Source organism: Streptomyces sp. MZ04 (assembly GCF_004684775.1).
Taxonomy (GTDB): domain Bacteria; phylum Actinomycetota; class Actinomycetes; order Streptomycetales; family Streptomycetaceae; genus Streptomyces.
On the sequence record NZ_SRIC01000016.1, the window covers coordinates 1 to 57,671 of the forward strand.

A 57,671-nucleotide genomic window follows, 5' to 3' on the forward strand; every position below is an offset into this window, starting at 1 on the left:
CTCGTGGGCTCGGAGATTTGTATAAGAGACAGGTTCAGCGCCCCCCGCACCCGCGGTGTCCCGCTGCTCATCGCCCCGGTCGCCGCCTGGAGTGACTCGGTCCTGCTGCTGCGGGTGTGGCTGACGGTGCTCGCCGCCGGAGCGCTCTATCTGGGGTTCCGGCCCTGGCTCCGGGTGCTCGCCCAGCGGCCGGCCGCTGTCGGCGTGGCCGCGGGGCTCTACGGCAGCCTCTGGTTCGCGCTGTTCTACGCGGGCGCGGCGATGCCGAACCACTACACCGCCATGGGCGCCGTCGCGGCGGTCGGGCTCTTCCTGCGGGCCGCGCCGACTCCCCTGACGTACGCGGGAATCGGCGCGGGTCTCGCCGTCGCCACCCTCATGCGGCCCAACGACGGTGCCGCCGTCGCCACCCCGCTGCTCCTCGTCGGACTCGGCGTTCTCGCGCCGCGCTCATGGGCCCGCGTGCTCGCCGTGCTCGGCGGGGTCGTGGCCGGTGCGCTGCCGTGGGTGATCGAGGCGTACGTACGGTTCGGCGGCGTACGCGAACGGCTCGCCGACGCCAGTGACGTGCAGGGCGGGCTGCGGCCGCTCGCCGCGATCACCGCCCAGTTCACCGCCGTGGACGGGCCGTTGCTCTGCCGGCCGTGCGGCGCCGACCAGATCAGGACCGTCGCCCTGGAGTGGTGGATCCTGCTGCCGGTGCTCGTGGCCGTCGGGCTGTGGGCCGTCGGGCTCTGGGCCGAGGGCCTTGGGGCCGCCGGAAGGGCCACCCGCGGGGCGCTCTGGCTCGCGGTGGCCGTCGGGGTGTGCGCCGCCCTGCCCTACCTCCTCCTCGTCCCCTACGGAGCCCCTCGCTTCCTGCTGCCGAGCCACGCCCTCCTCGCGCTCCCGGCGGGCATCGGCCTGCTCGCCCTCGCCGACCGGGCGAGGGCCTCGCGTGCGCTCGCGGCCGCCCTCGCCGTCGTACTCGTCGGGCATCTCGCCGTCCAACTCCCGCTCGCCCACGGCAATGGCCGCATCCAGGCCGGCGCCCGCGGCGACTGGGCCCGCGTCACCGAAGTCCTGCGCGAGCAGGGGGTCCGCGCCCCGTGCGTGCTCCAGGGCAACACCTCGGTGATCCCTCTCGCGTACGTATCCGGATGCGTGGCCGCCCCTCGGGCCAGCCGGACAGGACCCGAGCGCCCCACCGCCCTGGTCCTGCGTGAAGGGCGGCCTCCGCACTGGGCGCGCGACTGGCGGCGCCATCCCGTACCGGACACCTACGCACCCGGCTGGACGGTCCTGGTGCCGCCGCAGACCGCCTTCCGGAACACTCCGACCGATATGCGCTCTTGACGCACGGTCAACCCCACCCTCACCATCGGGCACGCCAATCCCGTTCAGATTTCACGGAATTCGGAGCCCCCCACATGAAGTTCTCCGTTCCCGGACGCGCCGCGGCAGCCGCCGCGATAGCCGTCGCAGGACTCCTCACCACCAGCGCGATATCCTCCGCGGCACCCACCCCCACGGCGGCCGCGCCCGACATCTCCGTCGCCAACGTCCAGGCCCACCTCTCCCAGCTGCAGTCCATCGCGGACGCCAACGGCGGCAACCGCGCCCACGGCAGCGCGGGCTACAAGGCCTCCATCGACTACGTGAAGGGCAAGCTCGACGAGGCCGGATTCACCACCACCGTCCAGGAGTTCACCTCCAACGGCGAGACCGGCTACAACCTCATCGCCGACTGGCCGGGCGGCGACGCCGACCAGGTCGTCATGGCGGGCTCGCACCTCGACAGCGTCGGCTCGGGCCCCGGCATCAACGACAACGGTTCCGGTTCGGCGGCCATCCTGGAGACCGCGCTCACGGTGGCCAAGGAGCAGTACAAGCCCGCCAAGCACCTGCGGTTCGCCTGGTGGGGCGCCGAGGAGCTGGGCCTCGTCGGCTCCTCGCACTACGTCGAGAAGCTGCCGGCCGACGAGCGCTCGAAGGTCAAGGACTACCTGAACTTCGACATGATCGGCTCCCCGAACCCCGGTTACTTCGTCTACGACGACGACCCCACCATCGAGAAGACCTTCAAGGACTTCTACGGCGGCCTGAACCTCGCCACCGAACCCGACGAGGAGGGCGACGGCCGATCGGATCACGCGCCCTTCAAGGACGCGGGCATCCCGGTCGGCGGCCTCTTCAGCGGCGCCGACTACGAGAAGACCGCCGAGCAGGCCCAGAACTGGGGCGGCACGGCGGGTGAGCCGTTCGACAAGTGCTACCACTCGTCGTGCGACACGGCGTCGAACATCGATGAGAAGGCGCTGGATCACAACAGTGATGCCGTGGCTCACGCCGTGTGGGGGCTCTCCGGCTGAGCGCTCCCCCTTCGGGGCGCGGGTAACCCCGTAGACGCAATTACCTGCGTGTGCATATAGTGCACACGCAGGTAATTCGCAGCGCCCTACCCAGGGGGACCCCATGACCCGCAGCTTCCTCTTCGTGCTCGGCAGCGCCCGCCCCGGCGGCAACTCCGAGACCCTGGCCCGCAAGGCCGCCGAACAGCTCGCGCCCGGCGTCGAGCAGCGCTGGCTGAACCTCGCCGAGCACCCGCTGCCCGACTTCGAGGACCTGCGCCACGACGGCACCCGCCCTCGCGGGCGCCCCCGCCCGGCCGGCGACAACGAGGCGCTGCTCCTGGACGCCACCCTCGCGGCCACGGACATCGTCATCGTGTCGCCGCTGTACTGGTACTCCCTCTCGGCCACCACCAAGCGCTACCTCGACTACTGGGACGCCTGGCTCGAGGTCCCGGAGATCGAGTTCAAGGCCAGCCTCAAGGACCGTGCCCTGTGGGGTGTGACCGCGCTCGCGCACACCGAGGAGGAAGTGGCCGAACCACTCGTCGGCACGTTGAACCACACCGCGGCGTTCTTCCCGATGCGCTTCGGCGGTGTGCTTCTCGGCAACGGCTCACGGCCGGGCAACGTGCTCGACGACACCGAGGCCCTCTCCCGCGCCAAGACCTTCTTCGCCCAGGAGCCGCCGCTCGCCCGCTACCCGTACGAGAAGTGATGACGTACGCGGCTCCGGCTCCTAGGCCGTGATGTCCTTCGCCCCGAACCTCGCCCACGCCGCCGAGCCGAAGACGACCGCGTAGAGCCCTTGCAGGCCCAGGTTCTTGACCAGCTCGTCCCAGTAGACCGGCTCGCGCAGCAGGTCCGCGAAGGACAGCCAGTAGTGCGAGAAGAAGTACGGCTGGATGGCGTGCAGTTGAGGGATCTGGTCGAGGATCTGGATCGTGATCAGCAGGCCTACGGTCGTCGCCATCGCCGCGATGCCGCTGCTGGTCAGCGTCGACACGAAGAGCCCGAGCGCCGCCACCCCGATCAGCGAGGCGGCCACGACCAGCGCGATCAGCAGGGCGCGCAGCATCCCCTCGCCGAAGCTGATCCGAGTGCCGGAGATCGTGGTGACCTCACCGACGGGGAACAGCAGGGCCCCGACGGCGAGCGCGGAGACCGCCACGACGAGGGTCGCGACCAGGCAGAACGTCAGCGTCGTCGCGTACTTGACGAGCAGCAGCCGGGTGCGTCCCGCCGGAGCGACGAGCAGGTAGCGCAACGTACCCGCGCTGGACTCGCCCGCGATGGCGTCGCCCGCGACGACACCGATCGCCATGGGCAGGAAGAACGGCAGCGTCGCGGCGAGGGCGGTGAAGACCAGGAACAGACCGTTGTTGGTGACCTGCGCGATGAACGCGGGCCCACCGGCCTCACCGCCGCCGCCGATCGTCGAGCCGTCGCTGGTCTCGATCTTGACGGCGACACCGACGAGGATCGGTACGGCGGCCAGCACCCCGAGCAGTGCGAGCGTCCGCCAGCGGCGGAAGGTGATCGCCAGCTCGCTGCGGAAGAGCCCTGGGCTCCAGATCCGCCGCACTTCACGCCCCTTGCCCGTCTCCCGTACGCCGTCCGTCTCTTGTACGTCCACGACCTCAGCCCGCGACATCGAAGCCCTCCCCCGTCAGCGCCACGAACGCGTCCTCCAGCGAGGCCCGTTCGACTCCGAAGCCCCGCACCCGTACACCCGCCCCGACCAACGCGGCGTTCAGCTCGGCGAGCTCCGTGCCCGGTGGTTCGCCCGTCACCCGGTCCTCCGTCACGACGAGATCCGTCACGCCGAGCTCCTTCAGGACGCGCGCCGCGTCGCCCGTGTCCGGGGTCGTCACCACGAGCCGCCCGCGCGCGCCGGCCGCCAGCTCGGCGACCGGCCCCTGGGTGATCAGCCGCCCCTGGGCCATCACGGCGGCGTGCGTACAGACCTGCTCGATCTCGTCCAGGAGATGCGAGGAGAGGAAGACGGTCGTGCCCTCCGACGCCAACTCCCGGATCAGCGTGCGGATTTCGCGCATGCCCTGCGGGTCGAGACCGTTGGTCGGCTCGTCGAGCACGAGGAGCCTGCGCGGCTGGAGCAGCGCGGCCGCGAGGCCGAGTCGCTGCTTCATGCCGAGCGAGTACGCCTTCGCCTTCTTGCCGGCGGCGGCCGTCAGCCCCACCCGGTCCAGGGCGGCTTCGGCTCGGGTACGGCGGGTGCGGGGGTCGGCGGTCGGGTCGGCGGAGTCGTAGCGCAGGAGGTTGTCGCGGCCGGAGAGGAAGCCGTAGAGGGCGGGGCCCTCGATGAGCGCGCCCACGTGCGGGAGCACGGTGCGGGTCGCTCGCGGCATCGCGCTGCCCAGGACCCGTGCGTGGCCGGAAGTCGGCTCGATCAGGCCCATCAGCATCCGGATGGTGGTCGTCTTGCCGGAGCCGTTGGGACCGAGGAAGCCGAAGACGCTGCCGCTGGGGACGGTGAGGCTCAGCTGGTCGACGGCCAGCTGTTTGCCGTAGCGCTTGGTCAGCGCCGAGGTCTCGATCACGCTGGGCGTCGGGCCGCCGTTTTCGCCGGGCACATGTCCTCCCTCACCATTGCGGCGGACTCAGGGGTTCGTACCCTGAGTCCGCCGCCTGTGCGTCTTCTGCGAGTGCGTTGTGGCTTGTCGCGCGGTTCCCCGCGCCCCTAAAGGGGCGCTCCAGTCCGGGGCGCTCCAGTCCGGGGCGCTCCAGTCCGGGCGGTCTAGTTCGCCGCGTTCGCCGCCTTCACCAACGCGTCCTTCGTCACCGCTCCCGCATAGACGTTGCCGTCATCCGTGATGAGGGCGTTGATCAGGCGCGTCTTGAAGACCGTGCCCTGGCCGAACTCGCCGGTCACCTTGTCGCCGAGCGAGTCGAGCAGCCGCTGCGCGTCCGGCGGTACGTCGCCGGACCCGGCCGTCGACAGGCCCTGGCCGCCCGGCATTTCCAGCTCGGCGATGGAGTTCCAGCCCTTGCCGATGACGTTCAGACCGTTCAGGTCCTCCTCGCCCTTGAACTCCTCGGCGTCGCCCTTGAAGCCGTGCCTCTGCTTCTCGGCCTTGGCGTCGTCGCCCTCCGTGACCTTCGCGCCCTTGGGCGGCGTGAAGTCGAAGGTCGACGCGTCCGGCTTCGCGAAGTCGACCTTCGTGAAGCCCGCGTCGACGACCGCGCTGCCGCCGCCCGCCGGAGTCAGCGTGAACTTCAGCGGCGTACCGGTCTTCGAGTCGACCGCGACGGTGATCTGACCGACCGTCGAGCCGGCCTGCTTGGGCTTGATGACCAGGCGGTAGGCATCGCGGCCCGCGACCTGCGCGGTGCCGTCGACCTTCACCGACGTCGTGCCGTCGACCGCCTTCAGGGCCTCTTCGGCCAGTTCCTTGGGGGTGGACGGGACGTCCTTGGGGAGGTCCTTCGGTGCCTGCTTGTCGGAATCCCCGGCCTTGCCCGCCGACTTGGAGTGGTACACCTCGTTCGTCTTGCTGTCGTAGGCCCATACGTCGTCGCCGTTGTGGATCAGGCTGTACTCGGCCGCGTCGTCCAGGACGGACAGCTTCTGCTTGTCGGGGCCGTCGGCGGCGACGCGCAGCGTGTGGGTGCCGGACGCCAGTTCCATCAGCTTGGACTGCGGGTCGGCGGACGAGCCCTCGCCGTCCTCGCCCTCGCCTCCGCCGCCGCCACCCGGGGCGAAGCCTCCGGTCATGCCGCCGCCCAGGGACGGGAGACCCAGGTCGGTGCTGATCTTCACCGTGCCGGAGAGCTGCTCCGTGTCCGACGCGGCGATCTTCTCGACGAGTTGCTGTGCGGTGACGTCGGGCAGGTCCGGGTCGCCCGACGTGGCGAGCGCCGGGACGAGCCCGATGGTCGCCGCCGCCACCCCCGCCACCGCGACCGGGACGGCGTAACGCGCCGCCTTGCGGCGGACTACGCGCGGCTCCCCGGCCTCATGGGTGTTCTGCTCCGGTTCGTACGGTGCCATTGTGTGCCCTACCTCCGTGGTCGGCGGCGGCCTTCCCTGTACGTGCCTGCGTCCACCCCGCGCCGCCATTCTCACCCGAATAGGTCAGGAGTGGTTGTTTCTTGCTGGACCCTGCTGGTCTCCATACGACCAAATCGGCCAGCCAGAAGCGTCAGACCCCGGGAGCAACTCCACGTACTGCTGTGGGATGACACAGAGAGGTGGCGCCTCCCCCATCCCGTAGGGGGGAGACGCCACTTGGACCCGTATCGATCAGCGCTGCACGAACACGTAGTCCGCCTTGTACGGCACCTTCGCGATGGCGCCCTCGTCACAGCTGCCCGCCGGGGCGACGCCGCCCACCGTGTTCAGGCGCAGGATCTCCGTCACGTGCGAGAGCCGTCCGTGCGGCTTGCCCGACTGGGTGGCCGCCAGGTCGAGTTCGGCGATGTTCGTGTCGCCGTTCGGCGTCCTGGAGATCAGCTTGCCGGTGACCGCGCTGCCGTCGGGGGCCACCCACTGCGGGGTGCCCGAGTTGGGCGCGGTGAAGCTGTGCGCGATGTTCCCCTGGAGCCGCGCGCTGACGTCGCGCTGGGCGAAGGCGAACTTGCCGGAGCCGTCGTCGGCCTTCTTGCACGCGTAGATCTGCTGACCCTCGATCACCGAGGCCTGGAAGTTGGACGAGGCGAACCGGAAGTCGAAGTCGGTGGTGACCGTATGGAGCTGCCCGCGGACCGCGCCGCCCGGGAACTCCGCGGTGTGCAGGTTGGCGTAGAAGCCACCCGGGTTCTTCTTCAACTCCTCGAGCAGGGCGGCGTCCTTGACCTGGACCGTGCCGGTCACGCGGTGGCCCTTGCTCTGGTCGAGCAGCTTCGTGAAGTCGACCTTGACCCCGCCGTTGGTGCCCCTCTCGCCCTGGTGGATATGGAGCATGGTGGGCCTGTCCGTGCCGCGCCACTTGACCGTGACGGACACCTGGTCCCCCTTGACCTGGATGAACTCGAGCGCCGAGCCGTCCTTGTCACCGACCGCGGGCCCGCCCTGCACCGGCACCTCGTTCGCGCCGTTCAGGCTCGCCACGAAGATCGGACCGCTGGTGGTGCCGGTGTCGGAGGCAGCCGCCGGGAGCATCGCCAACGCCACCCCCGCGGACGCGGCGACGGCGACGCCGGAGGCGAGCAGGGCCCTGCGGCGGTGCGCGAGAGCGCTGAATAAGCTCGAAGTGCTGAAAGTGCCCATGAGCAGAAATCTCCCCGTATACGAGCTGACGCCCCCTGCGTCAGCTTCTGGGCATGGATACGCAGTGAATCTCAGTCTGGACTCAATCCAACCCCGCCAAATAATGTGACCTGCGTCACGCAAGCATAGGATCAAGTGGGAGGGTACCCGGACCACAAAGGGGGTCGTCATGTTCACGACCCGGTACAGCAGAACCCGGCGCGTCGGCGGTTACGCCGCCGCGGCGGCCGCCGTCCTCGCACTCACCGCGTCCGGCTGCGGCGACAGCGGCGGTGGCAGCGGCGACAAGAGCAGCGGGGGCGACACCAAGAGCTCCGCGACGCTCACCGCCACCAAGGTCGACAAGGTCGGCACGGTCGTCACCAACAGCAAGGGGTACGTCCTGTACCGCTTCGACGAGGACACCGCGAAGCCGTCCAAGTCCAACTGCAACGACAACTGCGCCAAGGTCTGGCCGGCCACACCCGCCCCCGGCAAGGTGACGGTCAAGGGCATCGACAAGGCCCTCGTCGGCACGGTCACCCGCGACGACGGCACCAAGCAGCTCACGCTCGACGGCTGGCCGCTCTACACGTACGCCAAGGACGACGAGCCGCGCGAGGCGTACGGCCAGGGCGTGGACGGCACTTGGTACGCCATCACGCCGACCGGCGCGAAGGCGCAGAGCAGCACCACGGACCAGCCCCAGGACGAGCACTCCGGGGGTGGCTACGGCTACTGACGCAGAGCGCCACCCCGAGACCAGCCCCGAGACCCGCTCCGAGACCCGCTCCGAGACCCGCTCCGAGACTCGCTCCGGGTGACCTCAGCCCGCCCGGTGCACCACCAGATCGCAGAGCTCCACCAGCGACGCCTTCGCGTCGCAGTCCCGCAGCGGCGCGAGCGTGGCCCGCGCCTCCTCGGCGAACCGCACCGTGTCCCTGCGCGCCTGCTCCAGGGCCGGGTGGGCGCGCAGCCGCACCAGCACCTCGGTGAGCCGCGCGTCGTCGCTCAGGTCCGAGTCGAGCAGCTCGCACAGGGCGATGTCCTCGGGCAGACCGAGCTTCGCCACCCGCTCGCGCAGCCGGAGCACCGGAAGGGTGGGGATGCCTTCACGGAGGTCCGTGCCCGGGGTCTTGCCGGACTCGTGCGAGTCGGACGCGATGTCCAGTACGTCGTCGGCGAGCTGGAAGGCGACGCCGAGCCGCTCGCCGTACTGGGTCAGCACGTCCACGACGGTCTCGTCGGCGCCCGACATCATGGCGCCGAAACGACACGCCACGGCGATCAGCGAGCCGGTCTTGCCGCCAAGGACGTCCAGGTAGTGATCGACCGGGTCGCGGCCCTCGGTCGGCCCCGCGGTCTCCAGGATCTGGCCGGTGACCAGACGTTCGAAGGCCTCGGCCTGGATGCGGACGGCGTCCGGGCCCAGGTCGGCCAGGATGTACGAGGCGCGGGCGAACAGGAAGTCGCCGGTCAGGACGGCCACCGAGTTGCCCCAGCGCTGGTTGGCGCTCGGGACGCCGCGGCGCACATCGGCCTCGTCCATCACGTCGTCGTGGTAGAGCGTCGCGAGGTGCGTCAACTCCACGACCACGGCGGAGGGCACGACGCCCGGCGCGAAGGGATCGCCGAACTGCGCGGCGAGCACCACGAGCAGCGGCCTGAACCGCTTGCCACCCGCGCGCACCAGATGCTGTGCCGCCTCCGTGACGAAGGGGACCCCGCTTTTGGTGGCGTCGAGCAGACCTTCCTCGACGGCCGCCAATCCGGCCTGGACATCGGCTTCGAGAGCCTGGTCCCGCACGCTGAGGCCGAAGGGCCCGACGACGGTCACGAGGGGTTCTCCTGTCTGCTGACGATCACAAGTCGGTCGCTCGGTCGATCATCACTCGGTCGATCTTCGCGTGATGACCCGGTCGATGACACGGTTTGTCGATGTGTCGCTGCCATCACTCAAGTCAGCGTATCCGGTCCCCTTTCGATCACAGTGGGCACCCGCCTGTGCAATGCCGCCCAGGCAGCACGCGATCAGCACCGGTATGTTCTTGATCAGCCGATACGGCCGAGAAGACCGCATCACCCCGCTAACGACTGAACTACCGGGAGCAGAACCTTTGTCCCGCACCGAGCCCGAAGCCGAACCTCCTGCGGACCCCTCCACCGAGCCGCCGCCGGGCGACGACCACGCCTTCTTCGGGCAGCCGCGCGGTCTGCTCACCCTCTCCGGCCTCGAGGTCTGGGAGCGCTTCTCGTTCCTCGGCATGCAGGCCATCCTCGTCCTGTACTTCGCGGACTCCGTCGCCAACGACGGCATGGGCATGGATTCCGGAACCGCCGCGTCCGTGTCGGCGGCGTACGGAACGCTCGTCTATCTCGTCTCGGTGGCAGGCGGCTGGCTCGCCGACCGCATCCTCGGCTCGTACCGGGCGGTCCTGTGGGGCGGCATCCTCATCGCCTGCGGGCACTACTCGATGGCGGTGCCGACGGCGACGATGACCTGGGTCGGGCTCGGTCTGATCAGCGCGGGCACCGGACTGCTCAAGCCGAACGTCGCCTCCATGGTCGGCAAGCTCTACCGCACCGACGACGACCGGCGCGACGCCGGCTTCGCGCTCTACTACATGGCGATCAACGTGGGCGCCTTCGCCGGACCGCTGATCACCGGCTGGCTCGGCGACCACAAGGGCTGGCACTGGGGCTTCTCGGCGGCCGCGATCGGCATGACGTTCGGCCTCGTCCAGTACGTGTTGGGGCGGCGGCATCTCGCGGGGCGCAAGGCGTCCGCCGAATTCGCGCTGCCCCGCGATGCGATGCACCGGGCGGTGCTCCTGATCGTCGTCGGCCTCGTCGCGGCGGCGGCCTTGGGCGGTCTGCTCGCCGGCGTCGGCTGGCTGACGATCGACCGGTTCGTCGACCTGCTCACCCTCATCTCGGTGATCGCGCCGGTCGTCTACTTCGCGGTCATGTTCCGCAGCCCGCGCGTGACGAACGAGGAGCGCGGCCGTCTCAGGCCGTACATCGTGCTCTTCCTGGCGTCGGTCGTCTTCAACTTCATCCTGTTCCAGGCCTACTCGACGATGATCCTGCTCGCGTCGACGAACGCCGAGACCTCGATCTTCGGCTTCACCTTCCCCGCCAGCTGGTACGCCTCCGCGCTGGGCGCCTTCGAGGTCGCGCTCGCCCCGGTCGTCGCCACGGTCTGGGCCAAGATGGGCCACGGGCAGCCGCACGCCTCCAACAAGATCGCCTTCGGCGTGATCCTCGGCGGCCTCTCGTTCCTCCTGATGGTCCTGCCGACCTCGGGGCACAGCGACGACACGTACAAGATGGCCGTCTGGTGGATCGTCGGCTCGTACCTGCTGCTCGGCCTCGGCGACATCCTGGTGGAGACCTCGGGCATGTCGGCCACGACGAAGCTCGCCCCGAGGGCCTTCGCCAGCCAGACGATGTCCCTCTGGTTCCTCTCGCTGGCCCTCGCCAACGGCATCCAGGCGCAGACCGTGAAGCTCTACGGAGAGGTCTCCAACCCGGCGTACTTCGGCGTGAACGGCGCCATCGCGGTGGCCGCCGGTGTCGCCGTCATCCTGCTCGCACCGTGGCTGCGCCGCACCATGCACCCCGTCCACTGAGGTTCCCCCATGCAGATTCGCTCCTCCTTCCCGTACGAGACCACTCGCGAGGACGTCCAGGTCCCCCTCCCGGACGGGACCAAGCTGTACGCGCGCGTCTGGCGCCCGGTGACGGACGAACCCGTCCCCGCGCTCCTCGAATACCTCCCCTACCGGCTGAGCGACTGGACGGCGCCGCGCGACTGGCAGCGCCACCCCTGGTACGCGGGCCACGGCTACGCCTCCGTGCGCGTGGACGTGCGGGGCCACGGCAACTCGGAGGGCATGCCGGGCGACGAGTACTCGGCGGTCGAGCTGGCCGACGGGGTCGCGGTCGTCAACTGGCTCGCCCAACAGCCGTGGTGCTCGGGCAAGGTCGGCATGTTCGGCATCTCCTGGGGCGGCTTCAACTCCCTCCAGATCGCGGCCCTCGCGCCCGAGCCGCTCAAGGCGGTCGTCACGGTCTGCTCGACGGACGACCGCTATGACAACGACGTGCACTACATGGGTGGTTCCGTCCTCGCGGTGGACATGCACGCATGGGCGGCGACGATGCTGGCATTCGTGTCGCGCCCGCCGGACCCGCTGTTCGTCGGCTCCGACTGGCGCGAGATGTGGCTGGCCCGCCTCGAAGCCGTGGACCCCTTCATCCACACCTGGCTCGACCACCAGACCCGGGACGACTACTGGCGGCACGGCAGCGTCTGCGAGGACTACTCCGCGATCGGCGCGGCGGTGCTCGCGGTGGGCGGATTCCACGATCCCTACCGGGACACGGTCCTGCGCCTGGTCGAACATCTGCCGGGCGACGTACGGGGGCTGATCGGCCCGTGGTCGCACCAGTACCCGGACCGCGGCCTGCCGCCGGGCCCGGCGATCGGCTTCCTCCAGGAGACGCTGCGGTGGTGGGACCACCACCTGAAGGGCATCGAGAATGACGTCATGGCGGAGCCGAAGCTCCGCTCCTGGATCAGCGACTCGCACCGCCCCGCGACGGTGTACGACGAGCTGCCGGGCGGCTGGGCCGGCGACCCCTCCTGGCCGTCCCCGAACGTCACCCCCGTGTCATACGCCCTCCAGGGCAACCCGCTGATCGTGAACTCCCCGCAGCACACGGGCCTGGACGCGGGCCGCTTCTTCCCCTTCGGTAACGACGCCGACCTGCCGCCGGACCAGCGGGACGAGGACGCCAAGTCGGCGTGCTTCGAGTTCGAGGTGCCCGCTGCGGTACGCATCCTGGGCCGGCCCCGGGTGACGCTGCGGCTCCGCATGGACGTGCCCTTCGGGCAGGCGATCGCCCGGGTCTGCGACGTGGCCCCGGACGGCTCGTCGACGCTGGTCACGCGCGGCGTGCTGAACCTGTCCGCCCGCCACGGCCGCGACCGCGCGGACGCCTGGCCGGTGGGCGACACCGAGGACGTGACGTTCGACCTGAACGCCATCGGGTACGCGTTCCCGCCGGGGCACCGGATCCGGCTCGCGGTGTCGTCGGCGTACTGGCCCTGGATCTGGCCGCGGGCCGACTCGGCGGGCTTCGTCCTCGACCCGGCGGGCAGTTCCCTGGAACTGCCGGTCAGGGAGGGCGAGTTGGATCCGGGGATCACCTTCGCCGCGCCCGAGCAGTCGGAGCCGCTGGAGGTCGTGTACCCGGCGACGCTCGACGAGCAGCGCCCCGAGCGTCTCGTCGTACGCGATGTGGCGAAGGGCGAATGGCGCCTGGAGGTGGACCCGCGCTACGGCGGCACGCGGGTCTACCCGGACGGCCTGGAGTTCACCGAGGACGCGCTGGAGACGTACACGATCAACGAGTCCGACCCCCTCTCCGCCCGCACCCGCTCCGACTGGACGATCCGCCTGCACCGCCCGGAACTGGCCTGGGACGTACGGGTGGAGTCGCGCTCCGAGATCACCTGTGACGCGGCGGACTTCATCACGTCGAACGAGGTGGTGTGCAAGGACGGCGGCGAGGTGGTGTTCCACCGGACGTGGGAGAAGCGGATTCCGCGGACGGCGGGGTGAGTTGCGCGCCGTAGGGGGCGCGGGGAACTGCGGGGTGAGTTGTGCCCCGTAAGGGGCGCGGGGAACTGCGCGACCAGCCCCCACCGGCCCGCGGACTCACCACCGCACTTCCCGCGGAGCGCTCAGCAGCCGCTCAAGCACCGCGGCCACCCCGTCGTCCTCGTTCGACGAAGTCACCTCATCGGCCGCCGACTTGAGATCGGGATGAGCGTTGGCCATGGCCACGCCACGGGCAGCCCACACGAACATCGGTACGTCATTGGGCATGTCGCCGAAGGCGATGGTGTCCGCGGAGGTCATCCCGAGCCGCTCGGCGGCGAGTGCGAGCCCGGTCGCCTTGGTCACCCCGCGCGGCTGCAGCTCGACCGTGCCGGGACCGGACATGGTGACGGTGGCGAGGGACCCGACGGCATCACGCGCCACGGCGGCCAACTCGTCGTCGGTCAGCTCGGGATGGCGCAGCAGCACCTTGCTGATCGGCTCGGCCCAGAGCGCGTCCCGCCGCCGCACCCGCACGGCCGGCAGCGTGGGGTGCGGCATCAGGTAACCCGGCTCGATGAGGGTGAGCCCGTCCACGCCGTCCTGGTCGACGGCGGCGTAGACCTGCCCGACCTCGGCCTCGATCTTCCCGAGCGCGGCCTCGGCGAGATCCCGGTCCAGGGTCACCGACCACACCATCCGGTCGGACTCCGCGTCGTACAACTGCGCCCCCTGCCCGCAGACGGCGAGACCGCCGCCGCCCAGATCGTCGAGGAGCGGCTTCACGCGCGGCGCGGGCCGCCCGGTCACCACCAGGTGCCGGGCCCCGGCGGCGACCGTCGCCGCCAGTGCTGCCCGCGACCGGTCGGAGATGGTGTCGTCGCCGCGCAGCAGCGTTCCGTCCAGGTCAGTGGCGATAAGTGAATATGCGAGGGGAGCGGCCATGATCCAGAGAATACGGATCCACGGCGATGCTGAAAGCAACGTGACAGGAGCTGTGACGGGCTCGGTGCGCCGGTCGCGCAACCGGCGCTCCGGGGATTCACCGGGACGTGTCGCTCCGCACGGCTCGGGGGGCGTACGCCGGGGTGGGCGACAGGGGACGAATCCCCTGAATTCCCCTCGCCCTGCCCCTAGTTGCCTCTAGTTGCCCCTAGTTGCCTCTCGCCCTCTCCCTCAGCCGTGCGCCGCCGCGAGATGCCGGGCAAGCCGTGGCGAAGCGAACTCCGTCCCACACACGAACCGCATCACCGGTCCGTACGACGCCGCCGCCGGCAGCCCCGTGAAGTACAGGCCGGGGACCGACGAGACGTACCCGGCGCCGAGCTTCGGCGTGCCCCGGCTCACCGCGAGGCGGGCGCGGAGCGCGTGGCCCAGGAAGTCCATCGCGGCGATGTCGACCCGGTAGCCCGTCGCCGCCATGATGTGGTCGGCGGCGAGTTCGCGGGTGCGGCCGCCCAGGGTCTCGACCCGCAGGACCGGGCTGCCGTCGCGGACCTCCGCCGAGGCGATGCGGCGGACCTCGCGCTTGTCGACCTTGTCCTCGAAGCGGTCGCGCAGCCACCAGGCGCCCAGCGGCCCGAGGATGCGGCGGACCAGGAAGTGCCGGGCCTGCGGGGGCAGATAGCGGTAGGGGTGGGGGTAGTAGCTGATCGCGTAGAGCGACCAGGCGCGGCCGAACGGCGACTCGGGGCGCAGCCTCGGCTGCTCCCACGGAGGCGCCCCGAAGTCCACGGCCCCCTTGCCGCGCGCCACCACCCGGACGTTCGCGCCCGCTTCGGCGGCGAGCGCGGCCGTCTCCAGGGACGACTGGCCCGCACCGACCACGATCAGGTCACGCCCGGCGAACCGCGACAGGTCGTGGTGCTGCGAGCTGTGCGAGACGGGACCTGTGGGGGTCGGCCCGTCCGGTACGGCCGCGGCCAGCTCGGGCGGCAGCTGCGCGAGACCGGAGAGCCCGGTCGCGACGACGACCGCGCGGGCCGCGAACTGCTCGCCGGAGTCCAGCTTCAGGTCGAAGCCCGCCGTGCCCCTGCGGTCGACCGACACCACCCGCACCTGCTCGAGTTCGGGCACGAGCTTCTGCTTGAACCACTCCCCGTAGGCGACGAAGGTCTCCACGGGGATGATGTCCTCGTCGGTGACCAGGCGCGGTATCCCCGCCGCGTCGCAGTAGTCGACGAGGTTGTGGCCGCGCTGCGGCGCGTCGATGTTCGACGCCGCGGGCGTCGACTTCAGGAGCATCCCCGCCGGCATATGGGCGCGCCAGCTCACCATGGGCTCGCCGAAGATCCGTACCGGGATGCCGCGGGCCCTCAGATGGGCCGCGGTCGACAGGCCGAACGGGCCCGCCCCGATGACTGCTACTGGTTGGATCACGAAGTCCCTCCCCAGGACGTCACTTATTGCGTGTGCCTACTTCGTGTGGTGCTGGATTCAGTTGTGCGGTGCCACCTTCAGACTCAACTCGTCGCGCTCCCCCGCCGGTTCGTCCGCCAGAGTTGGTACAGATGCTTGGCCCCCGGCCGTACGAACCTCGCGAGCATCGTGAAGAACGGCTTCATGTCGTCCGCCGCGAGCCATGCCAGTTCCGTGCCGCTCGCGCGGGCGGGCGCGTGCGGCGTCGTATATCCGCTGCGGCGGTAGGCGAGGAGAGCGGGCAGGTCGATGTTCTCCACGACGTACCGATGACCGGCGCGCTGTTCCCCCTCCGGGACAGGGCGGCCTGTCAGGTGCAGATGCATCGCACGGACGACGTCGATCCCGGACTCGCTCTCGAAGAGCCGGAACTGGGCGCCCATGCGCGGGTTGAAGTCGAGCAGTTTGTACTGACCGTCGCGCCGGTCGAAGCGCAGGTCGAGGTCGATGATTCCGGTGAAGCCGATCTGCTTGATAAAACGTGCGGTGAGGTCCACGAGTTCCGGATTGTCGACGACGTACGCATTCGCCGTCATCCCCGCGTGCGGCGGCCAGGAGCGCACCTTGACGCCCGTGAACATCGCGAGCGGCGTCGAGTCCACGTCGAAGTACGCGTGCACGATCCAGTCCTCGGCCTGCTCACGGGGCAGATACTCCTGGAGGATCACACCGGGGCGCGTGCCCCAGTCGCGGGCCAGGCCGAGCAGGCCCTCCGGGGTCTCTATGCGCGTCGTCCCGTTCACCGCGGGCCTGCTGCGGCGGGTGAACGCCTCGCGGTTCTTGGCGACCACCGGGAAGACCGCCGTGGCGGCGAACTCCTCGATGTCCCCGAGGCTTTCGGGGAAGGCCGCCGCGGGCGACGCGACGCCGTGCTCCACGCACAGCTCGTGCAGGCCCTGCTTGCTGGCCAGGCGGCGGGGCAACTCCGGCTCCACGCGCGGAAACAGGAACCCCGCGTCACCGAGCGGCTCCTGGTGCTCGGCGATGAGGACGGCCGCCTCCTCGTCGGTCGGGATCAGGACCGTGGGTCTGCCGATCCGGCGGGCGACGCGCAGCAGCCCCTCGACGAGCCGCTCCGGCCGCTCCGCCCCTGTGGTCGGCCAGGGGAAGGCTCCGGTGAGGTGACGCGAGAGCGCCGCGGGCGTGTAACGGTCCTCCGTGATCGCATACATGGGCACGCCGAGACGCCCGAGGCTGCGGATCGCGCCGACGCCTCCGTGGTGCAGCGGATAGTCGCCGAACTTCACGATCAGGCCGGGCACTTCCCGGTCCACCGCCACGGGCACGCTGTCGTTCGTCCTGGCCACGGGTCCCCCCACGTGTCCCTCCGTCTGACCCGGACCCACCCCGTCCGCGTCCCCCAAAGGACGCTAAGCCGGAATTGACCACTCCAGCAAGGCTTATTCGGACATTGCGAACTCTTTAGGCACTGCCCCAACCGGGGACTTCCCACGTAACGTGTGGCACACCCAATGGAAAGCGAGGCAGGTACGCATGTCCGAGCAGACCCCGCTCGAGCCGGCCGGGAGCGACCCTTCCGTGCGCTCCGAAGGCGGCGACCCCTTCGCCCTCTCGGAGAGCGACCCCTTCGGGCCGCACAACCTCCCGTACGGCGTGTTCTCCCCGGCCGGGACCACCGGGGACACAGAGCGCCGGGTCGGTGTACGACTCGGTGATCATGTCCTCGACGCGGGCGCCGCGGCCGCCGCGCTCGGTTCGCCCTATGTCTCGCTGCTCGCACGGCCCACGCTGAACCCGCTGCTCGCCGCGGGCCGCACCGCCTGGTCCGACGTCCGGCGCGCGATCACGGCGTGGCTGACGATCCCGGCCCACCGCGAGGTCGTCCGTCCGCTGCTTCACCCGCTGTCCGAGGTGACGCTGCACCTCCCCTTCGAGGTCGCGGACTATGTGGACTTCTACGCCTCCGAGCACCACGCGACGCACCTGGGCAAGATCTTCCGCCCGGATTCGCCGACGCCACTGACCCCCAACTGGAAGCACCTGCCCATCGGTTACCACGGCCGGTCCGGCACTGTTGTGGTCTCCGGGACGGAGGTGGTACGTCCGACGGGGCAGCGCAAGACGCCGGCCGACACGGCACCCGTCTTCGGCCCCTCGGTCCGGCTCGACATCGAGGCGGAGGTCGGCTTCGTCGTCGGTACGCCGTCGGAGATGGGCACGCCGGTGCCGCTCGCGGACTTCCGTGAGCATGTCTTCGGCCTCACGCTCCTCAACGACTGGTCGGCGCGCGACATCCAGGCCTGGGAGTACGTCCCGCTCGGGCCGTTCCTCGGCAAGTCCTTCTGCACCTCCGTCTCGGCGTGGATCACCCCGCTGGAGGCGCTGGACGCGGCGCGCGTCACCCCGCCCGCGCGGACGCACGAGCTCCTCCCCTATCTGGACGACTCGGCGGAGCCCGCCGCGGACGAGCCGGGCGGCTACGACCTGCGGATCACCGTGACCCTGAACGGCCACGTCATCTCCGAGCCGCCCTTCTCCACCGTCTACTGGACGGCGGCCCAGCAGCTGGCCCACATGACGGTGAACGGCGCGTCCCTGCGCACGGGCGATCTGTACGGCTCGGGCACCGTCTCCGGCCCCTCGGAGGGGCAGTACGGCTCCCTCATCGAGATCACCTGGAACGGCCGCGACCCGCTTGTCCTGCCGGACGGGAAGCGGACATTCCTGGAGGACGGGGATGAGGTCACTCTGACGGCGTGGGCCCCTGGCCCGGACGGGACCCGGGTCGGCCTCGGAGAGGTTTCTGGCAGGGTCGCCTCGGCACGATGAGTCCGGCAGGGGCCGGGGAGCGTCTACAGCACCGTCGTGGCTGGTCGCGCAGTTCCCCGCGCCCCTGCGGGGCGCCCCTCGGCGCCCTCTCAGAAGTCCTCCGGCGGCTCCGGCCACTCCTCCTCGGGTGACTCCGCGGACTGCGCGGGGACCCCATCCCCCAACTCCGCCAGTACCCCCAGCACACCCTCCCCGTAGGTAGCCAGCTTCTTCTCGCCGAGGCCGCTGACGCCGCCCAGCTCCGCCAGGGACGACGGCCGGAGCGAGGCGATCTCCCGCAGCGTCGCGTCGTGGAAGATCACGTACGCCGGGAGGCCCAGCTCCTTGGCCTGCGCCCCGCGCCACGCCCGCAGCGCCTCGAACACCGGCACAGCTTCCTGCGGCAGCTCGGCCACCGCGGCAGCCGCCTTCGCCTTCCGCTCCCCCTTCGAGGCCCGCGCGGCAGCCGCACGCTTCGGCTCCTTGCGCAACCGCACCTCCCGCTCCCGGCCGAGCACGGACCCGCTGCCCTCGGTCAGGACCAGCGTGCCGTACTCCCCCTCGACCGCGATGAGCCCCTGGGCGAGCAACTGCCGCACCACGCCCCGCCATTCGGCCTCCGCCAGCTCCTCGCCGATACCGAAGACCGAGAGCTGGTCATGGTCGAACTGGATGACCTTGGCGGTCTTCTTGCCGAGCAGGATGTCGATGATCTGCCCCGCGCCGAACTTCTGCCCGCGCTCGCGCTTGAGCCGCACGACCGTCGACAGGACCTTCTGCGCCGCCACGGTCCCGTCCCACGTCTCCGGGGGCGTGAGGCACGTGTCGCAGTTGCCGCAGGACTGGCCGTCCGCGTCCTGGCCGAAGTAGGTCAGGAGCTGGCCCCGGCGGCACTGGGCGGTCTCGCACAGCGCCAGCATCGAGTCCAGGTGCGAGGCCGCCCGGCGGCGGAACGCCTCGTCGCCCTCGCCGCCCTGGATCAGCTTCCGCTGCTGGACGACGTCCTGCAGGCCGTACGCCATCCAGGCCGTGGAGGGCAGTCCGTCACGGCCCGCACGGCCCGTCTCCTGGTAGTAGCCCTCGACGGACTTCGGCAGGTCGAGGTGGGCGACGAACCGGACGTCCGGCTTGTCGATGCCCATGCCGAAGGCGATCGTGGCGCAGACGACCAGGCCCTCCTCACGGAGGAAGCGGGACTGGTGGGCGGCGCGCGTCCTGCCGTCCAGACCCGCGTGGTACGGCACGGCCTCGATGCCGTTCTTGCACAGGAACTCGGCGGTCTTCTCGACCGAGTTGCGCGACAGGCAGTAGACGATGCCCGCGTCTCCCGCGTGCTCCTCCTTCAGGAAGGACAGGAGCTGCTTCTTCGGCTCGGCCTTCGGCACGATGCGGTACTGGATGTTGGGCCGGTCGAAGCTCGCCACGAAGTGCTTGGCGTCCGGCATGCCGAGCCGCTCGGTGATCTCCCGGTGCGTGGCGTGCGTCGCCGTCGCCGTCAGGGCGATGCGCGGCACGTCCGGCCAGCGCTCGCCGAGGAGGGAGAGGGCCAGATAGTCGGGGCGGAAGTCGTGTCCCCACTGGGCGACGCAGTGCGCCTCGTCGATCGCGAAGACGGAGATCTTGGCGCGGGAGAGCAGGTCGAGGGTCGACTCCAGACGCAGCCGCTCCGGCGCCAGGTACAGCACGTCGAGCTCCCCCGCGAGGAACTCGGCCTCCATCACCCGCCGCTCGTCGAAGTCCTGCGTGGAGTTGATGAACCCGGCCCGCACGCCGAGCGCCCGCAGCGCGTCCACCTGGTCCTGCATGAGCGCGATGAGGGGCGAGACGACCACGCCCGTGCCGGGTCTGACCAGGGCCGGGATCTGATAGCAGAGCGACTTGCCGCCGCCGGTGGGCATCAGCACGACGGAGTCCCCGCCCGCGATCACATGCTCGATGATCGCTTCCTGCTCGCCGCGGAACGCGTCGTACCCGAAGACGCGGTGCAGCGTCCGCAGCGCGTCACTGTCCGCCACCGAGCCCGGTACGGTCACCTCGCTCATGCCATCGTTCCCATCCATCGCCCTGCCCCCGTACGTCGCGCTTCGACCACTGCCTCCACGATAGGGCTCAGGACCGACAGCTCTGGAAGTTATCCACAGGCCCGGCCCTCCGGACGCCGCCGCCCGGCACCCCAGTCGAACAGGGTGCCGGGCGGCGTATGAACGGAGACGGCTACCGGACGAAGACTCCCGCCTGGTTCGCCAGATCCAGGAAGTACTGCGGGGCCACACCGAGCACGAGCGTCACCGCGACACCCACGCCGATCGCGGTCATCGTCAGCGGCGAGGGCACGGCGACGGTCGGGCCGTCCGCCTTCGGCTCGCTGAAGAACATGAGCACGATCACACGGATGTAGAAGAACGCGGCGATCGCGGACGAGATCACACCGACCACGACCAACGCGCCCGCGCCACCCTCGGCCGCCGCCTTGAAGACCGCGAACTTCCCGGCGAACCCGGAGGTCAGCGGGATGCCGGCGAAGGCGAGCAGGAAGACCGCGAAGACGGCCGCGACCAGCGGCGACCTGCGGCCGAGCCCCGCCCACTTCGACAGGTGCGTGGCCTCGCCGCCCGCGTCCCGCACCAGCGTGACCACGGCGAACGCCCCGATCGTCACGAAGGAGTAGGCCCCCAGGTAGAAGAGGACCGACGAGATGCCGTCCGGGGTCATGGCGATGACACCGGCGAGGATGAAGCCCGCGTGCGCGATCGACGAGTACGCGAGCAGCCGCTTGATGTCGGTCTGGGTGATCGCGACGATCGCGCCGGCCAGCATCGTGAGGACCACGACGCCCCACATCACGGGACGCCAGTCCCAGCGCAGGCCCGGCAGGACCACGTAGAGCAGCCGCAGCAGCGCGCCGAAGGCGGCCACCTTCGTCGCCGACGCCATGAAGCCGGTCACCGGGGTCGGAGCGCCCTGGTAGACGTCCGGGGTCCACATGTGGAACGGCACGGCGCCGACCTTGAAGAGCAGCCCCATGACGACCATCGCGGCGCCGATGAGGAGCAGCGCGTCGTTGCCCATGGTGTCGGCGAGCGCCGGGTCGACCGTCTGGATGCTGCCGTCGACGACCTTCGCGATGGTGCCGTACGACACCGAGCCCGCGTATCCGTAGAGCAGCGCGATCCCGAAGAGCATGAAGGCGGAGGAGAAGGCGCCGAGCAGGAAGTACTTGACGGCGGCTTCCTGCGACATCAGGCGCTTGCGGCGGGCGAGCGCGCACAGCAGGTAGAGCGGCAGCGAGAAGACCTCGAGGGCGATGAAGAGCGTCAGGAGGTCGTTCGCCGACGGGAAGACGAGCATCCCGCCGATCGCGAAGAGGGCCAGCGGGAACACCTCGGTGGTGGTGAACCCGGCCTTCGTGGCGGCCTGTTCGCCCTCGCTGCCGGGCACGGCCCCGGCCTGCGCGACGAACGAGTCGACGCGGTTGCCGTGCGCCGCCGGGTCGAGCCGCCGTTCCGCGAAGGTGAAGATCGCGACGAGTCCCGCGAGGAGGATCGTGCCCTGCAGGAAGAGCGCGGGTCCGTCGACGGCGATGGCGCCCATCGCGGCGATGTGCGCCTTCGTCGTGCCGTATCCGGTGGCCGCGAGCCCGACGACCGCGGCGAAGGCCGCGGTGAGGGCGACCACCGCCACGAACACCTGCGCGTAGTACCGCGTCTTGCGCGGCACGAAGGCCTCGATGAGGATCCCGAGGACCGCCGCGCCGATGACGATCAACGTCGGTGACAGCTGGGCGTACTCGATCGTGGGAGTGTCGATCTTGTCGATCTGATCCTGGGGCGCCGCGGCCGACGCCATTGTCCACAGGCTGTGGACAGCCGATGCGCTCACTTGGCCGCCTCCACGTCGGGCTTCGGGTCCTTCTGCTGTACGTCGGACATGGTGTGCTCGACCGCCGGGTTCACCAGCTCGGTGAGCGGCTTCGGGTAGACGCCGAGGCCGATCAGGAGCGCGATCAGCGGGGCGACGACGACCAGTTCCCGCACCCGCAGGTCGGGCATGGCCGAGACCTCCGGTTTCACGGGGCCCGTCATCGTCCGCTGGTACAGGACGAGGGTGTAGAGCGCGGCGAGCACGATGCCGAACGTCGCGATGATCCCGGCCACCGGATAGCGCGCGAACGCGCCGACCAGGACCAGGAACTCACTCACGAACGGGGCGAGCCCCGGCAGCGAGAGCGTCGCGAGACCGCCGATCAGGAAGGTGCCGGCGAGCACCGGAGCGACCTTCTGCACGCCTCCGTAGTCCGCGATGAGCCGCGAACCGCGCCGCGAGATCAGGAATCCGGCGACCAGCATCAGGGCGGCGGTCGAGATGCCGTGGTTGACCATGTAGAGCGTCGCGCCGGACTGGCCCTGCGAGGTCATCGCGAAGATGCCGAGAATGATGAACCCGAAGTGCGAGATCGACGCGTACGCCACAAGCCGCTTGATGTCGCGCTGGCCGACGGCGAGCAGCGCCCCGTACACGATGCTGATCAGGGCGAGTACGAGGATGACCGGCGTCGCCCACTTGCTCGCCTCGGGGAAGAGCCCGAGGCAGAACCGCAGCATCGCGAACGTGCCGACCTTGTCGACAACTGCCGTGATCAGTACGGCGACCGGGGCCGTGGCCTCGCCCATCGCGTTCGGCAGCCAGGTGTGCAGCGGCCACAGCGGCGCCTTCACCGCGAAGGCGAAGAAGAAGCCGAGGAAGAGCAGCCGCTCCGTGTTGGTCGCCATGTCGAGCGTGCCGTTGGCCCGCGCTTCGGTGATCTCCTGGAGCGAGAAGTTCCCCGCCACCACGTAGAGCCCGATCACGGCGGCCAGCATGATCAGGCCGCCGACCAGGTTGTAGAGCAGGAACTTCACGGCCGCGTACGAGCGTTGCGCCGACGCGTTCTCGTCGCTGCCCGCGTGGGCGCGGTCTCCGAAGCCGCCGATGAGGAAGTACATCGGGATGAGCATGGCTTCGAAGAAGATGTAGAAGAGGAAGACGTCGGTGGCCTCGAAGGAGATGATCACCATCGCCTCGACGGCGAGGATCAGGGCGAAGAAGCCCTGAGTCGGCCGCCAGCGCGAGGACTTGGTCTCCAGGGGGTCGGCGTCGTGCCACCCGGCCAGGATGATGAAGGGCATCAGCAGGGCGGTGAGCGCGATGAGCGCGACACCGATGCCGTCCACCCCGAGCTCGTACCGCACCCCGAAGTCCGCGATCCAGGAACGGGACTCGGTCAGTTGATAGCGGGCCCCGTCGGGGTCGAACCGCACGAGCACGGTCACGGCGAGCGCGAGCGTCGCGAGCGAGACGAGCAGCGCGAGCCACTTGGCGGCGCCGCGCCGTGCGGCCGGGACGGCTGCCGTGGCGATCGCGCCGACCGCGGGCAGCGCCGCCGTCGCTGTCAGGAGAGGAAAGACTGTGCTTGCTTCAGACATCCGGTATCAGACCGCCCTCATCAGCAGGGTCGCGGCGATGAGTACCGCAGCGCCGCCGAACATCGAGACCGCGTAGGAGCGGGCGTAGCCGTTCTGCAGTTTGCGCAGCCGCCCGGAGAGGCCGCCGACCGAGGCCGCCGTGCCGTTGACGACTCCGTCGACCAGGGTGTGATCGACGTACACCAGGGACCGCGTGAGGTGCTCGCCGCCGCGCACCAGGACGACGTGGTTGAAGTCGTCCTGGAGGAGGTCGCGGCGGGCCGCCCGGGTGAGCAGCGAGCCGCGCGGGGCGGTGACCGGGACCGGCCGGCGTCCGTACTGGACGTAGGCGAGGGCCACACCGATGACCAGGACGACCATCGTGGCGCCCGTGACCGTGGCGGCGCTGAGCGGTGAGTCGCCGTGGGCGTGCTGGGTGACCGGCTCCAGCCAGTGCATGAAGCGGTCGCCGATGCTGAAGAACCCGCCCGCGAAGACCGACCCGAAGGCCAGCAGGATCATCGGGATCGTCATCGACTTGGGCGACTCGTGCGGGTGCGGCTCATTGCCTTCCGCATCCGGCTGCCAGCGCTTCTCTCCGAAGAAGGTCAGCAGCATCACGCGCGTCATGTAGTACGCGGTGATGGCCGCGCCCAGGAGCGCCACCGAGCCGAGGATCCAGCCCTCCGTGCCGCCCTTGGCGAACGCCGCCTCGATGATCTTGTCCTTGGAGAAGAAGCCGGACAGACCGGGGAAGCCGATGATCGCGAGATAGCCGAGGCCGAAGGTCACGAAGGTGACCGGCATGTACTTCCTGAGGCCGCCGTACTTCCTCATGTCGACCTCGTCGTTCATGCCGTGCATGACCGAACCGGCCCCGAGGAAGAGCCCGGCCTTGAAGAAGCCGTGCGTCACCAGGTGCATGATCGCGAAGACGTACCCGATGGGGCCGAGGCCCGCGGCCAGGATCATGTAGCCGATCTGGGACATCGTCGACCCGGCGAGGGCCTTCTTGATGTCGTCCTTCGCGCAACCGACGATCGCACCGAACAGGAGCGTGACCGCGCCCACGACGGTGACGGCAAGCTGGGCGTCCGGTGCGGCGTTGAAGATCTCTCCGGAGCGGACGATCAAGTACACGCCCGCGGTGACCATCGTCGCCGCGTGGATCAGGGCCGAGACCGGGGTCGGGCCCTCCATCGCGTCGCCGAGCCAGGACTGCAGCGGCACCTGGGCGGACTTGCCGCACGCGGCGAGCAGCAGCATCAGGCCGATGGCCGTGAGCTTGCCCTCGCTCGTCTCACCCGTCGCCTCAAGGACAGGACCGAAGGCGAACGTCCCGAAGGTGGTGAACATCAGCATGATCGCGATCGACAGGCCCATGTCGCCGACCCGGTTGACCAGGAAGGCCTTCTTCGCGGCGGTGGCCGCGCTGGGCTTGTGCTGCCAGAAGCCGATCAGGAGGTACGAGGCGAGGCCCACGCCCTCCCAGCCGACATACAGGAGCAGGTAGTTGTCGGCGAGGACCAGCAGGAGCATCGCCGCGAGGAACAGGTTCAGATAGCCGAAGAAGCGGCGGCGCCGCTCGTCGTGCTCCATGTACCCGATGGAGTAGATGTGGATCAGCGTGCCCACACCGGTGATCAGCAGGACGAACGTCATCGACAGCTGGTCGAGCTGGAAGGCGACGTCCGCCTGGAAGCCCTCCACGGGGATCCAGCTGAACAGGTGCTGCGACAGGGAGCGCTCCTCGGCGCCCTTGCCCAGCAGGTCGGTGAAGAGCACGACACCGACGACGAAGGAGGCGGCCGCGAGCAGCGTGCCGAGCCAGTGGCCCACGCGGTCCAACCGCCGCCCGCCGCACAGCAGTACGGCCGCTCCGAGCAGAGGCGCCGCTACGAGCAGCGCGATCAGGTTCTCCACTTTTCAGCGACCCCTTACAGCTTCATCAGGCTGGCGTCGTCGACCGAAGCCGAGTGGCGGGAGCGGAACAGCGACACGATGATCGCCAGGCCGACCACGACCTCCGCGGCGGCGACGACCATCGTGAAGAAGGCGATGATCTGGCCGTCGAGGTTGCCGTGCAGCCGGGAGAAGGCGACGAAGGCGAGGTTGCACGCGTTGAGCATCAGCTCGATACACATGAACACCACGATCGCGTTCCGCCTGATCAGCACGCCGGTGGCGCCGATCGCGAACAACAGCGCCGCGAGATACAGGTAGTTGACCGGATTCACTTCGACGCCTCCTCGGCCTGGGACGACCGCTCGAGGCGCTCCGTGGAGCGCTGCTCCAGCGCCCGCAGATCGTCGAGCGCCTCGTCCGACACATCACGGATCTGGCCGCGCTCGCGCAGCGTCTTGTTGACCGTGAGCTCCGACGGGGTGCCGTCCGGGAGCAGGCCCGCGATGTCCACGGCGTTGTGCCGTGCGTAGACACCGGGGGCGGGCAGCGGCGGCACGTGGCTGGAGCGCACGCGCGCCTCGGACATCTCGCGCTGCGTCTTGGCGCGCTCCGTGCGCTCGCGGTGGGTGAGCACCATCGCGCCGACGGTGGCGGTGATCAGCAGCGCGCCGGTGATCTCGAAGGCGAAGACGTACTTCGTGAAGATGAGCTCGGCGAGCCCCTCCACGTTGCCGCCCGCGTTCGCCTTGGAGAGGCCCGCGAACTCGTTCACCGAAGCGTTCCCGATCCCCGCGAACAGCAGGATCGCGAAGCCGAAGCCGCACAGAGCGGCCAGCCAGCGCTGGCCCTTGATGGTCTCCTTCAGGGAGTCGGCGGCGGTGACGCCGACGAGCATGACCACGAAGAGGAAGAGCATCATGATCGCGCCGGTGTAGACGACGACCTGGACGATGCCCAGGAAGTACGCGCCGTTGGCGAGGTAGAAGACCGCCAGGATGATCATGGTCCCGGCCAGGCAGAGCGCACTGTGCACGGCCTTCTTCATGAGGATCGTGCACAGGGCGCCGATCACGGCGACCGTGCCGAGCACCCAGAACTGGAAGGCCTCACCGGTGGAGGTGGTGTAGGCGGCGAGCTCGCTCATCCTGCCGCCCCTTCCGCCTCGGGGGCCTTCTCGCCCTTGCTGACGGCCACTTGGGGCACCGTGCCGGGCGCGGCCTCGGTGACCAGGCCGCGGTAGTAGTCCTGCTCGTCCGTGCCCGGGAAGATCGAGTGCGGAGTCTCGACCATGCCTTCCTCCAGGCCGGCGAGCAGCTGCTCCTTGGTGTAGATGAGGTCCGCGCGGGTGCTGTCCGCCAGCTCGAACTCGTTCGTCATCGTCAACGCGCGCGTGGGGCACGCCTCGATGCACAGGCCGCACAGGATGCAGCGGGCGTAGTTGATCTGGTAGACGCGGCCGTAGCGCTCGCCCGGGGAGTAGCGCTCCTCTTCGGTGTTGTCCGCGCCCTCCACATAGATGGCGTCCGCGGGGCAGGCCCAGGCGCAGAGCTCACAGCCGATGCACTTCTCCAGGCCGTCCGGATGGCGGTTGAGCTGGTGCCTGCCGTGGAAGCGGGGAGCGGTGGTCTTCTCCTGCTCCGGGTACTGCTCGGTCAGCCGCTTCTTGAACATGGCCTTGAAGGTCACGCCGAAGCCCGCGACGGGGTTCTGGAACCCCTGCTTCGATTGGTTCGACTCGTGGGTCGAGTCCTCGTTCGGCTCAGCCATCGGACGCCTCCTTTCCGTCACTTTGAGTATCCGGCCCACCACTGACAATCAACTCCCGCTCCTGGCGCGAGCGTCGGCGCGGCACGGGCGGCAGGCTCTGTCCGGGCAGCGGTGGGACCGGGAATCCGCCCGCCATCGGGTCGAAGGCGACCGGCTCCTCCTCGACTGCCGCTTCCTTCTCGCGTTTGTCGCGGAAGATGTCGACGACGACGGAGAGCAGAAGCAGTGCGATGACTCCGCCGCCCACATAGAGCGCGATCGAGGTGAAGTCGTAATCCTCGTTCCGCATCACCCTGACCGTGGCCACGAGCATCAGCCAGACGACCGAGACCGGGATCAGGACCTTCCAACCGAGCTTCATCAGCTGGTCGTAGCGGACGCGTGGCAGCGTGCCGCGCAGCCAGATGAAGAAGAACAGCAACAGCTGGACCTTGATCACGAACCAGAGCATCGGCCACCAGCCGTGGTTCGCGCCCTCCCAGAAGGTGCTGACCGGATACGGGGCCCGCCAGCCGCCCAGGAAGAGCGTGACCGAGACCGCCGAGACGGTGACCATGTTGACGTACTCGGCGAGCATGAAGAGCGCGAACTTGATGGAGGAGTACTCGGTGTTGAAGCCACCGACGAGGTCGCCCTCGGACTCCGGCATGTCGAACGGCGCGCGGTTGGTCTCGCCGACCATCGTCACGATGTAGATCAGGAACGAGACGGGAAGCAGCAGGATGTACCAGCGGTCCGCCTGCGCCTCCACGATCGCCGAGGTCGACATCGACCCGGAGTAGAGGAAGACGGAGGCGAAGGCCGCGCCCATCGCGATCTCGTACGAGATCATCTGCGCGCAGGAGCGCAGGCCGCCGAGGAGCGGATAGGTGGATCCAGAACTCCAACCCGCTAGCACGATGCCGTAGATGCCGACCGAGGCGACCGCGAGGATGTAGAGCATCGCGATCGGCAGGTCGGTGAGCTGCATCGTGGTGCGCTGGCCGAAGATCGAGACTTCGTTGCCCGCGGGCCCGAAGGGGATCACCGCGATCGCCATGAAGGCCGGGATCGCGGCGACGATCGGGGCAAGGATGTAGACCACCTTGTCCGCGCGCTTGACGATCAGGTCTTCCTTGAGCATCAGCTTGATGCCGTCCGCGAGGGACTGCAGCATGCCCCAGGGGCCGTGCCGGTTGGGGCCGATGCGCAGCTGCATCCAGGCGACGACCTTGCGCTCCCACACGATGGAGAAGAGCACCGTCACCATCAGGAACGCGAAGCAGAAGACCGCCTTGACGGCGACCAGCCACCAGGGGTCACGGCCGAACATGGACAGGTCTTCCGCCGCAAGCGGCACCACGGTGTGCATCACGACGTCACCTCCGGGGCCTCAGTGGGCTCCGGCAGGACCGCCGGGCCGATGCGGACGAGGTCGCCGGGGCGCGCGCCGGTGTCCGAAGTGACGCCTCCCCCGGTCGAGTTCAGCGGCAGCCACACCACGCGGTCCGGCATCTCCGTGACGTGGAGCGGCAGCTCGGTGGTGCCCGCGGGGCCGCTGACGGCGAGGATGTCGCCGTCCTTGACCCCGGCCTCCGCGGCGGTGGCCGCCGAGAGCCGGGCGAGCGCCGCGTGCCGCGTCCCCGCGAGCGCGTCGTCCCCCTCCTGGAGGCGGCCCTGGTCGAGCAGCAGCCGGTGCCCCGCGAGAACGGCCTCTCCGGAGGCGGGCCTCGGCGGCTGAGCACCCGTCTCCAGGGGCTCGGTGGCGTGCGGCCCGTCCCAGCCGCCGAGCCGGTCCAGCTCGCGCCGGGCGGTGTTCAGGTCCGGAAGGCCCAGGTGTACGTCACCGGCGTCGGCCAGCATGTGCAGCACCCGAGCGTCGCTGGGTGCGAGCATGCGCGTCATCTGGTCGGGCTTGAGCGCGGCGCCGAAAAGACGGGCCCTGCCCTCCCAGTTGAGGAAGGTGCCCGGCTTCTCCGCGACGGCGGCCACGGGCAGGACGACGTCGGCGTGCTCGGTGACCTCGCTGGGGCGCAGTTCGAGCGAGACCAGGAAGCCGATCTCCTCGAGGGCCTCACGCGCGCGCGGCGGGTCGGGAAGGTCGGCGACCTCCACGCCCGCCACCAGGAGCGCGCGCAGCTCGCCGGTCGCGGCGGCCTCGACGATCTGGCCGGTGTCGCGGCCGTAGCGGTGCGGGAGTTCGGCGACGCCCCAGGCGGCAGCGACCTCTTCCCGCGCACGCGGGTCGGTGGCCGGACGCCCGCCGGGAAGCAGCGAGGGCAGCGCGCCCGCCTCGACGGCGCCGCGCTCCCCCGCCCTGCGCGGGATCCACACCAGCTGGGCGCCGGTCGCGGACGCGGCCCGCACGGCGGCGGTGAGCCCGCCCTGCACGGCGGCGGTGCGCTCGCCGACGACGATCACCGCGCCCGAAGTGCGCAGCGCCTCGGCCGCCTTGGCCCCGTCACCTTCGAGGCCGACCCCGGCCGCGAGCGCGTCGAGCCACTCCGTCTCGGTGCCCGGAGCGGCCGGCAGCAGCGTGCCGCCCGCCTTCTCCAGGCCGCGGGACGCGAAGGTCGCCAGCGAGAAGGTCCGCTGGCCGTGCTTGCGCCAGGCCTTGCGGAGCCGCAGGAAGATCCCGGGCGCCTCCTCCTCGGACTCGAGTCCGACGAGCAGGACGGCGGGTGCCTTCTCCAGTGCCGTGTACGTGACTCCGGTGCCGTCGAGGTCCCGGCCCCGGCCCGCGACGCGCGCGGCGAGGAAGTCGGCCTCCTCGCTGCTGTGCACGCGCGCGCGGAAGTCGATGTCGTTCGTGTCGAGCGCCACGCGCGCGTACTTGCTGTACGCGTACGCGTCCTCGACGGTGAGGCGCCCGCCGGTCAGCACACCGGCACGGCCGCGCGCGGCGGCGAGTCCGGTGGCCGCGGCTTCCAGGGCCTCGGGCCAACTGGCGGGCTCCAGAACGCCGTCCGTGTTGCGCACCAAGGGAGTGCTGATCCGGTCCGGCTTCTGCGCGTAACGGAAGCCGAAGCGACCCTTGTCGCAGAGCCACTCCTCGTTGACCTCGGGGTCGTCCTGCGCGAGGCGCCGCATGACCTTGCCGCGCCGGTGGTCCGTGCGGGTCGCGCAGCCGCCGGAGCAGTGCTCGCACACCGAGGGCGACGACACCAGGTCGAAGGGCCGGGAGCGGAAGCGATACGCCGCCGAGGTCAGCGCACCGACCGGGCAGATCTGGATGGTGTTCCCGGAGAAGTACGACTCGAAGGGGTCGCCCACGCCCGTGCCGACCTGCTGCAGCGCGCCCCGCTCGAGCAGCTCGATCATCGGGTCGCCCGCGATCTGGTTGCTGAACCGGGTGCAGCGCGCGCACAGCACGCACCGCTCACGGTCGAGAAGGATCTGCGTGGAGATCGGGACGGGCTTCTCGAAGGTCCGCTTCTTGCCCTCGAAGCGGGAGTCCGGGTCACCGACCTGCATCGCCTGGTTCTGCAGCGGACACTCGCCGCCCTTGTCGCAGACCGGGCAGTCCAGCGGGTGGTTGATGAGCAGCAGCTCCATCACACCGCGCTGTGCCTTCTCGGCGACCGGCGACGACAGCTGCGACTTCACGACCATGCCGTCGGTGCAGGTGATGGTGCAGGACGCCATCGGCTTGCGCTGGCCCTCCACCTCGACGATGCACTGGCGGCAGGCGCCCACCGGGTCGAGCAGCGGGTGGTCGCAGAACCGGGGGATCTCGATGCCGAGGAGCTCGGCGGCCCGGATGACCAGCGTCCCCTTGGGGACGCTGATCTCGATGCCGTCGATCGTCAGCGACACGAGATCTTCCGGCGGAACGGCCGCCTCGCCCCCTCCGGAGGGAGCGCTGTTGGTGGTCACTGTCATGCGTTCACCTCCGTGTGCTTGTCGGCCCAGAGCGTCGACTTGGCCGGGTCGAGGGGGCAGCCCTTGCCGGTGATGTGCTGCTCGTACTCCTCGCGGAAGAACTTGAGCGAGGAGGAGATCGGTGCGGCGGCGCCGTCGCCGAGGGCGCAGAAGGACTTGCCGTTGATGTTGTCGGCGATGTCGTTGAGCTTGTCGAGGTCGCCCATGACGCCCTTGCCGGCCTCGATGTCGCGGAGCAACTGGACCAGCCAGTACGTCCCTTCGCGGCAGGGCGTGCACTTGCCGCAGGACTCATGGGCGTAGAACTCGGTCCAGCGGGTGACGGCCCGCACGACGCAGGTCGTCTCGTCGAAGCACTGCAGCGCCTTGGTGCCGAGCATCGATCCGGCGGCGCCCACGCCCTCGTAATCAAGGGGGACGTCGAGGTGCTCGTCGGTGAACATCGGCGTCGAAGAGCCGCCGGGTGTCCAGAACTTGAGCCGGTGGCCCGCCCTGATCCCGCCGCTCATGTCGAGCAGCTGGCGCAGCGTGATGCCGAGCGGCGCCTCGTACTGACCGGGATTGGTGACATGCCCGCTGAGCGAATAGAGCGTGAAGCCCGGGGACTTCTCGCTGCCCATCGATTTGAACCAGTCTTTTCCGCGATTCAGGATCGCGGGAACCGACGCGATGGACTCGACGTTATTGACAACAGTGGGGCATGCGTAGAGGCCCGCGACGGCAGGGAAAGGGGGACGCAGTCGCGGCTGGCCACGGCGGCCTTCGAGCGAGTCGAGCAGCGCGGTCTCCTCACCACAGATGTACGCGCCCGCGCCCGCGTGCACGGTGAGTTCCAGATCGAGTCCGCTGCCCAGGATGTTCTCGCCCAGGAATCCCGCCTCTTTCGCCTCACGCACGGCCTCGTGCAACCTCCGCAGCACGGGGACGACTTCACCACGCAGATAGATGAAGGCATGCGAAGAGCGGATCGCGTAGCACGCGATCACGATCCCCTCGATGAGGGAATGCGGGTTCGCGAAGAGGAGCGGGATGTCCTTGCAGGTCCCCGGCTCCGATTCGTCGGCGTTGACAACTAGATAGTGAGGCTTTCCATCGCCCTGCGGAATGAACTGCCATTTCATTCCGGTGGGGAATCCCGCCCCGCCCCGACCGCGCAGGCCGGAGTCCTTCACGTACGCGATGAGGTCGTCCGGCGCCATCGCCAAGGCCTTGCGCAGGCCCTCGTACCCGTCGTGCCGCCGGTAGGCGTCCAGCGTCCAGGACTTCTCCTCGTCCCAGAACGCCGAAAGGACCGGCGCGAGCAGCTTCTCCGGGCTCGTCTCGTGGTCGATCTCGGCTGCCAAGGTCATCACTCCCCCTCCTCGGTGCCCGTGCCCGTGCCCGACGTCGACTCGTCACGCGGGTGGACGACCCGCGGCTGTGCCAACTCGCCCTTGGCGAGCCGCAGTCCGATCAGAGAGGCGGGCCCTGCGCCGCCGCTCGCCTCGACGGCGCCGGGACGCTCGTCGGGGAAGCCCGCCAGAATCCGGGCCGTCTCCTTGTACGTGCACAAGGGGGCGCCGCGGGTCGGCTCGACCTGCACTCCCGCGCGCAGGTCGTCGACGAGCCGCTTGGCGGTCTCGGGGGTCTGGTTGTCGAAGAACTCCCAGTTGACCATCACGACGGGAGCGAAGTCGCAGGCCGCGTTGCACTCGATGTGCTCCAGCGTGACCTTGCCGTCCTCTGTGGTCCCCTCGTTGCCGACACCCAGGTGCTCCTGGAGCGACTCGAAGATCGCGTCGCCGCCCATGACGGCGCACAGCGTGTTGGTGCAGACACCGACCTGGTAATCACCGGAGGGCTTGCGCCGGTACATCGTGTAGAAGGTCGCCACCGCGGTGACCTCGGCCGTGGTCAGGCCGAGCACGTCCGCACAGAAGGCCATGCCGGTCCGCGTGACGTGGCCCTCCTCCGACTGCACCAGGTGCAGCAACGGAAGGAGCGCGGAGCGGGAGTCGGGGTAGCGGGCGATGACTTCCTTGGCGTCCGCTTCGAGCCGGGTCCGTACGTCGGCCGGGTAGTCGGGGGCGGGGAGTTGGGGCATGCCCAGGCTGACGCCCGCGCCCTGCTGGGAAGGGGTGGTGGTCACCGGTCGACGCCTCCCATCACGGGGTCGATGGACGCGACGGCGACGATGACATCGGCGACCTGGCCGCCCTCGCACATCGCCGCCATGGCCTGCAGGTTGGTGAAGGACGGGTCGCGGAAGTGGACCCGGTAGGGGCGGGTGCCGCCGTCGGAGACGACATGCACCCCGAGCTCGCCCTTGGGCGACTCGACGGCGGTGTACGCCTGCCCGGCCGGGACCCTGAAGCCCTCGGTCACCAGCTTGAAGTGGTGGATCAGGGCCTCCATGGAGGTGCCCATGATCTTCTTGATGTGGTCGAGCGAGTTGCCGAGACCGTCGGGCCCGAGCGCCAGTTGGGCAGGCCAGGCGATCTTCTTGTCGGCGACCATGACCGGGCCCGGGGCGAGCTGGTCCAGGCACTGCTCGACGATGCGCAGCGACTGGCGCATCTCCTCCAGGCGGATCAGGAAGCGCCCGTAGGAGTCGCAGGTGTCGGCGGTCGGCACGTCGAACTCGTAGTTCTCGTAACCGCAGTAGGGCTGCGACTTGCGCAGGTCGTGCGGGAGGCCCGCGGAGCGGAGCACCGGGCCCGTGGCGCCGAGGGCCATGCAGCCCGCGAGGTCCAGATAGCCGACGTCCTGCATGCGGGCCTTGAAGACGGGGTTCCCGGTGGCGAGCTTGTCGTACTCGGGAAGGTTCTTCTTCATCTGCTTCAGGAACTCGCGGAGCTGGTCCACGGCGCCCGGCGGCAGGTCCTGGGCGAGTCCGCCGGGCCGGATGAACGCGTGGTTCATCCGCAGGCCGGTGATCAACTCAAAGATGTCGAGAACGAGTTCACGATCACGGAAGCCGTAGATCATGATCGTCGTCGCGCCGAGCTCCATGCCGCCGGTGGCGATGGCTACCAGGTGCGAGGAGATGCGGTTGAGCTCCATCAGGAGCACGCGCAGGACCGAGGCGCGGTCCGGGATCTGGTCCTCGATGCCGAGGAGCTTCTCGACGCCGAGGCAGTAGGCCGCCTCGTTGAAGAACGGCGTCAGATAGTCCATGCGCGTGACGAACGTCGTGCCCTGCGTCCACGTGCGGTACTCGAGGTTCTTCTCGATGCCCGTGTGCAGATAGCCGATGCCGCAGCGGGCCTCGGAGACGGTCTCGCCCTCGATCTCGAGGATCAGCCGCAGCACGCCGTGCGTGGAGGGGTGCTGCGGCCCCATGTTGACGATGATGCGCTCGTCGTCGGACCGGGCGGCGGACTGGACGACCTCGTCCCAGTCGCCGCCGGTGACCGTATATACGGTCCCCTCGGTCGTCTCCCGAGCGGCGGATGCGTGTGAAGTGCTCATCAGCTGTACGACCTCCGCTGGTCCGGAGCCGGGATCTGGGCGCCCTTGTACTCGACGGGGATGCCGCCGAGGGGGTAGTCCTTGCGCTGCGGGAAGCCCTGCCAGTCGTCCGGCATCATGATCCGCGTGAGGGCCGGGTGACCGTCGAAGATCAGGCCGAAGAAGTCGTACGTCTCGCGCTCGTGCCAGTCGTTGGTCGGATAGACCGTGACCAGCGAGGGGACGTGCGGATCGGCGTCAGGGGCACTGACTTCGAGCCGGATCAGGCGGTTGTGGGTGATCGAGCGCAGGTGGTAGACGGCGTGCAGCTCGCGGCCCTTGTCCTCGAGGAAGTGCACCCCCGAGACGCCCGTACAGAGCTCGAAGCGCAGGGCCGGGTCGTCGCGCAGGGTCTGGGCGACCCGGAGCAGGTGCTCGCGCGCGATGTGGAAGGTGAGCTCGCCGCGGTCGACGACCGTCCTCTCGATCGCGCTCGTAGGGACGAGGCCCTGCTCCTCCAGGGCTCCCTCCAGCTCGTCGGCGACCTCGTCGAACCAGCCGCCGTAGGGACGCGCGGAGGCGCCCGGCAGGGTGATGGTCCGCACGAGCCCGCCGTAGCCGGACGTGTCGCCGCCGTTCTCGGCGCCGAACATGCCCTTGCGTACGCCGATGACCTCGCCGGCCGCGTCGCGGGGAGCCGGGACGCCGTTCGCGTCACCGTTCCCGTTCCCGTTCAGGTGCTGGTCGCTCACCGCAGCAGCCCCTTCATCTCGATGGTGGGGAGCGCCTTGAGGGCCGCCTCCTCCGCCTCGCGGGCCGCTTCCTCGGCGTTGACCCCGAGCTTGGAGCCCTGGATCTTCTGGTGGAGCTTGAGGATGGCGTCCATCAGCATCTCGGGCCGCGGCGGACAGCCGGGCAAATAGATGTCAACGGGGACAATGTGGTCCACGCCCTGCACAATCGCGTAATTGTTGAACATCCCGCCCGATGACGCACAAACCCCCATGGAAATGACCCACTTGGGGTTCGGCATCTGGTCATAGACCTGCCGCAGGACGGGCGCCATCTTCTGGCTCACCCGCCCGGCCACGATCATCAGGTCCGCCTGGCGCGGTGAACCGCGGAAGACCTCCATGCCGAAGCGCGCCAGGTCATAGCGCCCGGCCCCCGTCGTCATCATCTCGATGGCGCAGCACGCGAGGCCGAAGGTCGCGGGGAAGACGGATGACTTGCGCACCCAGCCCGCGGCCTGTTCGACGGTGGTCAGCAGAAAACCGCTCGGCAGTTTCTCTTCGAGTCCCATGCTCTTTTGCCCCTCAGACCCTTAGTCCCATTCCAGGCCGCCGCGCCGCCACACGTACGCGTACGCGACGAAGACGGTGAGCACGAAGAGCAGCATCTCCACGAGCCCGAAAATCCCCAGCGCATCGAAGGTGACGGCCCAGGGGTAAAGGAAGACGATCTCGATGTCGAAGACGATGAAGAGCATCGCCGTCAGGTAGTACTTGATGGGGAATCGCCCACCGCCGGCCGGAGTCGGCGTCGGCTCGATACCGCACTCATACGCCTCGAGCTTGGCGCGGTTGTACCGCTTTGGACCGATAAGCGTGGCCGCGACCACGGAGAAGATCGCAAAGCCTGCCCCGAGGGCTCCCAGCACGAGGATGGGCGCATAGGCGTTCACGCTCCTCGCTCCTCTCAGTCGGCACTGACTGTTGGCGGTTGCGTTGGACCGAGGCCCGCGAAGATCGCGTACATGTGAAGCAGGTCACAAGCCCAACTGCCCCGCATCTTATGCCCGCCGGTCTGTGATCTGCGACACGGGGTGCGACAACGGCTTTGTGATCTCCACCACCTGACGAAGGATCATGAAGTCGGATGAGCGGTGATCTTCATACGCGAAGCGCCTGAGTGATCACCAGAGGTGACATCTCAGCGAGTTACCCCTGGTCGAGAGGGGGTCGCCCTATCAAGGGAAGTCACCCGCAAGCAAATTGGTGCTGGACACATCCGCTTGATAGCGGCGCCGCGTTCACACTTTGGCGGGAGTGGTGTGGACGGATGTGGACGTGTGCACCGATTCACGAGCGAGGCCCACCCCGCTTCACGAGCGAGGCCCGCCCCGCTTCACGAGCGAGGCCCGCCCCGCTTCACGAGCGAGATCCGCCCCGCTTCACGAGCGAGGCCCCCCCGATTCGCGAGCGAGGTCCACCCCGCGACCCCGTGCGGGGATTCGGTGCCCGGCGCGCGGGGATTCGGTGCCGGGCAACACACCCGAAATCTGCGGGAGATCTCAGGAAGGTCTCGGCGGGATCTCAGGGAGATCCCCTAGGGCCTCCGTTGTGACCTGCGCCACAGCACCCGTCACGCTCGAGAAGTCGGGCTTGGCCAACCGCCTCAACGGGTGGTAGTCCATGGGCAATTCGGACGTATCACTGAAAGCCCATGATCACAGGCGTGATCGCCGTTGTCCGCATTGCCCGTTACGGCGTCAATAAGAAGTGACACGCCCGGGATTCAGGGCCGTCGTGGGCAACTGTGGCGCAGCACACGTTTCTTGAAGGGAACCCGGACTCCCTGATAGCGGTTGTTCTCATGTCCCACACCGCTCACATACCCAGCCACCGGAAGCCCCGTCGCAGCGCCTCGAAGATGGCCCTGCGCGCCGGAGTTGCCGGTGGCGTCCTCAGCACCCTGGCAGTGGCCGCCGCCGCTGGCACGGCGAACGCCGCCGAGCCGGTGACCGAGACCATCGAAATGCCCACGCTCACCACGGATCTGTCGACGCAGATCGCGCAGTCCGCGGACGCCACGCAGCAGGCCGCCGACAGCTACGAGCTCCGCGCCGAGCAGGACGCGGCCGCCGTGAAGGCCGCGAAGCAGGCCAAGGAAGACCAGGCGCAGGCCGAGAAGAAGGCCGAGGCCAAGGCGAAGGCCGAGGCCGCCGCCAAGAAGAAGGCGGAAGAGGAGCGCGCGTCGCGCGCCGCCGAGCGCACCACGCTCAGCGCCACCGCCGGCTCCGGTGCCTCCGCCGATGTGGCCGCCCCGGCCAGCGGCAGCGTCGGCACGGTCATCAGCTTCCTCAAGGCCCAGCTCGGCGACGCGTACGTCATGGGTGCCTCCGGGCCCAACGCCTGGGACTGCTCCAGCCTCGTCCAGGCCGCGTTCAAGCAGGCGGGCGTGGACCTTCCGCGCGTCTCGCAGGACCAGTCGGTCTCCGGTACGCCGGTCGCGCTCTCCAACGTCCAGGTGGGCGACATCCTTTACTGGGGTGGCGCCGGTTCCGCGTACCACGTCGGTGTGTACATCGGTAACGGCCAGTACCTCGACGCCGCCAACCCCAGCAAGGGCGTTGTCGTCCAGGACCTGTCGGGTTACCCGGCGAGCGGCGCCGTGCGCGTCCTCTGAGGGCCCTCACAGCCCATAGAGCCACAGAGAAGGGCCGGGAACCCCCAGCGGGGTTCCCGGCCCTTCTGTGCGCTTCTGGTGAAGGCTCAGCCCTTCGGGGAGAGCTCACCCATCTCGGACCAGCTGCTGCCCGGGATCTCGGTGTGGATGATCTCCGGTGTCGCGGCGATCAGCTCGGACATCGTCTCCATGGCGGTCTTGAAGTGGTCGGACCCGACGTGCACCGCGCCCGCCTCCTGCGAGGCGAAGCCCTCCAGGAGGACGAACTGGTTGGGGTCGTCGACGCTGCGGGACCAGTCGTAGAAGAGGTTGCCCTCCTCCGCGCGGGTGGCCGCGGTGAACGCGGCGGTCCGCTCCAGCCAGCTGTCGCTGTACTCGGGGCGGACGGTGAACTTGACGGCAATAAAAATCATGCGTCCATTTTGCACCGTCTCGCCCGGAGTCCGCGCCGCTACGCCTTCGGGGCCACCTTGGTTCTCCCGAGTTACGGACATACTGCTGATCCTAGGGGGTGCCTATGAACCTGGAGAGTTTGAGGGGACTAAGGGGAGGGCTGTACGCGCGGAAGAGCGCGTACCGCGGGAAGACGAAGAGGCAAGGGCGATCCGTACGCGAGCAACTCGACGCCGGGCAGGCGGATGCGGATCGCTTCGAGGTCCCCGTCGTGAAGACGTTCGTCGACGACGACAGATCCGCCTCGATCTACCGCGCACGAGAGCGCGAAGAGTTCGAGAGCATGATCCAGTGGATCAACGAGAAGCGACTCGACATCGTGTTCGCTTGGGCATCCACCCGTCTTCAGCGAGACCTCGCGGTGTACGCCCGGCTCCGCGACGCATGCGCAGCCAACGGCGTCCTGTGGTGCTACGGCGGCAAGGTCTACGACCTGACCAACAAAGACGACCGACTGCAAACCGGCCTTCACGCCTTGCTCGGCGAGAACGAAGTCGAAGAGATGCGCAACAACGTCCTAAGGACGTTGCGAGCCAACGCGGCGAACGGGCGCCCGCACGGGCAGGAGGGGTACGGGTACCGCCGCGTCTACGACCCGCGGACTCGCGCTCTACTCAGGATCGAGGTCGAGCCGGCCGAGGCGAAGATCATCGGTGAACTGTGCAAGCGCGTGGCGGCGGGCGATGCCTACTCCGTCATCGCACGCGACTTCAACCTGCGGGGCGTAACGCCCCCGGCCCGGCAGTGGCGCAAAGAGCACATCGGGCGCCTGGCCGAGTGGCGCGAAGAGCTCCCCGAGAACGCATTGATCCACCCCGACTGGGTCCAGTACATCAAGGAACACGCGCACTTGCAGACTGAGGCACGGCAGCGCCTCAAGAACGGCGACACCGAGCTTGCGATTTCGCAGGACTTCAACGAGCGGCAAGAGCCGCTGGTGCTGGCTCGGTGGCACCCGGCAACGATCGTGGACTACGCCAGCCATCCCCGATACGTCGGCGTGCGCACGCACCACGGCAGGGCTACCGCCGAGGGAATGTGGCCGAAGATCGTCAAGAAGGCCACCCATGCGCGCTGCCTGGCGATCATCAAGGAGCGCAAGAGGAAGCCGCACAACTCGCGACCAGGGCGGGCAGTGAACTGGCTCTCCGGAAGCATGGTCTGCGACGTGTGCTCTGTCGCCGTTGGTTCCGGGCGCAACAAGTACGGGCCCTACTACCGCTGTATGCAACCGAAGGTCGAGGGGCGGTTCGGCGGCAAGGGTTACCACGTCTCCGCCATGACGGCCTCTATAGACGAGTACGTCGAGCAGAAGCTGTTCGCATGGCTCTCGTCGCCACAGTTCGTCGAGGCGTATACCAAGGGCGATGACGAGCTCATGAAGCAAGCGGAAGAGGCCGACGCCGAGGTCACGTTGTTGAGGGCACGCCTGACCGAGTTCCGGGAGAGTGCCATCGCCGGTAAGACGTCCGCGGAGAGTCTCGCAGTGATTGAGGCGGGCCTGCTGCCAAAGATCGAGGAGGCCGAGACGAGAGCAAAGTCGCTGAAGACTCCCTCTTTGGTGCGTGATTTGGTGGGTGCGACGCCGGAAGAGGTCGCCACGGCATGGGTCGACATACCGATGCCTCAACGGCGCCTCGTTGCCGAGACTCTGCTCGATGTCCGGCTGAAGAAGGCCCCGAGAGGGGGCAGCATGCCGGCCGAACAGCATGTGACCGTGGTCCCGAGACTGGCGGTTGCAGCGTAGTACTGAGCAAGCCGGAGGGCCACACAGGCAGTTCCGTATGGCCCTCCGGCTTGCTCAGTACTTACCGGGGCCCTGCATAGGAGCGTGCTGGTTCCGCTGTGTGGGGGGCTGCTGGGCGGTTTGATCGGCTAAGCCGTTCAGCACGAATTCGAGGGCGGTGGCACCGTGTGGGGTGATGTGCCGGTCGTCGATTGCGATCTTTAGGTCGTTGGCGCTTGCTCGTACGACTGCTGGCGCTCCGTCGTCGAGTCGGGTACGGATCACGGAAATCACTATCGCCCCCCTTGCGCGGTGCGCCTCATTCGAGGGGCGTGCGCGTACCTGGCGTTTGAACTCTTGTGTCTTGGTCGGTCAGCCCCACGAGGTGTCGGCGCCAGTCGCTGCGGCCATGTCCGTCATCGACTCGCCGCTCGGAGCCAGCTCGCTCGGGACACCGGGAGTACCCCACGAGGTGTCGGTCGGGGAGCCCCAGGAAGTGTCGCCGGGGGTTCCCCACGAGGTGTCCGACGCCTGAATCGTGCGCGGCTCGGGTGCGCCTGTGAGGGCAAGGGTGCCAGCGGTGGCGAGGCTGCCAGCAAGGAGCAGGGGCGCGACGAGCTTGCGGAGCAGGTTAGTTCGGGCCATGGGTGGATACACCTTCCGGGAATTGCCACTCGAACAGTCGTGCGGAATATGCCTACGAAGGGTTACGCTCGCTGTTCAGCGGGTCAACATTCAAGCGAACTGCCTGTTCAAAAGTAGGAAGTTCCAGTATCCGAAGGCTCAAAGATGGAGAAACCGGGCGCCTCTTCTACCCCATACTTCGCTCAGGACTCACTCACACTGACGGACGGCGACCGAGAGCTCTACCGGCGCATCGCCGGCGGCGAGCACGTGACCGAACGCATGCCGGAACTCGACCGGCTGCTCGCCCTGGGGTTGATCATCCGTGAGCCGTTGCAGGTGGGCCGATACCTGCCCGTTCCCCTGGAACGCGCCGAGCGGCGCCTGCTCGCGTCCGAGCGCGAGGCACTCGAACAGTCGGTTGACCGCCTTGGCGAACTTCCCTCCCTCTTCGAGGACTTGCGCTCACTGAGTCCTCGCCTCAACGAGCAAGCTGCGAACGCCGACGTTCAGTGGCTGGCCGGTGTGGACGCAGTCAACGAGGCGATATCCAACGCGGCTGACGAGGCGAGTGTCGAGATGCTCGCCGCGCAGCCCGGTGAGCGCCCGCGCAATGAGCTCCAGAAGTCCATGTCTCGCGACGCGGAGGCCCTGAGGCGGGGCGTCGGCATGCGAACGCTGTACCACGTGAGCGCACGAAGCAATCCGGCCGTGCGGCAGCGAGTTGACGTCATGGACCCGTTGGGCGGCCAGTACAGAACCCGCGGACAGATGTTCATGCGCTGTGTGGTCATCGACCGGAAGTTCGCGGTCGTGGAGGACCACGCCGACGGCCGCCCGGCCTCGGATGGAGGCTACGTCTTCCGTTCCCCCGCCATCTGCGCCTACATCGCTGACGCCTTTGACCTGGAGTGGACGCGCGCCGAAGAGTGGTACACCGAGGCAGCGGAGCAGGAAACGGTGACAACCCAGATTCAGCGCACCATCCTGCGAGAGCTGTGCGTCGGCCAGGATCAGCAGCAGATCGCCAAGCAGCTCGGGTACAGCTCAAAGACGATCAACGTGCACTTGCACAACCTGCGTAAGCGGCTGGACTTCCAGACCCTGTACCAAGTCGTGCACTGGTGGGCCTCGCCTGCGGCGAGCCTTGAGCGGGAGTTGGACTAGGCGAGCGAGTCCCACCAAGCAACGACCAACTGCCGAATGAAGCCTTCCCCCTCGGCAAGGGTCATGGTCTGCCCAGAAGGGGTGTCGCTCCTTCTGGCGTGCCGGGCCGCAGCCCCGCTGATAGCCGGGTGGTTGGCTGACTGTTTGAACGCCTTGGCGTCCGCGGGAGAGGTCCATCCCTTGCCAGCCAGGGCCTCGCCACCGCCGACGTTGTGTCGCACAATCTCGAAGACCTTCCAGAGGTCATTCCAACTCAGGGACACGCTGGACTGACCCAGAATGTCCAGAGCATCGGCAACGTCCGCGTGGCCTCGGGCAAGTTGGAGCAACGCAGGGCCTGGCGGAGGCGCCAACGGTGCCGGCTGCGAGGCAGCTGTCACAACACCAACGGCCATGGCCTTGCAACGCACTTCGGCCGTGCCCGCGACCACAACATGGTGGCGCTTGCCCTCGCCGCTGGTGTCTACGAATTGGCCGCTCAAGGTGACCGGCCGGAACGAACTGTCCAGGGCGCGAGCCACGCCGGTAGTGTGCTGCAACAATTGGGAAGCAGTTGCCAACAGCCGACCCCCATCATCGATGAGCCCCTCTAGCTCTGCTGAGGCCAAGTAGTAGCCTTCGGCCTCCTTGCTCACTTGTGGCTCACCCTCAGCGAACAGTTCAACGAGCGCATCGAGGTCGAAGACATTACCTTCGAGCCTGGCCATAACTGTCATGGGTGCCCTCCCCGAGCAAGCCTCAAGGCTCGCCTTGGTCGGGGAAGTTACCAGTCATGGCCGGTCATAGCCCCTTCTATGGCGCAAACCGCGGCAGCCCTCAAAATCTGCCGGACAGTACCTAGCGGGCGCTTGGGCGCCCGATGGCCATCACAGAGTCACCCTCGACTGTTGGGCGCCGAGTCGTTCCCCGAGGCGAAGCGACTGAGCAGCTCCCCCACCTTGGGCATGTCGCCAGCCGTGAGACCCGGAACGTGGGCAACAACGACCGTCGCCTCGGGCGTACTCGCCTGGAACGGATCGTCGGCGACCATACCGACGTACTCCTCGGCCACAGCGAGTTGCACCGTCCGCAGGGGAAGCCCGAGCCCCGCGGCAAAGGCCCGGACGACCTTCTTCTCAATCCTGATCGGTTGCCCGTCGGCGACCTTCCAGATCGTCGAGGGCGAGATCTTGTGCCCGGCCTGCGGGTCGACACTGCGCTCGGCCAACTTGCGGTAGGTCATCCCCTTGGGCTTGAGCGCCTCGCGCACAAGATCGGCAAAGGGGGTGCCGGTGCCTTCCTGCGACTCCGCCACTGTCCCGCCCCTGTTCTTGTCGAGAAACACAAACGCTGACATCTAAGCAGTCATCACCCCTACTGAACACCCCTCAAAGCGCGTTGACGTGCGTATTGGCCACGCTTACGGTTGACCGTGTTCGAGAACAGAAACATACGTAACGCCCGTACCTATGGTGTCTACGCCTGTAGCTGTTCGAGTTCTCGCACGCATGGAAGGGGGAGCCATGGCCGACCAGGTGCCGCAGATCACGCCGCCTGACGCCGACGAGTGGCCGGAGCCGACGCCCGAGCAGCTCGACCTCGTCCGCCGAGTCCTCGCCCCGCACATTCACCGCGCACGCGTCGAACACGCCGAGCGGCAGAGCGCAGCATGAGGAGACATCAGCACGTGAGCGACGTCGAGTTCATCGGGCCGCCGCCCCAGCAGAAGAACACCAAGCACGCGCGCATCGCCGCCCAGCTCCGTGCACACCCCAAGGTGTGGGCCGTGGTGCGGCGGCCAGCCTCGATCAGCCGTGCGGCCTCGGCTGCGCAGGCGATCAAGACCGGTCACCTGGCTGCGTACGAGCCAGCCGGATCGTACGAGGCCGTTGCCCGCACGGTCATCGAAGGCGGGCGGACCGAATACCGCGTCTACGCCCGGTACGTCGGCGGTGCGCGGTGACCGACGCCCCGCCACAGCCTGCGACCATCACCCCGACCGGCGTAGTGATCGCTCCGCCCTCGCTCGACCGCGAGGGATGGCTCGCCCTGCGCCGCACGGGGGTTGGCGGCTCGGACGTCGCCGCCGTGCTCGGTATGAGCCGGTACACCTCGCCCATCGAGCTCTACCTCGACAAGGTCGGCGAACTCGACGACATGCCGCGCTCCCCCGAGCTCGCCGAGGCCGCTTTCTGGGGGCACCAGCATGAGCCAACGATCGCCCGCGTGTTCACCGAGCGCACCGGCCTCGGTGTAGTCGAGGGCCCCGGGATGCTCGCCAACGTCGACCGGCGCTGGATGCTCGCCAACGTCGACCGGTACGTGCTCGACGAGGACGCGCAGCCGGCGAGTCTGCTGGAGATCAAGACACGCAGCGCGGTCCAACTCGAAGAGTGGCTCGGCGGTGTCCCGGACGGGCCGGCACTGCAAACGCACTGGTACCTCGCGGTGACCGGCTACAAGCACGCGCACGTCGCCGCTCTGCTCGGCGGTAACCGACTGATCATTCACCGGGTCGAGCGCGACGAGGCCCTCGTCGAGCACCTCGTCGCCCTGGTCGGCGAGTTCTGGCAACACGTGCTCGATCGCGTCCCGCCGCCTGTCGACGGCTCCGAGGCCACCGCCGAACTCCTCGGCCACCTCTACCGCGTCACGCCCGACACCGTGACGGTCGCCGATCCGGCCGAGGTGCTGCCGCTGCTGGAACGTCGGCGCGAGCTCAAGGCACGCGAGCGGCGGACCACCGACGAGCTGCGCAAGGTCGACAACCAGCTCAAGGCCACCGCTGCCGAGGCTGAGGTCGTCAAGGTGCAGGGCGCCGTCGCCTACACCTACAAGCAAAACGGCCCGCTCTCGCCGAAACGGTTCGCCGCCGCGCACCCGGACCTCGCGCAGCAGTACACGCACCGCGTCGACGCGCTCGACACCAAGCGCCTCGCCGCCGATCACCCCGACGAGTTCCGAGCGCACCGCGCTCGACGCCTCGTCGTCGTACCGAAGGAGTCCGCAGCGTGAGTACGAACCTCGCCGCGCGCGTTGAAGCCCGCCGTCAGAACCCGACCACCAAGCAACCGGCCCGCCGCGGCAAGGCCGCGCAGCAGCCCACCCTCGTGCAGTTCGTGCAGTCGATGCGAGGTGAGATAGCCCGCGCCCTGCCCTCCCACGTCGCGAGCCCCGAGCGCATCGCCCGTATCGCGCTCACCGAACTACGTCGCGTCGATCACCTCGCCGAGTGCACACAGGAGTCGTTCGGCGGCGCGCTGATGACCTGCGCGGCACTGGGCCTCGAACCCGGCGGAGTGGGCGGCGAGGCGTACCTGCTGCCCTTCTGGAACAAGAAGGTTCGGGCGTACGAAGTCACCCTCGTCATCGGCTATCAAGGCATGGTCCGCCTGTTCTGGCAGCACCCGGCCGCCGCCGGCCTCGCCGCGCACACGGTGCACGAGGGGGATGAGTTCGACTTCGAGTACGGCCTCGAACCGTTCCTGCGGCACAAGCCGGCCCGCACCGGCCGCGGCAAGCCGACGGACTATTACGCCGTCGCGAAGATGGCGAACGGCGGCTCAGCCTTCGTGGTGATGAACGTCGAGGACATCGAGGCTATCCGCCATCGCAGCAAGGCGCGTGACGCGGGTCCGTGGTCCACGGACTACGGACTACGACGCCATGGCGCGCAAGACCTGCATTCGGCAGTTGTTCAAGTTGCTGCCGAAGTCTGCTGAGTTGGTGCAGGCGGTCGCTCACGACGAGGGCGTGCGGCGCGACGTATCACCCGAGGGGCTCGACGTCCCGCCGGACTACATCGAGGGCGAAGTCGTCGAGCACGCCCCGGTCGAGGACGTGCCCGCGGGGTTCGCCGGCTGGCCCGAGGCTGGCGTGCACTCCGGCGAGGCCTCCACCGCGGCCTGATGTACGACCCGGCCGCGCCTCCCTGGTGCGCGCATTGGGACGGCTCGGAGCGCCGCTATTGCGGCGCTCCGAGCACCCGCCTCTACCTCATCGGCCACCGCTTCCCCTTGCACACTCCCGCGGCCCTTGCTGGCCGCCCAGAGGCCCCCGGATCACCAATGCCATTAAGGAGACGGACCGTTGAGCCGCGCCGCGACGGATTGGGTATGGGACCACGCCACCGCCCGAGGTACCGCTCGAACGGTGCTCCTCGCCATCGCTGACCGAGCGAACGCCGACGCGGTCGCCTACGCCGGCACGGCGATGCTCGTGCAGCGCACCCGGGCGGCCCGTTCGACCGTGCGCGACGCCGTCGACGCTCTGCTCGACTCGGGCGAGCTCGCCGTCGTCGAGGACGTCATCGGGCCCCGCAGAGAGACCGTTTACCGCCTGCCGCTCGTCGCCGCCCACGCACCGTCCGAGAGGGCCGGAAATCGGTTCGGATCTGCATCCGGCCCGGACCGGGAATCGGCCCCCGGGGGACCAGAATCCGGTACGGAGGGGGACCGGAAACCGGTACGAGGGGGAGCGGAGTCCGGCCCCCAGAACAAGAAGAACAAGAGAGAACCAGAAGTACAGCAGCAGCCGCGCGCGACCACCCCCGCCCGCTCCCCGCTGATTCCCGAACTGCACCCCCTCGGCGACGCACTCGCCGCCGCCGGTGTCGCCGTCCGCTGGTCTCTGGGCATCGGCGAGCAGCGCGACGTCAGGCGCCTCGTCCAACAGCACGGCGTCGAGGCACTCGTCGAGCTTGCCGCCCGCCGCGCCCAGCCGGGCACCGAGCCGAAACCGGCCCGCTACTGGCTGCGCGTGTGGGGTGACCTCAATCGCGCGCCGTCCGCCCACCCCGGCCCCAACGTCGCGCCGCTGCGCGCCCCGGGCCCCGCCGCCTACACCGACAACCTCGCCGCTGGCCTCGCCCTGCTGAAAGCCCAAAAGGAGGGCACACCATGATCGACGAACACATCGCCGCCCTACTCGCCTACGCCGGACGCCTCGACTCCCGCGTGCGCCGCGCCCTCGCCGACCCGCAGCAGTCCGCCCGCGCCATCACCGACTGGACGACCGCTCTCGCCGAGGTACCCGCCACCCTGCCCGAGACGAGTTGGGACGCCTCGCACGCCGTGCGCCGCTACTACGAGCAGCGCGGCGGCGACCGATCCGCGCAGTTCCGCGCCGTCGAGCCGCACGACGTCCTCGCCGCATGGGCACCGCACCGTGCCGAGCTCATGAATCGGCACACCGACCCCCTGCCCGACGCCGACCCCGACGACCCGCAGGCTTGGCGCGAGGAACTGCTCGACGCACGGGCCGCGGTTGCCCATGGGTACACCTCACCCGCGCAGTACCGCGCGGAGATCAACCACGCCGGGCAGAAACGTCTCGCTGCCCTCATAGCGGGAGTTGGCGACGGTCCACGCCGCTACATGCCCGAGCACGTCGCGCGCGACCTCGCCGCCTACCGACCGGCCCGTGCCCATCGCGAAGCCCTCGTTGCCGATGGCCTCCCCGATCCGCTCGGTATCCGCTGCCCCCACTGTCACGCGCAGCCCAATCAGCCGTGCCAGAGCGGCTACCGGCGCTACGGGAAGGGACGCCGTGCCCTCACTGGTGTTCACCCCTCGCGGATCCAGGCCCTGATCGCCCAACTCGCGCCCACCACCGACGAGGAGGGCGAGGCCGAGCAGGTCCGCCTCGCCCGGCTCATGTGCCAACCACCCGCCCCACGCGAGATCCGCGCCCGCCACACCTCGGGAGGTACCCGTCGATGACTCCCCCCGCCGCGCGCGCCGTGATCGCCGCGCATCTGACCGACGCCCTCGACGTGCAACCTCATCGGGCCACGCTCACCGCATCCGAGTTGCTCGACCGCCTAGCCATCGAGGGATGGGAGATCAACAGCGCCCAGGACTCGCGACCGGTCGCGCCTCGCGCGCGGGAGACCTCGCGCGCTCGACGCCTCGTCGCTCGGCTGCTGTCGCGCCCTGCCTGCACGAGTGGAGAGGCGAGACCGTGACCGCCGACCACCTCGCCGCCCTGGCCGTGCTGCTCGTCATCGTCTCGGGCATCCCGCTCGGTCGGCGCGCATGCCGCCGCGACCCCGGCCCGCTGCGCCGGCACCCCGCGGACACCCGCGGTGCCTGTTCGCCCACCTGCCCCACGTGCACCGCCCTCGCCGAGGAGAGCCACCGATGAACACCCGCGCCCGTCACGATTCCCGCCGAGGCAGAGTCGCCACCCGCGAGGTCGCGCGCGACGAGCGCCGCGCACGGCTGCGCATCCTGCTCGCCCGCGCCGATCGCGGTCTGCTCACCCCGGAGGACTGCACCCAATTCCGCGGCGACGTCGAGGCCGAGGTCGCCGAATGCGACACCCACCGCCGCAGTGCCGGCGGACACCAAGCCGCATCCATGCGACTGCACAAGCGCATCGAGGCCGCCGAGCAGTGCATCACCGAAACCGAGGCCGAGCGCGACCAGTACGCCGCCCAGATACGGCGACTGCTCACGAGCGAGGAGGGCCGCCGGTGAACCACACCGCCGCCGTGCACGAGACCGTCGCCGCCCTGCGCACCATCCGTGAACAGTGGGCTGAGCTACTGCTCGCCATCGAGATGCCGTCGGCCGACGTCTGGCCACCGCGGCAACTCGCGCACACCCTGCGCGCCACCGACGACGAGCCACTCGTCGTCGAGGAGCGCGCGCCGCTCGTGCTGCGTGAGCACCCCGCGCCGGCCAACCTCGACGCGCTCGATGCCGGCCTCGCCATCGAGCAGCAGGTGTTCGCCCTCGCCGACACCCTCGCCGCCGCCGTCCAGCACGCCGGGCACGGTGACCCCCGGCGATGGGACTTCCAGCACCCAGGCGCAGCAGACGCTCGGGGCGCGGCCGGATCGCGGGCGCACGGTCTGCACTTTGCGTGCGTATGGGTCGAGGGCCGCGTGCTCGACGAGGACACGGAGCCTGAGCAGCAGCTCGACGGCCCCCTCGCCGCCCCGCCGTTCGCTCCCCTGCCCCCGCACCTGCTGTACGAGGCACGGCGCACTGCGTGCATTGCCGAGGGCCGACTACTGCGGGCCCTCGGCCTCGACCAGCGCACTACGCCCGTACCCGACCGGCCGTGCCCGTGGTGCGCTGGTGAGCTCATCCTGCACACCGGTCCCGAGCAGGCGCCGACCGTGGCCTGCACGACCGGCCCCCTATGCACTGCGCCCGTACCGCTCGACGAGCGGGGACGGCGCGTGTGGGGGTGGGGTGATCTGCTCACCCTGGTGGCCGCCCTTGCCAAGGCCGAACACCATGTCGCGGCCTAGCGATATGGCCCGGGGCACGCTCGCCGCGCCTCGGGCCACTCACTCTCGCCGCCACTCGTCACGCAGCCGACGCAGTGCGGCAATGGCTCGTACTGCCTTATCGGAGAGTGCGGGGACCTGATCGAGCACGTACCCCAGTACGAGAACACACCCGCCGAGTGCGGCAACTGCCGCCGTGGCCCAACCGACTGTTTCCATCCGAACCGAGTCGCCTTCCATGAAGGGCAGTCGACTCGGCAGGCATGGCAGCTCGAATCGACCACCATTGCTCTTGGTGATCAAGTCGAGAGCCAAGCCCGAACGCCGGTATCTCGGGTATGCACTTAGGTTTCAGATGCGGAGCACCTTCGGGGCTCGGCTGTCGCCGCCCTTGGGCCCCCGCGCACTTTGGTTCGGCAAAGCGTCGTTAGCCACTGTGCAGTGTCGATGACGTGCGACACCTAAACGTCCAACAGGCTTGCGTAGTTATCGTTTCGTGACCTAATGTTGGCCGCGCCTCCGGCGTGCCCGGAAACGCGTCCCGACCCCGCAAGCCCCGCCGCCTCCCCCTCCGCGACGGGGCTTGCCCATGCGGGTTAGTCGGCTGCGCGACGGCGAACCATGCGCCCACCTGCCTGTGCAGCGATTGCCGCGATTGCTCCGCTCACCACCGTGAGGATCTGCGGGGTGAGCCGAGGAGCGCAGACGATCGTCACAACAACCACGATCACGATCAGCCCCTCGCGCACATGGTCGGTCAGCGGGTGGCGGCGCCCCTGCCGCTCGTCGGTGCGCCTGATGAGCCGACGCCGAGCCTGGTGCTTCACGTAGTACTCCCTCGTCTGTCACGGCCGGGACCAAGAAACAATCGAGCCCCGTCTTTCATCCTTCTATCGGCATATATACAGCTAAACGAACGCGAAGCGGGCTAATCACCCTTGTGCCGCAACAGAGTTGGCCTCAGTGGGACCCTGCTCCGACCAGGGGGAATGTGGACGAGGACTCCACGAGACATGCGAAGATTTCGGCTATTTACTGAGAAATGGACCGCTTAAAGAATCTTGAAAAGAGATTCGCTGGAGCTGCGAACTCGCCCTGCTCGGAGGTGATGCCTTGGCCGAGCCGATCACCGATCGAGACCGCGAGGCAGTGCGGCGCCTACACAGCGAAGGCAAGTCCCGCAACGCCATCGCCCGTCAACTCGGCCGCGGCGCCGCCACCGTAAGCAAGATTGCCGCCGAACTCGGCCTAGCGTTCTCCGGAGCCGCCCGCGCTGCCGCAGCCACCGAGGCCCGACGCGCAGACGCAGCCGCACGGCGCGAGCAGCTCGCCGACGAGGCCCTCGACGGAGCCCTCGGCCAAGTCGAGCGCACCACCACCGCCGACAACGCGCGCGACGCCCGCGACCACGCCACCGCCGCCCGCGCCCTCACCGAAGTGCACGCACGGGTCACAGAGCTCGCCCGCCAGACCAGCACCGGCAGCAAGGGCGCCGCGATGCTCGACCGCCTCGCCGACGCCCTGATCGGTCCGTCCGGAGGTGACCGCGAGGGGGAGTGATGGCCGCTCCCCCGCCCCTCTCCGACAAGCAACTCGACTCGATCCGTGGTGCCCTCAGGCGGATCAACATCTGGCACGGCAGCGTGCGCAGCGGCAAGACCATCGCGAGTCTGCTGTGCTTCCTGCTGATGGTCCGACGCGCGCCCGCCTCGGGCCTGATCATCATCTGTGGACGCAGTCTGCAAACGATCGAGCGCAACATCATCGAGCCGTTGCAGGACCCCGCCCTGTTCGGCGACGTCGCCGACGAGGTACGCCACACCCGCGGCGCGACCACCGCGGTCATCTTGGGGCGCGTCGTACATCTGATCGGCGCGAGCGACGCACGGGCCGAGGGCCGGCTGCGTGGCCTAACAGCCGCGCTCGCCTACGTCGACGAGATCACCCTGCTCCCCGAGCCGTTCTTCGTGCAACTGCTCGCCCGGCTCTCCGTACCCGGTGCACGTCTGCTCGGCACGACGAACCCCGACTCACCCCGCCACTGGCTCAAGACGGGGTATCTCGACCGCGCGGGCGAACTCAACCTGTGCTCCTGGCACTTCAAGCTCGCCGACAACCCCTCGCTGTCGCCCGAGTACGTCGCCGACCTCGCCGCCGAGTACGTCGGCCTGTGGCGCCGCCGCATGATCGATGGGGCGTGGGTGGTCGCCGAGGGCGCCATCTACGACATGTGGGACGAGGCCCGCCACGTGGTGACCGCGCTCCCCGACATGCGCCGGCACTGGTGCGGCGTGGACTACGGCACCACCAACCCGTTTGCCGCGGTCCTGCTCGGCGAGGGCGCCGACGGCCGTCTGTACGTGTGCGCCGAGTGGCGCCACGACTCACGTACAGCGCACCGCAGCATGACCGACGCGCAGTACAGCCGCGCCGTCCGCGCCTGGCTCAACCACCTTGGTGTCACGCCCGAGTGGACGTTCATTGACCCGTCTGCCGCGTCGTTCTCTACTCAGATGTGGCAGGACGGGCACCCGGGCCTCGCCCGCGCCACCAACGACGTCACCGACGGCATCCGGTCCGTGTCGAGCCTGCTCGCCGCCGACCGCCTGCTCGTGCACGACTCGTGCGAGGGCCTGCTCGCTGAACTCCCCGGCTACTCCTGGAATTCGAAAGCCACCGAGCGCGGTGAAGACGCCCCGATCAAGGTCGACGACCACAGCGCCGACGCCCTGCGCTACGTCATCCACTCCACCTCGCACGAGTGGCGTCACCTGCTCACCACATCCACCGGTGTCGGGGGACCGGGATAGTCCGCCCCGTCCGGGCCCTCCACAAGAGCACAGAGCAGTACACCCAGCCGGACAGGGAGATCAGCCCGAACAGTATGCCCAGGGTTGCAACGAGCGCAGCTGAAGGGACCACGCCCAGATACCCCAGCGCCACCGCCAAGCTCTCAACCATCAGCAACCACAGGTTCCAACGTTGTTTCCTGCGAATGACCCGGACGTAGTCTCCGAACCTGCGTTGCTGTGCTGCCTCTTGGGCGGCCTCTTCATCAAGGATGCGCCGTTGACGTTGAGCCCAACGCCGTTGAGTCTCCGCTGTCTCTGGGTCCATCTGCGCAGCGGGCGAGGGGAACACCACGTCACCATGGATGGCACCGGATTGCACGACGTGGCCCTCGACGTTGCCGCTCAACTCGTTGCGTGTGGACGGCTGTTCGCTCATGAGCCGGACGATACGCCTGATGTTCATGTGATCACCACGGGAGGTTGCAATGCCCCTGCCTGAGAACGGGTCAGCGTGGCCGCCCCCGCAGTGGGCCCCGTACTACGCCGAGATGCGCGTCGACGACGCGTGGTACTCCGGTGACCGGCGCCGCCTCGCCCACATCCACGGCGAGCACGAGGTCGCCCCCACCCGCCGCGGCCCGTGGAACCGGCGCCGCGCAGAGCCCGCCCGACTGCGTCACCGACTGCACGTGCCGCTGGCGTCCGACATCGCCGCCGTCAGCGCGCACCTGTTGTTCAGCGACATGCCGTCCCTGCACGTCGAGGACAAGGCCACACAGGCACGCCTCGAAACCCTGGTCGACGAAGGCCAGATACAGCAGGCGTTGCACGCAGGCGCCGAGCAGGGAGCCGCCCTGTCTGGGGTGTATCTCCGCGCCACGTGGGACCGCGACTTGATCGACCGGTCGATCCTGTCCGTCGTGCAGCCCGACAACGTGAGTCCTGAGTTCCGGTGGGGGATGCTGCGGGCCGCGACCCTGTGGCGTGACCTTTCCGGCTCGACTCAGTCGACCGTGTTCCGGCACGTCGAGCGGCACGAGCCCGGCCGCATCCTGCACGGCCTCTACGAGGGCACCCCCGACAATCTCGGCCGCGCCGTGCCCCTGTCCGAGCACCCCGAGACCGCCGACCTTGCGGGCAGTCTCGGTGAGGACGGCGTCACCGTCGAGACCGGCATCACCGATCTCACGATCGTCTACGTCCCGAACATCGGGCCCAACCGGCTGCACCGGTCCTCGCCCATCGGGCGGAGCGACTTCCAGGGCATCAGGGACGTGTTCAACGCCTTCGACGACGTGTGGACGTCATGGATGCGCGACATCCGACTCGCCCGCGCACGGCTGATCGTCCCCGACGGATACCTACGGGACTACGGGCCCGGCAACGGGGCATCGTTCGACGACGACCGCGAAGTCTGGCATTCGCTGAAGATGCCGCCCAACGAGGGCGGCGCCATCACGTTGAGCCAGTTCGAGATCAGGGTCGAGGAGCACCAGCGGAGCACCGAGGCCCTGACCAGACAGGCCGCCCAGTCGGCCGGATACAGCGCCCAGTCATTCGGCCTCGACGCCAACGGCGCCCCGATCACCGCAACCGAGGTCGACAGCCGCGACGCCCTGTCCATGGTCACCCGTAAGAAGAAAACCGGGTACTGGCGCCAGCCCCTCGCGCAGATCCTGCACGTCCTGTTGCAGCTCGACGCCGTGCACTTCGGCCAGCGGATCAAACCGGAACGCCCCCGCGTCGAGTTCGGCGACGGCGTCGCGGAAAGCGAGCAGAGTACGGCGACAACCCTCGACTTGCTAAACCGTGCAGGAGCCGTGTCGACCGCCACGAAGATCAAGATCCTTCACCCTGAGTGGGACGACACCGCGGTCAAGGCCGAGGTCTCCGCGATCCTTGCGGAGACCGGAGCAGCCGCGCCCGACCCAGTCGCAACCTTCCCTCTCATAGAGCGGTGAGGCTTGGCGGATCTACCGGACCGCGCTGGTCACCGCCAGGGCGCTTGCGGTCGAGGTAGGCGACGAAGGCGTCATGTCCGAGCGCCGCGACGGCCACGACCACTAGACCGGTGATCTGCGGCCCGGACTGAACTGTGTCCGTCGCAATAAGACTGCCTACGGCCAAGGTGCTGACCGTGCCAACCGTCGGCAGATTGAATTTGATCTCTTTGCCCTTCACGGATTGCCCTTCTCACGGTGATGAGGGCTCCAGCATGTGCGGCGGATTTGAACCGCGAGAGGGGCATTCACTCGACCGGATGGCATCTTGTCGCGCCCCTTGCGCACGCAAGGGACACCCTGTAGGTTGCGCCGCTTCACGGCAAGTTTTTCGAACTCATATGGGTGAAGTGAGCCAAAATTCAGTAGCGATCTTCTCTGTGTGATAACGGGCCGTGGGGGTGAATCTTGTCTGTTCACCCTGGCATGGTCGAGCCGCTCGCCGAGCGCACCCGCGACCTGTACGCCGCCGCCGAGGAGCGCCTAATCGGCCTCATCGCAAGGCAGTTGGCCGAGGGTCTCGACGCCCCAGGGTGGGCCGAGCGCAAGCTCGCCGCCGTGCAGTCGTTGCGTCGTGCCTCACAGGGCGTGGTCGACGAGTTGGGCAAGGCCGTTCAACTCGACGTGTTCGACGCGGTCGCCGAGGCGTACAACGTTGGGCACCGGGCCGCGGTCGCCGAGCTCGGCGCCCTGTCCGACGAGGCGCGCGCCCTGGTCGACGACGTCACGCCGAACGCACAGGCTGTGGACAGGCTCGCTCAGGAAGCGGTCGACGTGGTCACCTCGACGCACCGCTCGATCCTGCGGGCGGTCGTCGACACCTTCCGGGCGATCGTCGCCGAGGTCACCGCAACGCCCCTGCTCGGCACCGGCAGCCGCCGACAGGCCACCCAGGACGCCATACGCCGCTTTGCCGACGAGGGCATTCGCGCGTTCACCGACCGCGCCGGCCGCCGTTGGCAGCTCACCTCTTACGCCGAGATGGCCGTGCGCACGAGCGTGGGGCGTGCGGCGACTGAGGCGCACATGCGGACCCTGTCCGACGCCGGGATCGATCTGGTCGTCGTGTCCGACGCGCCGCGCGAGTGCCCGCTCTGCCGTCCGTGGGAGGGCCGCACACTGGCCATCGACGGACCGAGCGGCGAGCGCACGGTCGCGGTCGAGCACGCCGTCGAGGACGGCCGCATGGTCCCCGTGCGTGTGGCCGGGACGCTCGACGAGGCTCGCCTCGCGGGATTCCAGCACCCCAACTGCCGTCACAGCGTGTCGGCTTACACACCGGGGCTCACCCGCATTGAGGCCGCCGAGAGCGACCCCGCCGGGTACGAGGCCGGACAACGGCAGCGCACCATCGAACGCCGCATACGCCAGTACAAGCGACGCGAAGCCGCCGCCGTCACCCCCGAAGCGCAGCGCGCCGCACGGACCAAGGTCCGCCAGTGGCAGGGCGCCATGCGCGACCACCTCGCCGCCCATCCGGGCCTACGCCGACTCCGGCACCGCGAGCAGGAGGGAGCGGGGAACCTTCCCGCCTCGCCACGCCCGCCCGCGCCCGATCAGGTCGAGCGCGCCCGCGTGTGGTCCGGCGATGAGCGCACCGTGCGGGAGATGAGCGACGACCAGCTCGCCGCCGCTCTCCGTACGCCGCTCGACGACCGCGCACGGCGCCGGATTGAGGCTGAGGCCGACCGCCGCGACCTCGCCGCCCTGCTCGACCGCGCCGCACCCCGCGGGCGCCTGGTCGAGGATCTGCTCGGCCTGTCCGACGACGACCTCGCCCGCCTGTTCGCCCACGTCGACGAGGTCGACCAGGTGCGCATCATGGCCGAGACCGACCGACGCAACCACGCCGGACAACTCCCCGACGTGCGCCCCGATCTGGTCGGTCTGTCCGACGCCCAGCTCGCCGCCCGCTACCGCGACGCCGGAACGGGACCCGAGGCCGTCGCCATCGCCGCGGAGGCCGCACGCCGCGACCTGCTCAGCAGGCTGTACCCCGGTGGCAACCTGCTCGCCGATCTGACGGGGGTGGGCGACGACGACCTCGCATGGGCAATGCAGTACGCCGACACCGCCGAACTCCTGCGCATCGCCGCGGAGATGGACCGCCGCGACGCCGTCGACCTCCCCCCGCCCGCCAGCACCGGCGACGCCGTCGACGACCTGCTCGCCGACCGCGACGCCCTCGCCGAGGCCATGGGCGACCATGTGCCCGGACCGGCCGCATGGGGCGCCCTCGCCGCCGACCAGGGCCTCGACGACCACCTCGACGACGACGCGTTTTGGGCCGACTTACGCGACGCCGCCGCACTACACCGCGGCGACGACGAGGACCAGGACGAGCGGCATCTCATCACCCGCCGCGAGGCCCGCGCCCTGTACGACGAGTACGTCTATCGGCAGTACCTCGCCGCCGAATCAGACTGCCGCGGCTACCTGCTCAGCAAGAAGGCCCAGGCCGCCGGGCACGCTCCGGTATCCCTGTTCAGCGGGCCCGCACGCATCGCGCACGCCCGCGCGAGCGACGAGCTGAAAGAGTGGTGGGCCGAACACGGCAGGCTCACGCAAGTCGAGTTCGTCGAGCAGGTGACCGGCAAGCCGCAGCGATGGGCCGACAGCGCCCGCCACAACGAGTCGGACCACCAGAACAAGAGGTGATCATGGGCACGCGCGAGGACATCGTGAAGGCAATCATGGAAGGCCGCGACGCAGGCCGCAGGGGCGACGAGCCGACCGCGTGCCCATACCCGAGCACGTCGACGCTACAGACCGCATGGATCAAGGGTTACGCCGACGGCCGCCCCATACCCCCGCAGAATCCCGGTGCCGCGTAACCCACGTCTTCGGCTCGCTTTCCTCCAAGATGCAACTCTGTACCGCTAAGGATGTTGCGTCGTCGCGGAATGAAACTTCACCTCCACTATGTCGATGAAGACCCTTTCCCTCTTGGATGAAGCGGCATCTGTGAACCTTCTCCAGGACATTCGATTCCTGGCCCAATATTCTCTATTTGCATTCTCGCGAAAGAATTCTTCGAGCTGCAAACCCGCTTGATCATCCGTCATTTCCTTGATGAGGTATACGGATAGCCACCAGGAGACGACCATGTTGGCGAACAGTGCCTGCCGGGCTTCTTCATCTGAGAGGCTGGCAATGCTGCCGCCAGTCCAACAGGCACGGAGGGCAGGGTCGTTGATAGCCATCTCCGAGAGTTCTCGGTGATAGGTCCTCATGCTCTCTTCTCTAGCAATCCTCGTCTGCTGATACTGGTAGAGGAGTGAAACCATGACGCCTAGTAGCGCAACAGCTGAGATGATCAGCGAGAGTACAGCCATTGATTGACCCCTCCAGAGGTGACGTTCTGCGTTGCTCTGTTCCGCAATTCATTGCGTCGAGCGTCGGTCATCCCGACACGGTCGATCAGTAGGGCCCTTATCCCCTATTTTTCAGTTGTATAACCGGGCACGCCAGGAGCGGCCCTTTCCTTAGCCCGCATACGGTCGAGCGCCAGGCGCGCACGGCCCCGGACACCGTCCCAGGAGGA

Annotated in this window: 56 protein-coding genes; 25 read left to right on the forward strand and 31 right to left on the reverse strand. The window is 68.9% G+C overall.

The annotated features are described in order from the left end of the window. From E2651_RS05940 to E2651_RS05950, 3 genes are all read left to right on the forward strand, one after another. A partial coding sequence (locus E2651_RS05940; RefSeq protein WP_245238597.1) for a hypothetical protein occupies positions 1–1,335 on the forward strand: 1,335 nt, incomplete at its 5' end. Positions 1,336–1,409: 74 nt separating this feature from the next. Beyond that, complete coding sequence (locus tag E2651_RS05945) at positions 1,410–2,351, forward strand: M28 family metallopeptidase (RefSeq protein WP_135329929.1); 942 nt, start codon at positions 1,410–1,412, stop codon at positions 2,349–2,351. Positions 2,352–2,454: 103 nt separating this feature from the next. Then, complete coding sequence (locus tag E2651_RS05950; protein WP_135329930.1) at positions 2,455–3,048, forward strand: NAD(P)H-dependent oxidoreductase; 594 nt, start codon at positions 2,455–2,457, stop codon at positions 3,046–3,048. A 21-nt stretch (positions 3,049–3,069) separates the two neighbouring features. Here the strand turns inward: E2651_RS05950 and E2651_RS05955 are convergent, their stop codons facing one another. From E2651_RS05955 to E2651_RS05970, 4 genes are all read right to left on the reverse strand, one after another. Next, the gene (locus tag E2651_RS05955) at positions 3,070–3,915 is read right to left on the reverse strand and encodes an ABC transporter permease (RefSeq protein WP_245238605.1); all 846 of its coding nucleotides are present in this window, start codon (positions 3,913–3,915) and stop codon (positions 3,070–3,072) included. Positions 3,916–3,970: 55 nt separating this feature from the next. Further along, a complete protein-coding gene (locus tag E2651_RS05960) occupies positions 3,971–4,924 on the reverse strand; it encodes an ABC transporter ATP-binding protein (protein WP_135329932.1) in 954 nt (317 codons plus the stop codon). Positions 4,925–5,088: 164 nt separating this feature from the next. Then, positions 5,089–6,342: a DUF2092 domain-containing protein gene (locus E2651_RS05965; protein ID WP_135329933.1), complete on the reverse strand. Its 1,254-nt coding sequence runs from the start codon at positions 6,340–6,342 to the stop codon at positions 5,089–5,091. A gap of 252 nt (positions 6,343–6,594) precedes the next feature. Then, entirely contained in the window at positions 6,595–7,560 is a 966-nt protein-coding gene (locus E2651_RS05970) for a CHRD domain-containing protein (RefSeq protein WP_135329934.1), read from the reverse strand. Positions 7,561–7,729: 169 nt separating this feature from the next. Here E2651_RS05970 and E2651_RS05975 point away from each other — a divergent pair, with 169 nt between their 5' ends. After that, positions 7,730–8,281, forward strand: coding sequence for a hypothetical protein (locus E2651_RS05975; protein WP_135329935.1), 552 nt, complete (start codon positions 7,730–7,732; stop codon positions 8,279–8,281). Positions 8,282–8,365: 84 nt separating this feature from the next. Here the strand turns inward: E2651_RS05975 and E2651_RS05980 are convergent, their stop codons facing one another. After that, a complete protein-coding gene (locus E2651_RS05980; RefSeq protein ID WP_135329936.1) occupies positions 8,366–9,376 on the reverse strand; it encodes a polyprenyl synthetase family protein in 1,011 nt (336 codons plus the stop codon). A gap of 280 nt (positions 9,377–9,656) precedes the next feature. On the opposite strand from E2651_RS05980, the gene E2651_RS05985 reads away from it, so the two are divergent. Beyond that, entirely contained in the window at positions 9,657–11,171 is a 1,515-nt protein-coding gene (locus E2651_RS05985; RefSeq protein ID WP_245238599.1) for a peptide MFS transporter, read from the forward strand. A 9-nt stretch (positions 11,172–11,180) separates the two neighbouring features. Beyond that, entirely contained in the window at positions 11,181–13,169 is a 1,989-nt protein-coding gene (locus E2651_RS05990; RefSeq protein WP_135329938.1) for a CocE/NonD family hydrolase, read from the forward strand. A 96-nt stretch (positions 13,170–13,265) separates the two neighbouring features. Here the strand turns inward: E2651_RS05990 and E2651_RS05995 are convergent, their stop codons facing one another. From E2651_RS05995 to E2651_RS06005, 3 genes are all read right to left on the reverse strand, one after another. Beyond that, positions 13,266–14,093, reverse strand: coding sequence for an HAD family hydrolase (locus E2651_RS05995; RefSeq protein WP_135329939.1), 828 nt, complete (start codon positions 14,091–14,093; stop codon positions 13,266–13,268). A gap of 231 nt (positions 14,094–14,324) precedes the next feature. Beyond that, positions 14,325–15,527 carry an FAD-dependent oxidoreductase gene (locus E2651_RS06000; RefSeq protein ID WP_135329940.1) on the reverse strand — a complete coding sequence of 401 codons (1,203 nt, stop codon included), beginning with the start codon at positions 15,525–15,527 and terminating at the stop codon, positions 14,325–14,327. A gap of 83 nt (positions 15,528–15,610) precedes the next feature. Then, a complete protein-coding gene (locus tag E2651_RS06005; protein ID WP_135329984.1) occupies positions 15,611–16,852 on the reverse strand; it encodes an ATP-grasp domain-containing protein in 1,242 nt (413 codons plus the stop codon). A gap of 208 nt (positions 16,853–17,060) precedes the next feature. On the opposite strand from E2651_RS06005, the gene fahA reads away from it, so the two are divergent. Next, positions 17,061–18,356, forward strand: coding sequence for a fumarylacetoacetase (gene fahA, locus E2651_RS06010; RefSeq protein WP_135329941.1), 1,296 nt, complete (start codon positions 17,061–17,063; stop codon positions 18,354–18,356). Between the two features lie 89 nt (positions 18,357–18,445). On the opposite strand, the gene recQ is transcribed toward fahA, so the two are convergent. The 15 genes from recQ to E2651_RS06085 all read right to left on the reverse strand — a co-directional run bounded on the left by recQ (position 18,446) and on the right by E2651_RS06085 (position 36,422). Then, positions 18,446–20,377, reverse strand: coding sequence for a DNA helicase RecQ (recQ, locus tag E2651_RS06015; RefSeq protein ID WP_245238600.1), 1,932 nt, complete (start codon positions 20,375–20,377; stop codon positions 18,446–18,448). A 172-nt stretch (positions 20,378–20,549) separates the two neighbouring features. Beyond that, a complete protein-coding gene (gene nuoN, locus E2651_RS06020; protein ID WP_135329943.1) occupies positions 20,550–22,214 on the reverse strand; it encodes an NADH-quinone oxidoreductase subunit NuoN in 1,665 nt (554 codons plus the stop codon). Further along, positions 22,211–23,797: an NADH-quinone oxidoreductase subunit M gene (locus E2651_RS06025; protein ID WP_135329944.1), complete on the reverse strand. Its 1,587-nt coding sequence runs from the start codon at positions 23,795–23,797 to the stop codon at positions 22,211–22,213. Before E2651_RS06025 ends, nuoN begins: the two co-directional genes overlap by 4 nt. Positions 23,798–23,803: 6 nt before the next feature. Then, the gene (gene nuoL / locus E2651_RS06030; protein WP_135329945.1) at positions 23,804–25,699 is read right to left on the reverse strand and encodes an NADH-quinone oxidoreductase subunit L; all 1,896 of its coding nucleotides are present in this window, start codon (positions 25,697–25,699) and stop codon (positions 23,804–23,806) included. A gap of 14 nt (positions 25,700–25,713) precedes the next feature. Further along, a complete protein-coding gene (nuoK, locus tag E2651_RS06035; RefSeq protein ID WP_016640174.1) occupies positions 25,714–26,013 on the reverse strand; it encodes an NADH-quinone oxidoreductase subunit NuoK in 300 nt (99 codons plus the stop codon). Further along, complete coding sequence (locus E2651_RS06040; RefSeq protein ID WP_135329946.1) at positions 26,010–26,825, reverse strand: NADH-quinone oxidoreductase subunit J; 816 nt, start codon at positions 26,823–26,825, stop codon at positions 26,010–26,012. The genes nuoK and E2651_RS06040 overlap by 4 nt, the downstream gene beginning before the upstream one ends. Then, positions 26,822–27,448, reverse strand: a complete 627-nt coding sequence (gene nuoI, locus E2651_RS06045; RefSeq protein WP_135329947.1) for an NADH-quinone oxidoreductase subunit NuoI — start codon at positions 27,446–27,448, stop codon at positions 26,822–26,824. Before nuoI ends, E2651_RS06040 begins: the two co-directional genes overlap by 4 nt. Further along, positions 27,441–28,799, reverse strand: a complete 1,359-nt coding sequence (gene nuoH, locus E2651_RS06050) for an NADH-quinone oxidoreductase subunit NuoH (protein WP_245238606.1) — start codon at positions 28,797–28,799, stop codon at positions 27,441–27,443. Before nuoH ends, nuoI begins: the two co-directional genes overlap by 8 nt. Further along, the gene (locus E2651_RS06055) at positions 28,799–31,309 is read right to left on the reverse strand and encodes an NADH-quinone oxidoreductase subunit G (RefSeq protein WP_135329948.1); all 2,511 of its coding nucleotides are present in this window, start codon (positions 31,307–31,309) and stop codon (positions 28,799–28,801) included. The genes nuoH and E2651_RS06055 overlap by 1 nt, the downstream gene beginning before the upstream one ends. Next, the gene (nuoF, locus tag E2651_RS06060; protein ID WP_135329949.1) at positions 31,306–32,658 is read right to left on the reverse strand and encodes an NADH-quinone oxidoreductase subunit NuoF; all 1,353 of its coding nucleotides are present in this window, start codon (positions 32,656–32,658) and stop codon (positions 31,306–31,308) included. The genes E2651_RS06055 and nuoF overlap by 4 nt, the downstream gene beginning before the upstream one ends. Continuing rightward, positions 32,658–33,437, reverse strand: coding sequence for an NADH-quinone oxidoreductase subunit NuoE (gene nuoE, locus E2651_RS06065; RefSeq protein ID WP_245238602.1), 780 nt, complete (start codon positions 33,435–33,437; stop codon positions 32,658–32,660). Before nuoE ends, nuoF begins: the two co-directional genes overlap by 1 nt. Beyond that, complete coding sequence (locus tag E2651_RS06070) at positions 33,434–34,759, reverse strand: NADH-quinone oxidoreductase subunit D (protein ID WP_135329950.1); 1,326 nt, start codon at positions 34,757–34,759, stop codon at positions 33,434–33,436. Before E2651_RS06070 ends, nuoE begins: the two co-directional genes overlap by 4 nt. Next, entirely contained in the window at positions 34,759–35,475 is a 717-nt protein-coding gene (locus tag E2651_RS06075; RefSeq protein ID WP_245238608.1) for an NADH-quinone oxidoreductase subunit C, read from the reverse strand. The genes E2651_RS06070 and E2651_RS06075 overlap by 1 nt, the downstream gene beginning before the upstream one ends. An 11-nt stretch (positions 35,476–35,486) precedes the next feature. Then, a complete protein-coding gene (locus tag E2651_RS06080) occupies positions 35,487–36,041 on the reverse strand; it encodes an NADH-quinone oxidoreductase subunit B (RefSeq protein ID WP_005313804.1) in 555 nt (184 codons plus the stop codon). Positions 36,042–36,062: 21 nt separating this feature from the next. Continuing rightward, positions 36,063–36,422 (reverse strand): NADH-quinone oxidoreductase subunit A, encoded by a 360-nt coding sequence (locus E2651_RS06085; RefSeq protein ID WP_135329952.1) that lies wholly within the window; start codon positions 36,420–36,422, stop codon positions 36,063–36,065. A gap of 911 nt (positions 36,423–37,333) precedes the next feature. Between E2651_RS06085 and E2651_RS06090 the strand changes: the two genes are divergently transcribed. Next, complete coding sequence (locus E2651_RS06090; RefSeq protein WP_135329953.1) at positions 37,334–38,146, forward strand: C40 family peptidase; 813 nt, start codon at positions 37,334–37,336, stop codon at positions 38,144–38,146. Positions 38,147–38,232: 86 nt separating this feature from the next. Here the strand turns inward: E2651_RS06090 and E2651_RS06095 are convergent, their stop codons facing one another. Next, positions 38,233–38,559, reverse strand: a complete 327-nt coding sequence (locus E2651_RS06095) for a putative quinol monooxygenase (protein WP_135329954.1) — start codon at positions 38,557–38,559, stop codon at positions 38,233–38,235. A 104-nt stretch (positions 38,560–38,663) separates the two neighbouring features. Here E2651_RS06095 and E2651_RS06100 point away from each other — a divergent pair, with 104 nt between their 5' ends. After that, on the forward strand, positions 38,664–40,346 hold the full coding sequence (locus E2651_RS06100; protein WP_135329955.1) for a recombinase family protein: 1,683 nt from the start codon (positions 38,664–38,666) through the stop codon (positions 40,344–40,346). Positions 40,347–40,697: 351 nt separating this feature from the next. Here the strand turns inward: E2651_RS06100 and E2651_RS06105 are convergent, their stop codons facing one another. Continuing rightward, complete coding sequence (locus E2651_RS06105) at positions 40,698–40,970, reverse strand: hypothetical protein (RefSeq protein WP_135329956.1); 273 nt, start codon at positions 40,968–40,970, stop codon at positions 40,698–40,700. A gap of 144 nt (positions 40,971–41,114) precedes the next feature. Here E2651_RS06105 and E2651_RS06110 point away from each other — a divergent pair, with 144 nt between their 5' ends. Continuing rightward, positions 41,115–42,116: a helix-turn-helix domain-containing protein gene (locus tag E2651_RS06110; protein WP_135329957.1), complete on the forward strand. Its 1,002-nt coding sequence runs from the start codon at positions 41,115–41,117 to the stop codon at positions 42,114–42,116. Here the strand turns inward: E2651_RS06110 and E2651_RS06115 are convergent. Together E2651_RS06115 and E2651_RS06120 are read right to left on the reverse strand one after the other, a co-directional pair. After that, the gene (locus E2651_RS06115; RefSeq protein WP_135329958.1) at positions 42,113–42,832 is read right to left on the reverse strand and encodes a hypothetical protein; all 720 of its coding nucleotides are present in this window, start codon (positions 42,830–42,832) and stop codon (positions 42,113–42,115) included. The two genes, E2651_RS06110 and E2651_RS06115, sit on opposite strands and share 4 nt — an antisense overlap. A gap of 158 nt (positions 42,833–42,990) precedes the next feature. Beyond that, on the reverse strand, positions 42,991–43,410 hold the full coding sequence (locus E2651_RS06120) for a hypothetical protein (RefSeq protein WP_135329959.1): 420 nt from the start codon (positions 43,408–43,410) through the stop codon (positions 42,991–42,993). 208 nt (positions 43,411–43,618) lie between these two features. On the opposite strand from E2651_RS06120, the gene E2651_RS43780 reads away from it, so the two are divergent. From E2651_RS43780 to E2651_RS06170, 11 genes are all read left to right on the forward strand, one after another. Then, complete coding sequence (locus E2651_RS43780; RefSeq protein WP_167828713.1) at positions 43,619–43,768, forward strand: hypothetical protein; 150 nt, start codon at positions 43,619–43,621, stop codon at positions 43,766–43,768. Between the two features lie 14 nt (positions 43,769–43,782). Then, complete coding sequence (locus E2651_RS43785; protein WP_167828714.1) at positions 43,783–44,058, forward strand: hypothetical protein; 276 nt, start codon at positions 43,783–43,785, stop codon at positions 44,056–44,058. Then, positions 44,055–45,110, forward strand: a complete 1,056-nt coding sequence (locus E2651_RS06125) for a lambda-exonuclease family protein (protein WP_167828715.1) — start codon at positions 44,055–44,057, stop codon at positions 45,108–45,110. Before E2651_RS43785 ends, E2651_RS06125 begins: the two co-directional genes overlap by 4 nt. Beyond that, entirely contained in the window at positions 45,107–45,817 is a 711-nt protein-coding gene (locus E2651_RS06130; RefSeq protein WP_135329961.1) for a recombinase RecT, read from the forward strand. The genes E2651_RS06125 and E2651_RS06130 overlap by 4 nt, the downstream gene beginning before the upstream one ends. Positions 45,818–45,821: 4 nt before the next feature. After that, positions 45,822–46,004, forward strand: coding sequence for a hypothetical protein (locus E2651_RS06135; RefSeq protein ID WP_245238603.1), 183 nt, complete (start codon positions 45,822–45,824; stop codon positions 46,002–46,004). Positions 46,005–46,247: 243 nt separating this feature from the next. After that, entirely contained in the window at positions 46,248–46,997 is a 750-nt protein-coding gene (locus E2651_RS06145) for a hypothetical protein (protein WP_135329964.1), read from the forward strand. Further along, positions 46,994–47,815, forward strand: a complete 822-nt coding sequence (locus E2651_RS06150) for a hypothetical protein (RefSeq protein WP_135329965.1) — start codon at positions 46,994–46,996, stop codon at positions 47,813–47,815. The genes E2651_RS06145 and E2651_RS06150 overlap by 4 nt, the downstream gene beginning before the upstream one ends. Next, a complete protein-coding gene (locus tag E2651_RS06155; protein WP_135329966.1) occupies positions 47,812–48,060 on the forward strand; it encodes a hypothetical protein in 249 nt (82 codons plus the stop codon). The genes E2651_RS06150 and E2651_RS06155 overlap by 4 nt, the downstream gene beginning before the upstream one ends. Next, positions 48,057–48,239 (forward strand): hypothetical protein, encoded by a 183-nt coding sequence (locus E2651_RS06160; protein WP_135329967.1) that lies wholly within the window; start codon positions 48,057–48,059, stop codon positions 48,237–48,239. The genes E2651_RS06155 and E2651_RS06160 overlap by 4 nt, the downstream gene beginning before the upstream one ends. After that, positions 48,236–48,574: a hypothetical protein gene (locus E2651_RS06165; protein ID WP_135329968.1), complete on the forward strand. Its 339-nt coding sequence runs from the start codon at positions 48,236–48,238 to the stop codon at positions 48,572–48,574. The genes E2651_RS06160 and E2651_RS06165 overlap by 4 nt, the downstream gene beginning before the upstream one ends. Then, on the forward strand, positions 48,571–49,356 hold the full coding sequence (locus tag E2651_RS06170) for a hypothetical protein (RefSeq protein ID WP_135329969.1): 786 nt from the start codon (positions 48,571–48,573) through the stop codon (positions 49,354–49,356). Before E2651_RS06165 ends, E2651_RS06170 begins: the two co-directional genes overlap by 4 nt. Positions 49,357–49,931: 575 nt before the next feature. Here E2651_RS06170 and E2651_RS06175 read toward each other — a convergent pair. Further along, a complete protein-coding gene (locus tag E2651_RS06175) occupies positions 49,932–50,162 on the reverse strand; it encodes a hypothetical protein (protein WP_135329970.1) in 231 nt (76 codons plus the stop codon). Between the two features lie 286 nt (positions 50,163–50,448). On the opposite strand from E2651_RS06175, the gene E2651_RS06180 reads away from it, so the two are divergent. Further along, a complete protein-coding gene (locus E2651_RS06180; protein WP_135329971.1) occupies positions 50,449–50,895 on the forward strand; it encodes a helix-turn-helix domain-containing protein in 447 nt (148 codons plus the stop codon). After that, positions 50,895–52,145 carry a PBSX family phage terminase large subunit gene (locus E2651_RS06185; RefSeq protein WP_135329972.1) on the forward strand — a complete coding sequence of 417 codons (1,251 nt, stop codon included), beginning with the start codon at positions 50,895–50,897 and terminating at the stop codon, positions 52,143–52,145. The genes E2651_RS06180 and E2651_RS06185 overlap by 1 nt, the downstream gene beginning before the upstream one ends. On the opposite strand, the gene E2651_RS06190 is transcribed toward E2651_RS06185, so the two are convergent. Further along, a complete protein-coding gene (locus E2651_RS06190) occupies positions 52,111–52,563 on the reverse strand; it encodes a hypothetical protein (RefSeq protein ID WP_135329973.1) in 453 nt (150 codons plus the stop codon). The genes E2651_RS06185 and E2651_RS06190 overlap by 35 nt on opposite strands. Before the next feature lie 49 nt (positions 52,564–52,612). On the opposite strand from E2651_RS06190, the gene E2651_RS06195 reads away from it, so the two are divergent. Next, entirely contained in the window at positions 52,613–54,088 is a 1,476-nt protein-coding gene (locus E2651_RS06195) for a phage portal protein (protein ID WP_135329974.1), read from the forward strand. On the opposite strand, the gene E2651_RS06200 is transcribed toward E2651_RS06195, so the two are convergent. Further along, on the reverse strand, positions 54,075–54,308 hold the full coding sequence (locus tag E2651_RS06200; protein WP_135329975.1) for a hypothetical protein: 234 nt from the start codon (positions 54,306–54,308) through the stop codon (positions 54,075–54,077). The genes E2651_RS06195 and E2651_RS06200 overlap by 14 nt on opposite strands. 227 nt (positions 54,309–54,535) lie before the next feature. On the opposite strand from E2651_RS06200, the gene E2651_RS06205 reads away from it, so the two are divergent. After that, a complete protein-coding gene (locus tag E2651_RS06205) occupies positions 54,536–56,785 on the forward strand; it encodes a phage minor capsid protein (RefSeq protein ID WP_167828717.1) in 2,250 nt (749 codons plus the stop codon). Positions 56,786–57,006: 221 nt separating this feature from the next. Here the strand turns inward: E2651_RS06205 and E2651_RS06210 are convergent, their stop codons facing one another. Further along, a complete protein-coding gene (locus tag E2651_RS06210) occupies positions 57,007–57,462 on the reverse strand; it encodes a DUF6082 family protein (protein WP_135329976.1) in 456 nt (151 codons plus the stop codon). Positions 57,463–57,671 lie beyond the last annotated feature (209 nt).

Excerpts from the sequence above, each read along its gene's own strand:
- fahA (WP_135329941.1), top strand. The coding sequence starts at position 17,061 with ATGTCCGAGCAGACCCCGCTCGAGCCGGCCGGGAGCGACCCTTCCGTG.
- nuoI (WP_135329947.1), bottom strand. The coding sequence starts at position 27,448 with ATGGCTGAGCCGAACGAGGACTCGACCCACGAGTCGAACCAATCGAAG.
- E2651_RS05970 (WP_135329934.1), bottom strand. The coding sequence starts at position 7,560 with ATGGGCACTTTCAGCACTTCGAGCTTATTCAGCGCTCTCGCGCACCGC.
- E2651_RS06190 (WP_135329973.1), bottom strand. The coding sequence starts at position 52,563 with ATGAGCGAACAGCCGTCCACACGCAACGAGTTGAGCGGCAACGTCGAG.
- nuoH (WP_245238606.1), bottom strand. The coding sequence starts at position 28,799 with ATGCACACCGTGGTGCCGCTTGCGGCGGAAGACCTGTCCATGTTCGGC.
- E2651_RS06185 (WP_135329972.1), top strand. The coding sequence starts at position 50,895 with ATGGCCGCTCCCCCGCCCCTCTCCGACAAGCAACTCGACTCGATCCGT.
- E2651_RS06150 (WP_135329965.1), top strand. The coding sequence starts at position 46,994 with ATGATCGACGAACACATCGCCGCCCTACTCGCCTACGCCGGACGCCTC.
- E2651_RS06110 (WP_135329957.1), top strand. The coding sequence starts at position 41,115 with ATGGAGAAACCGGGCGCCTCTTCTACCCCATACTTCGCTCAGGACTCA.
- E2651_RS05965 (WP_135329933.1), bottom strand. The coding sequence starts at position 6,342 with ATGGCACCGTACGAACCGGAGCAGAACACCCATGAGGCCGGGGAGCCG.
- recQ (WP_245238600.1), bottom strand. The coding sequence starts at position 20,377 with ATGAGCGAGGTGACCGTACCGGGCTCGGTGGCGGACAGTGACGCGCTG.
- E2651_RS06095 (WP_135329954.1), bottom strand. The coding sequence starts at position 38,559 with ATGATTTTTATTGCCGTCAAGTTCACCGTCCGCCCCGAGTACAGCGAC.
- E2651_RS06070 (WP_135329950.1), bottom strand. The coding sequence starts at position 34,759 with ATGAGCACTTCACACGCATCCGCCGCTCGGGAGACGACCGAGGGGACC.
- E2651_RS06090 (WP_135329953.1), top strand. The coding sequence starts at position 37,334 with ATGTCCCACACCGCTCACATACCCAGCCACCGGAAGCCCCGTCGCAGC.
- E2651_RS06100 (WP_135329955.1), top strand. The coding sequence starts at position 38,664 with ATGAACCTGGAGAGTTTGAGGGGACTAAGGGGAGGGCTGTACGCGCGG.
- E2651_RS06055 (WP_135329948.1), bottom strand. The coding sequence starts at position 31,309 with ATGACAGTGACCACCAACAGCGCTCCCTCCGGAGGGGGCGAGGCGGCC.
- E2651_RS05995 (WP_135329939.1), bottom strand. The coding sequence starts at position 14,093 with ATGGCCGCTCCCCTCGCATATTCACTTATCGCCACTGACCTGGACGGA.
- E2651_RS06210 (WP_135329976.1), bottom strand. The coding sequence starts at position 57,462 with ATGGCTGTACTCTCGCTGATCATCTCAGCTGTTGCGCTACTAGGCGTC.
- E2651_RS06195 (WP_135329974.1), top strand. The coding sequence starts at position 52,613 with ATGCCCCTGCCTGAGAACGGGTCAGCGTGGCCGCCCCCGCAGTGGGCC.
- E2651_RS05975 (WP_135329935.1), top strand. The coding sequence starts at position 7,730 with ATGTTCACGACCCGGTACAGCAGAACCCGGCGCGTCGGCGGTTACGCC.
- E2651_RS06105 (WP_135329956.1), bottom strand. The coding sequence starts at position 40,970 with ATGGCCCGAACTAACCTGCTCCGCAAGCTCGTCGCGCCCCTGCTCCTT.
- E2651_RS06080 (WP_005313804.1), bottom strand. The coding sequence starts at position 36,041 with ATGGGACTCGAAGAGAAACTGCCGAGCGGTTTTCTGCTGACCACCGTC.
- nuoF (WP_135329949.1), bottom strand. The coding sequence starts at position 32,658 with ATGACCTTGGCAGCCGAGATCGACCACGAGACGAGCCCGGAGAAGCTG.
- E2651_RS43780 (WP_167828713.1), top strand. The coding sequence starts at position 43,619 with ATGGCCGACCAGGTGCCGCAGATCACGCCGCCTGACGCCGACGAGTGG.
- E2651_RS05990 (WP_135329938.1), top strand. The coding sequence starts at position 11,181 with ATGCAGATTCGCTCCTCCTTCCCGTACGAGACCACTCGCGAGGACGTC.
- E2651_RS06040 (WP_135329946.1), bottom strand. The coding sequence starts at position 26,825 with ATGAGCGAGCTCGCCGCCTACACCACCTCCACCGGTGAGGCCTTCCAG.
- E2651_RS06155 (WP_135329966.1), top strand. The coding sequence starts at position 47,812 with ATGACTCCCCCCGCCGCGCGCGCCGTGATCGCCGCGCATCTGACCGAC.
- E2651_RS06115 (WP_135329958.1), bottom strand. The coding sequence starts at position 42,832 with ATGACAGTTATGGCCAGGCTCGAAGGTAATGTCTTCGACCTCGATGCG.
- E2651_RS05945 (WP_135329929.1), top strand. The coding sequence starts at position 1,410 with ATGAAGTTCTCCGTTCCCGGACGCGCCGCGGCAGCCGCCGCGATAGCC.
- E2651_RS05950 (WP_135329930.1), top strand. The coding sequence starts at position 2,455 with ATGACCCGCAGCTTCCTCTTCGTGCTCGGCAGCGCCCGCCCCGGCGGC.
- E2651_RS06025 (WP_135329944.1), bottom strand. The coding sequence starts at position 23,797 with ATGTCTGAAGCAAGCACAGTCTTTCCTCTCCTGACAGCGACGGCGGCG.
- E2651_RS06165 (WP_135329968.1), top strand. The coding sequence starts at position 48,236 with ATGAACACCCGCGCCCGTCACGATTCCCGCCGAGGCAGAGTCGCCACC.